The organism is Shewanella glacialimarina (genome assembly GCF_020511155.1).
Taxonomy (GTDB): domain Bacteria; phylum Pseudomonadota; class Gammaproteobacteria; order Enterobacterales; family Shewanellaceae; genus Shewanella; species Shewanella glacialimarina.
Window position 1 is genome coordinate 3,633,300 of the sequence record NZ_CP041216.1, and the last position, 57,671, is coordinate 3,690,970.

45 protein-coding genes and 1 pseudogene (2 of these 46 cut by a window edge) are annotated in these 57,671 nt (G+C 40.2%); 16 read left to right on the top strand and 30 right to left on the bottom strand.

Annotation, left to right across the window (positions count from 1 at the left end):
- From cydC to FJ709_RS15915, 3 genes are all read right to left on the bottom strand, one after another.
- Positions 1-1,470 carry the 5' portion of a heme ABC transporter ATP-binding protein/permease CydC gene (cydC, locus tag FJ709_RS15905; RefSeq protein ID WP_226410989.1) on the bottom strand. Its footprint begins 252 nt before the window's first position, so the window shows 1,470 of its 1,722 coding nt (coding positions 1-1,470); its start codon is at positions 1,468-1,470; its stop codon lies off the left edge, out of view.
- Positions 1,470-3,230, bottom strand: a complete 1,761-nt coding sequence (cydD, locus tag FJ709_RS15910) for a heme ABC transporter permease/ATP-binding protein CydD (protein WP_226410990.1) — start codon at positions 3,228-3,230, stop codon at positions 1,470-1,472. The genes cydC and cydD overlap by 1 nt, the downstream gene beginning before the upstream one ends.
- A 199-nt stretch (positions 3,231-3,429) precedes the next feature.
- Complete coding sequence (locus FJ709_RS15915; protein WP_226410991.1) at positions 3,430-4,497, bottom strand: DUF3626 domain-containing protein; 1,068 nt, start codon at positions 4,495-4,497, stop codon at positions 3,430-3,432.
- A gap of 295 nt (positions 4,498-4,792) precedes the next feature.
- Here FJ709_RS15915 and FJ709_RS15920 point away from each other — a divergent pair, with 295 nt between their 5' ends.
- Positions 4,793-6,343 carry a DEAD/DEAH box helicase gene (locus FJ709_RS15920; protein WP_226410993.1) on the top strand — a complete coding sequence of 517 codons (1,551 nt, stop codon included), beginning with the start codon at positions 4,793-4,795 and terminating at the stop codon, positions 6,341-6,343.
- Positions 6,344-6,465: 122 nt separating this feature from the next.
- On the opposite strand, the gene FJ709_RS15925 is transcribed toward FJ709_RS15920, so the two are convergent.
- On the bottom strand, positions 6,466-6,882 hold the full coding sequence (locus tag FJ709_RS15925; protein ID WP_226410995.1) for a hypothetical protein: 417 nt from the start codon (positions 6,880-6,882) through the stop codon (positions 6,466-6,468).
- A gap of 166 nt (positions 6,883-7,048) precedes the next feature.
- Here FJ709_RS15925 and FJ709_RS15930 point away from each other — a divergent pair, with 166 nt between their 5' ends.
- Together FJ709_RS15930 and FJ709_RS15935 are read left to right on the top strand one after the other, a co-directional pair.
- A complete protein-coding gene (locus tag FJ709_RS15930; protein WP_226410997.1) occupies positions 7,049-8,878 on the top strand; it encodes a monovalent cation:proton antiporter-2 (CPA2) family protein in 1,830 nt (609 codons plus the stop codon).
- A gap of 519 nt (positions 8,879-9,397) precedes the next feature.
- Complete coding sequence (locus FJ709_RS15935) at positions 9,398-12,292, top strand: hypothetical protein (protein ID WP_226410999.1); 2,895 nt, start codon at positions 9,398-9,400, stop codon at positions 12,290-12,292.
- Between the two features lie 147 nt (positions 12,293-12,439).
- Here the strand turns inward: FJ709_RS15935 and FJ709_RS15940 are convergent, their stop codons facing one another.
- From FJ709_RS15940 to FJ709_RS15955, 4 genes are all read right to left on the bottom strand, one after another.
- Positions 12,440-12,778: a hypothetical protein gene (locus tag FJ709_RS15940; RefSeq protein WP_226411001.1), complete on the bottom strand. Its 339-nt coding sequence runs from the start codon at positions 12,776-12,778 to the stop codon at positions 12,440-12,442.
- A gap of 106 nt (positions 12,779-12,884) precedes the next feature.
- Positions 12,885-14,093, bottom strand: coding sequence for a dicarboxylate/amino acid:cation symporter (locus FJ709_RS15945; RefSeq protein WP_226411003.1), 1,209 nt, complete (start codon positions 14,091-14,093; stop codon positions 12,885-12,887).
- A 105-nt stretch (positions 14,094-14,198) separates the two neighbouring features.
- Entirely contained in the window at positions 14,199-15,155 is a 957-nt protein-coding gene (locus tag FJ709_RS15950; protein WP_226411004.1) for a LysR family transcriptional regulator, read from the bottom strand.
- Between the two features lie 176 nt (positions 15,156-15,331).
- The gene (locus FJ709_RS15955) at positions 15,332-17,164 is read right to left on the bottom strand and encodes a DUF885 domain-containing protein (RefSeq protein WP_226411006.1); all 1,833 of its coding nucleotides are present in this window, start codon (positions 17,162-17,164) and stop codon (positions 15,332-15,334) included.
- A 422-nt stretch (positions 17,165-17,586) separates the two neighbouring features.
- Between FJ709_RS15955 and FJ709_RS15960 the strand changes: the two genes are divergently transcribed.
- Together FJ709_RS15960 and FJ709_RS15965 are read left to right on the top strand one after the other, a co-directional pair.
- The gene (locus FJ709_RS15960) at positions 17,587-18,180 is read left to right on the top strand and encodes a hypothetical protein (RefSeq protein ID WP_226411008.1); all 594 of its coding nucleotides are present in this window, start codon (positions 17,587-17,589) and stop codon (positions 18,178-18,180) included.
- A 212-nt stretch (positions 18,181-18,392) separates the two neighbouring features.
- The gene (locus tag FJ709_RS15965; protein ID WP_226411010.1) at positions 18,393-20,462 is read left to right on the top strand and encodes a M13 family metallopeptidase; all 2,070 of its coding nucleotides are present in this window, start codon (positions 18,393-18,395) and stop codon (positions 20,460-20,462) included.
- 155 nt (positions 20,463-20,617) lie between these two features.
- Here FJ709_RS15965 and acuI read toward each other — a convergent pair whose 3' ends face one another.
- From acuI to FJ709_RS15990, 5 genes are all read right to left on the bottom strand, one after another.
- Complete coding sequence (gene acuI / locus FJ709_RS15970) at positions 20,618-21,613, bottom strand: acrylyl-CoA reductase (NADPH) (protein WP_226411012.1); 996 nt, start codon at positions 21,611-21,613, stop codon at positions 20,618-20,620.
- A 117-nt stretch (positions 21,614-21,730) separates the two neighbouring features.
- A complete protein-coding gene (gene acuR, locus FJ709_RS15975; protein ID WP_226411014.1) occupies positions 21,731-22,360 on the bottom strand; it encodes an acrylate utilization transcriptional regulator AcuR in 630 nt (209 codons plus the stop codon).
- A 201-nt stretch (positions 22,361-22,561) separates the two neighbouring features.
- A complete protein-coding gene (locus tag FJ709_RS15980) occupies positions 22,562-23,221 on the bottom strand; it encodes a nitroreductase family protein (protein ID WP_226411016.1) in 660 nt (219 codons plus the stop codon).
- Positions 23,222-23,389: 168 nt separating this feature from the next.
- Positions 23,390-24,973, bottom strand: a complete 1,584-nt coding sequence (locus FJ709_RS15985) for a methyl-accepting chemotaxis protein (RefSeq protein WP_226411018.1) — start codon at positions 24,971-24,973, stop codon at positions 23,390-23,392.
- A 213-nt stretch (positions 24,974-25,186) separates the two neighbouring features.
- Positions 25,187-26,587 (bottom strand): hypothetical protein, encoded by a 1,401-nt coding sequence (locus FJ709_RS15990; RefSeq protein ID WP_226411020.1) that lies wholly within the window; start codon positions 26,585-26,587, stop codon positions 25,187-25,189.
- Positions 26,588-26,843: 256 nt separating this feature from the next.
- On the opposite strand from FJ709_RS15990, the gene FJ709_RS15995 reads away from it, so the two are divergent.
- Entirely contained in the window at positions 26,844-27,632 is a 789-nt protein-coding gene (locus FJ709_RS15995) for a polysaccharide deacetylase family protein (RefSeq protein WP_226411021.1), read from the top strand.
- A 3-nt stretch (positions 27,633-27,635) separates the two neighbouring features.
- Here FJ709_RS15995 and FJ709_RS16000 read toward each other — a convergent pair whose 3' ends face one another.
- Both FJ709_RS16000 and FJ709_RS16005 read right to left on the bottom strand, forming a co-directional pair.
- Positions 27,636-28,454 carry a hypothetical protein gene (locus FJ709_RS16000; protein WP_226411023.1) on the bottom strand — a complete coding sequence of 273 codons (819 nt, stop codon included), beginning with the start codon at positions 28,452-28,454 and terminating at the stop codon, positions 27,636-27,638.
- Positions 28,455-28,498: 44 nt separating this feature from the next.
- Positions 28,499-29,443 (bottom strand): alpha/beta hydrolase family esterase, encoded by a 945-nt coding sequence (locus FJ709_RS16005; protein ID WP_226411025.1) that lies wholly within the window; start codon positions 29,441-29,443, stop codon positions 28,499-28,501.
- Between the two features lie 119 nt (positions 29,444-29,562).
- On the opposite strand from FJ709_RS16005, the gene FJ709_RS16010 reads away from it, so the two are divergent.
- On the top strand, positions 29,563-31,656 hold the full coding sequence (locus FJ709_RS16010) for a winged helix-turn-helix domain-containing protein (protein WP_226411027.1): 2,094 nt from the start codon (positions 29,563-29,565) through the stop codon (positions 31,654-31,656).
- Between the two features lie 320 nt (positions 31,657-31,976).
- Here the strand turns inward: FJ709_RS16010 and FJ709_RS16015 are convergent, their stop codons facing one another.
- On the bottom strand, positions 31,977-32,798 hold the full coding sequence (locus tag FJ709_RS16015) for an N-acetyl-ornithine deacetylase (RefSeq protein ID WP_226411029.1): 822 nt from the start codon (positions 32,796-32,798) through the stop codon (positions 31,977-31,979).
- A 222-nt stretch (positions 32,799-33,020) separates the two neighbouring features.
- Here FJ709_RS16015 and FJ709_RS16020 point away from each other — a divergent pair, with 222 nt between their 5' ends.
- From FJ709_RS16020 to FJ709_RS16030, 3 genes are all read left to right on the top strand, one after another.
- Entirely contained in the window at positions 33,021-34,388 is a 1,368-nt protein-coding gene (locus FJ709_RS16020) for an MATE family efflux transporter (RefSeq protein ID WP_226411031.1), read from the top strand.
- 187 nt (positions 34,389-34,575) lie between these two features.
- Positions 34,576-35,652 carry a porin gene (locus tag FJ709_RS16025; RefSeq protein WP_226411033.1) on the top strand — a complete coding sequence of 359 codons (1,077 nt, stop codon included), beginning with the start codon at positions 34,576-34,578 and terminating at the stop codon, positions 35,650-35,652.
- 9 nt (positions 35,653-35,661) lie between these two features.
- Positions 35,662-36,072 carry a type 2 periplasmic-binding domain-containing protein gene (locus tag FJ709_RS16030; RefSeq protein ID WP_226411035.1) on the top strand — a complete coding sequence of 137 codons (411 nt, stop codon included), beginning with the start codon at positions 35,662-35,664 and terminating at the stop codon, positions 36,070-36,072.
- A 123-nt stretch (positions 36,073-36,195) separates the two neighbouring features.
- Here FJ709_RS16030 and FJ709_RS16035 read toward each other — a convergent pair whose 3' ends face one another.
- From FJ709_RS16035 to FJ709_RS16085, 11 genes and pseudogenes are all read right to left on the bottom strand, one after another.
- Positions 36,196-38,376, bottom strand: a complete 2,181-nt coding sequence (locus FJ709_RS16035) for an OsmC domain/YcaO domain-containing protein (protein WP_226411037.1) — start codon at positions 38,374-38,376, stop codon at positions 36,196-36,198.
- Positions 38,377-38,559: 183 nt separating this feature from the next.
- On the bottom strand, positions 38,560-38,790 hold the full coding sequence (locus FJ709_RS16040; protein ID WP_226411039.1) for a hypothetical protein: 231 nt from the start codon (positions 38,788-38,790) through the stop codon (positions 38,560-38,562).
- Positions 38,791-38,924: 134 nt separating this feature from the next.
- Entirely contained in the window at positions 38,925-39,572 is a 648-nt protein-coding gene (locus FJ709_RS16045; RefSeq protein WP_226411041.1) for a flavin reductase family protein, read from the bottom strand.
- Positions 39,573-39,618: 46 nt separating this feature from the next.
- Complete coding sequence (locus tag FJ709_RS16050; protein ID WP_226411043.1) at positions 39,619-41,187, bottom strand: cryptochrome/photolyase family protein; 1,569 nt, start codon at positions 41,185-41,187, stop codon at positions 39,619-39,621.
- A 125-nt stretch (positions 41,188-41,312) separates the two neighbouring features.
- Positions 41,313-41,444, bottom strand: a pseudogene (locus tag FJ709_RS16055) (DUF2256 domain-containing protein); the annotation flags it as partial.
- Positions 41,445-42,896, bottom strand: a complete 1,452-nt coding sequence (locus tag FJ709_RS16060; RefSeq protein ID WP_226411045.1) for a cryptochrome/deoxyribodipyrimidine photo-lyase family protein — start codon at positions 42,894-42,896, stop codon at positions 41,445-41,447. It lies immediately after the preceding pseudogene.
- Positions 42,896-44,263 (bottom strand): DASH family cryptochrome, encoded by a 1,368-nt coding sequence (locus FJ709_RS16065; protein ID WP_226411047.1) that lies wholly within the window; start codon positions 44,261-44,263, stop codon positions 42,896-42,898. Before FJ709_RS16065 ends, FJ709_RS16060 begins: the two co-directional genes overlap by 1 nt.
- Before the next feature lie 200 nt (positions 44,264-44,463).
- A complete protein-coding gene (rluF, locus tag FJ709_RS16070; RefSeq protein WP_226411049.1) occupies positions 44,464-45,396 on the bottom strand; it encodes a 23S rRNA pseudouridine(2604) synthase RluF in 933 nt (310 codons plus the stop codon).
- A gap of 427 nt (positions 45,397-45,823) precedes the next feature.
- Entirely contained in the window at positions 45,824-46,033 is a 210-nt protein-coding gene (cspE, locus tag FJ709_RS16075; RefSeq protein ID WP_226411051.1) for a transcription antiterminator/RNA stability regulator CspE, read from the bottom strand.
- A gap of 749 nt (positions 46,034-46,782) precedes the next feature.
- Complete coding sequence (locus tag FJ709_RS16080) at positions 46,783-47,280, bottom strand: VF530 family protein (protein WP_226411053.1); 498 nt, start codon at positions 47,278-47,280, stop codon at positions 46,783-46,785.
- A gap of 234 nt (positions 47,281-47,514) precedes the next feature.
- The gene (locus tag FJ709_RS16085) at positions 47,515-48,954 is read right to left on the bottom strand and encodes a methyl-accepting chemotaxis protein (protein ID WP_226411055.1); all 1,440 of its coding nucleotides are present in this window, start codon (positions 48,952-48,954) and stop codon (positions 47,515-47,517) included.
- A gap of 226 nt (positions 48,955-49,180) precedes the next feature.
- Between FJ709_RS16085 and FJ709_RS16090 the strand changes: the two genes are divergently transcribed.
- Both FJ709_RS16090 and FJ709_RS16095 read left to right on the top strand, forming a co-directional pair.
- Entirely contained in the window at positions 49,181-50,041 is an 861-nt protein-coding gene (locus tag FJ709_RS16090) for a PA4780 family RIO1-like protein kinase (RefSeq protein ID WP_226411057.1), read from the top strand.
- Between the two features lie 285 nt (positions 50,042-50,326).
- A complete protein-coding gene (locus FJ709_RS16095; RefSeq protein WP_226411059.1) occupies positions 50,327-51,220 on the top strand; it encodes a substrate-binding periplasmic protein in 894 nt (297 codons plus the stop codon).
- 112 nt (positions 51,221-51,332) lie between these two features.
- Here FJ709_RS16095 and FJ709_RS16100 read toward each other — a convergent pair whose 3' ends face one another.
- Positions 51,333-51,722, bottom strand: a complete 390-nt coding sequence (locus FJ709_RS16100; protein WP_226411061.1) for a ribosome recycling factor family protein — start codon at positions 51,720-51,722, stop codon at positions 51,333-51,335.
- A gap of 253 nt (positions 51,723-51,975) precedes the next feature.
- On the opposite strand from FJ709_RS16100, the gene FJ709_RS16105 reads away from it, so the two are divergent.
- On the top strand, positions 51,976-53,103 hold the full coding sequence (locus tag FJ709_RS16105; protein ID WP_226411063.1) for a Na/Pi symporter: 1,128 nt from the start codon (positions 51,976-51,978) through the stop codon (positions 53,101-53,103).
- A gap of 85 nt (positions 53,104-53,188) precedes the next feature.
- Here the strand turns inward: FJ709_RS16105 and FJ709_RS16110 are convergent, their stop codons facing one another.
- Positions 53,189-53,734, bottom strand: coding sequence for a hypothetical protein (locus FJ709_RS16110; protein WP_226411065.1), 546 nt, complete (start codon positions 53,732-53,734; stop codon positions 53,189-53,191).
- A gap of 214 nt (positions 53,735-53,948) precedes the next feature.
- Between FJ709_RS16110 and FJ709_RS16115 the strand changes: the two genes are divergently transcribed.
- Entirely contained in the window at positions 53,949-54,557 is a 609-nt protein-coding gene (locus FJ709_RS16115) for a protein-disulfide isomerase (protein WP_226416022.1), read from the top strand.
- A 149-nt stretch (positions 54,558-54,706) separates the two neighbouring features.
- Here the strand turns inward: FJ709_RS16115 and FJ709_RS16120 are convergent, their stop codons facing one another.
- Complete coding sequence (locus FJ709_RS16120) at positions 54,707-55,339, bottom strand: LysE family translocator (protein ID WP_226411067.1); 633 nt, start codon at positions 55,337-55,339, stop codon at positions 54,707-54,709.
- A 731-nt stretch (positions 55,340-56,070) separates the two neighbouring features.
- On the opposite strand from FJ709_RS16120, the gene FJ709_RS16125 reads away from it, so the two are divergent.
- Both FJ709_RS16125 and FJ709_RS16130 read left to right on the top strand, forming a co-directional pair.
- On the top strand, positions 56,071-57,051 hold the full coding sequence (locus FJ709_RS16125; RefSeq protein ID WP_226411069.1) for a sensor histidine kinase: 981 nt from the start codon (positions 56,071-56,073) through the stop codon (positions 57,049-57,051).
- Positions 57,045-57,671, top strand: partial view of a LytR/AlgR family response regulator transcription factor gene (locus tag FJ709_RS16130; protein ID WP_226411071.1) — the 5' portion only. It continues 72 nt past the right edge of the window; 627 of the gene's 699 nt are visible here — the first part of the coding sequence; the start codon lies at positions 57,045-57,047; its stop codon lies off the right edge, out of view. Before FJ709_RS16125 ends, FJ709_RS16130 begins: the two co-directional genes overlap by 7 nt.

Genomic DNA, 57,671 nt, shown 5'->3' on the forward strand with positions numbered 1-57,671 from the left:
GCCAGATAATTGCCTGCCGCCTTCGCCCGTCCAAATGTCTAACGGGTTATCACCCTGTAATAAATGACTTAAACCCACTTGTGACAGCACATGAGTTAACTTGTCATCGTGGGCTTTACGTTTTTCACCAGCAACATAAGGTAATGCCAACACTAAGTTGTCGCGCAATGTACCGCTAAACAAATGCACCCGCTGACTGACGACCGACATTGATGCGCGTAAATTAGCTTCGCTGTAATTTTCAAGCGGCAGACCATCTAAAGTAATACTGCCCGAGTCGGCTTGCCATTCGCGGGTGATCATATGTAATAAACTGGATTTACCGCAGCCGGTTTTACCGATAATAGCCACTTTGTGTCCAGCTGGAATATGTATATTCAGCCCTTTTAAAACCGCTTGATTAGCGTGATAAGCAAAATGTAAGTTGCTGATAACCAATGCGCCTGTTTTAACCGTAATTGCTTCATTAATAGCATCATTGCTGCCAAATTGAATAGCTGGAACTTGCTCTGTTATCGCCGTGACCCGCGTGGCCGCTAACACTGTGCTAGATAAATGCTGAAACGCGCCTGCTATTGGCATCATCATTTCTAAACAGGCCATGGTGGCAAATATGATCAAGGCAAATAATGGCCCTGGTGGCACGGCATCGCCCACGCCATTCGCGGCTAAATACAGCATCAACAATACCGCGAAACCGTTGGTTAAAATTAATATCGCCTGACTTAACCCAGTGATTTTTGCCATCGCAATTTGGCTGTTAAAAAAGATCTGTTGCTGTTGATACACTTTGGTTAAATAACGTGAATTAGCAGCAAATAAGCTTAATTCAGCCTGACCTTGAATAACATCCAGTAGCTGTACTCTAAAGCTTTGTTTAGTTTCGATTAACTGCTGACCAGGGGCTTTACCTAATTGATAAAAAATACTCGGCAATATCAATAATACTAAAAGCAAAAAGCCGCACAGCGCTAACGCTAAGCTAGCGTCAAACCAAGCAATAAAAGCATACAGGGCAGCTATCATCAATAATGATGCGCTAATCGGTGTAATAAGGCGCAAATAAAGATGATCTAGAGTGTCGATATCGGCCACTAAACGATTTAATAAATCACCTCGGCGCAGACCTGTTAAATTAGCGGCGCTAAGAGGTAATAGCTTTTGCCACGCCCACACTCTCAGTTCAGTTAGTAACTTAAAGGTGGCTTCATGGGTGGCTAAGCGCTCACCATATCGGCTTGCGGTGCGGGCGATAGAGAAAAATCGCACGCCGCCTGCTGGGGTGAAAAAGTTAAAAACCTGCGCCGTGGCAACGGTGAGTCCTGCAACTGCGGTGGCGGATAAAAACCACCCCGACAATGACAATAAACCGACACCCGCTAACAAGGTAATAAAACTGAGTAATAAGCCCACTAGCATCATTAACCATTGGCGCTTAAATAAGTGTACAAAAGGCAGTAGCACTTTCATTAACTGACCTCCTGTTGCAGTAATTGATAAAAGCTACCTTGGGCTGCCATTAATGTTTGATAGTCCCCCTGTTCCACCAGCTGGCCTTTATCGATGACGATAATGTTATCGACTTGGGTTAAGTCATTTAACTTATGCGTCACCATTAAGGTGGTTTTTGCCTTTGTCGCTTGAGATAAAGCAGCCATTACCGCTTCAGCACTTTGTTCATCTAAACTGGCTGTCGGCTCATCAAGTATAAACACACTGGCTTGTTGGCTGAGCGCTCTGGCCAAGGCGATTCGCTGGGCTTGCCCTACTGATACGCCAGATGATTGATCGCTTATTACCGTATGCAGACCTTGGGGATGCTGAGTGACAAAATCAGCAATTTGAGCTTGTTCAAGTAATAACATAATGTCTTGTTCACTTAGCTCGGGACTGCCTAATGCGACGTTTTCAGCAATTGTGCCGTGAAATAACAGCGGGTCTTGCCCTAACCAGGCAAGGTGTTTTCGCCAATGGGCAAGGCTGATTGAGTCAAAGGCTTGGTCATTAATCAGTAACTCGCCTTCATAGGGTAGAAAGCCTAACAAGGCTTGCAGCAAACTGGTTTTACCCGCGCCGCTAGCACCCACAATAGCCACGTGTTGCCCTGCGATAATATTGAATGAAACAGGCCCAAGTAAACATTGACCATCCATGCTCATCACTCTTAGATCTGTCGCCCTGATGCTAACCTGATTAAGATCAGGCGTTTGATTGCCATCAGTGTGAACATGAGAAAGGGGATAATCTAATAACTCAACTAAGGATTCTGCTGCGCCAATAGCTTGCGCTTTAGCGTGATAATGAGTGCCTAAATCGCGCAGTGGTTGAAAAAATTCAGGTGCTAACATAAGCACAAACATGCCGGTGAATAAGCTGATCCCTAAGCCATAATGACCAAAATTTAAATGGCCTAAATAACTAAAACCAAAATACACCGCCAATACTGCGATAGATAATGCTGCAAAAAACTCTAACACCGCCGAGCTTAAAAATGCCAGTCGCAACACCGACATGGTTCGACTTCTAAAGTCTTCTGATGCTTGATGGATTTGCTTAATTTCGGCTTCACCGCGGTGAAACAATTTCAAGGTACTCAAACCTTGTAAGCGATCCATAAAATGACCACTTAATCGACTTAAGGCGCTGAAGTTTTTGCGATTGGCATCCGCAGCCCCCATGCCCACTAAAATCATAAACATTGGAATAAGTGGCGCTGTGGTCAAAAGCACCACACCTGCAGCCCAGTTTAAGGGAAATACCAGCACTAAAATAAACACAGGAATAAACCCTGCCAACAGCATTTGTGGCACATATTTACTATAAAAATCATGTAAATCTTCCACTTGCTCAAGCACAATACTTGCCCATGCACCGGCTGGCTTACCTTTAATAAATGCCGGCCCTAGGGCAACCAGTTTGTTCAATACTGCTTGCCTGATATCTTGGCGGAGTAATCTTCCTGCCTCAAAGCTGAATCGTTCGCGCCAGTAAACTAAAGCGGCGCGGGTGAGTAATAATATGGCTAAACCGATAAAAAATGGCCGTAATTGACTGACAGCTAACTCAGTCATAATCACCCCATGTAAAATTTTAGCAATACAATAAGCTTGGCCTATTATGGCTACGCCATTTAATAGTCCGAGTAAGGTCGCTAACTTAAGGTAAATACCGCAGGCAGATTGCTGACTTTTAAGCCATTTGGCCAATGACTTTTCTAACGACTTATCCATGACACTCCAACAACAATTCTTGATGCCCTATAAGCAAGATAAAAGGCACAACATTAAGAACATAGAATAATAAAAATAGATAATGGTTTTAAAGTGCAGTATCGCAGCTGTCATCTACCTAATACAATGAACCGGCTGATAATGTTAACTGCCGCACAGTTTAGTGATTGATGAGCGGGATCAGGCTAGGTAAATGGCGTCAATATTGAGGATTAATGGCGCCATACCTGACCAACACATGCCAAAGCAGTTTCAATTCTTGCACTTTTTTAGCATGGCTTGAACGTTCACTCCAACTTGTAGGTTGCTTGCATAATGTATAGGCGGCTTGTCCCAAAATAGCGGCATCAATCATATTATCTTGGGCAATATTTTGCGCCAACATAGGCATATTCACGCCGCGAAAGTCACTGGGTACCTCTTCTACCGATAACTGATATCCGCCATGCCATAACAGTTGAATATCATGCCCATCACATAAGGTTTGTAGCAAATCACCCACGTGTGAATCTTTAAAGCTGGGGTCGGCGACTAAAATCTCGATATCATTATCTAGAGATACGTCACCGTGGATTTGTGCCTCAATGTAATGATCAAGATTACAACTTGGCGTGCGTGTAAATCGCCCTTGGATGGCATGAGCTAAATCTGTGGTTAAATAGTCAATCAATTTAGCGGGCTTAAGCCCTTGAATACCTAACGCGTAATGGCGCTCAAAACTTTCACTTAATAATGCCGCTAACACGCCATCAAAACAGTTTATGGTGCCCTTCTCTTTTGGCAATCGATAAGAGTCCATATAGCTAAATGTACTGCGTGTTAACACTTGTGGGGTGGTCAGAAAGTAGCAACTACCAAAGCGTGGTGCAGGCCCCAATGAGCACAACCCTAAGTCTAGTGCGCCATACTTAGGCCGATGTTTGATGCCGGAATAACATTGACCAAATAACTGGTTTTCCCAATAGTCACGTGGCCCACCTAACTCTGGCGATAATTGACCATTAGAGATATGGGTTTCAAACTGGCTTTTATAAACACCGTCTTTTATCAGGCCTTCAACCACTCTTAAGCCACGGCTATCGACTCTATCAGGGTGAAAATGCAACGCAACTCGGCCATGCTGATTTAGTTTTCGCATTGCAAGTTGCAGTGAAACCATAGAGATATTTGACATCAACAGTACATTTTTGATCAACGCATGGGCGGGATCGCGTAACACTAAGGCAATCTTGTCAATGTGTGATAATGCGGCCTGTTTTGGGGTCATGAACTGCCTTATAAGACAAAAATGAAGACGAAAAGTAGGTATAAACTAACGACAAATTAGCATAAAAGCTAAATCAAGGGTGATAGTGATATAGCTAATAACCGTTATACAATGCACCAAGCAATTCATTGTATGCAATATTTCTTTATTTGGCACTGAAGATTAAGACTTTTTCACGATTCTGCTAGACGTGTTTAGATAGCACTCATATGGCTTTTCAGGTAAGATGCACGCCCGCCGATATTGGCTACCTTAATATATTTAACCGCCTTGGCTGTTAACTGAGATGTAATCTATGAGTTTTGAAAACCTAGGACTAAGTGCTGCTATTTTAAAAGCGGTTGCCAAACAAGGTTATGACACCCCATCCCCTATTCAAGCCCAAGCCATTCCTGCAGTATTAAACGGTCTAGATGTTATGGCTGCAGCGCAAACAGGTACAGGTAAAACAGCGGGATTTACTCTTCCTATTCTAGAATTATTATCCCAAGGAACGCCAGTTAAACGCGGTCATGTGCGTACTTTAATATTAACGCCTACCCGTGAACTTGCTGCGCAGGTTCAAGACAGTGTCGCGACTTATGGTAAACACTTACCGCTTAAATCGGCTGTAGTGTTTGGTGGCGTGTCTATTCAGCCACAACTGGCATCACTTAAAAATGGTGTTGATATTCTAGTAGCAACACCAGGGCGTTTATTAGACTTATATCAGCAACGCGCGATCAACTTTGATCACCTTGAGATTTTAGTCCTTGATGAAGCAGATCGCATGTTAGACATGGGCTTTATTCGTGACATTCGTAAAATTTTGTCATTCTTGCCAGCTAAAAGACAAAACTTAATGTTTTCAGCGACATTCTCTGTCGAGATCCGCGAGCTAGCAAAAGGCTTAGTAAACAACCCTGTTGAAATTTCTGTTACCCCACGTAACAGTACTGCAAATAGCGTTGAGCAAAGCATTTACACTGTCGATAAAACGCGTAAGTCAGCAGCGTTAATCGAACTGATCAAAATCAATAACTGGAATCAGGTATTGGTATTTTCTCGCACTAAGCACGGCGCGAACCGTTTAGCTAAAAGCTTAGAGTCAGCGAATATTTCAGCTGTGGCGATTCACGGTAATAAAAGCCAAACCGCACGTACTAAAGCCTTAGCGGACTTTAAGCGTGGTGCTGCCCAAGTTATGGTTGCAACTGACATTGCTGCCCGTGGTATTGATATCGACCAACTGCCTTTTGTAGTGAATTTTGACTTACCGCAAGTGCCTGAAGACTATGTTCACCGTATTGGTCGTACTGGCCGTGCTGGTGCATCAGGCGAAGCTGTGTCTTTGGTCAGTGATGAAGAAGGTAAATTATTACGTGATATCGAAAAACTGATTCAACGCCAACTTCCCCGTAAGGTGCTAATCGGCTTTGAAGCGAATTTTACCTTACCTGAAACCCAATTAACGGGTTCTTCAACAGGGCAAAAATCTAGCGCGAGTCGTACTAAAACCTCGAGTTCAGGACAGGATAAAAAAATCCACCAAAGACGTCAGGGTAATAATGAGCAGAAGAAAAGTTCTGATGGTACTTCTGCAAACGGCGCAGCTGCAAAGAATCGTCCGCCTAGACGCCAAAAGCCATTAGTTGATTTAGGGGCTAAATTTGCTAACCGAGCACAAACACCTAAACCAAGTGACAATGACTCAGGCGAGCGCAAAGCGACAGCTAAAGCAAGTCAACCTAAGCCGCAATCGCAGCCTAGACAAACTAAGCCTAGCGAACCTAAATCTAGCCCTGCATCAACCAGTAAAGTTGATCCTTATGCTAATGCTAAGATTAAGTTCCAAACAAAAGATTGATACTGAGTTAACGCACTTGATGAGCAGTTAAAGAGCCATTGATTAGCTATCAGTAAAGAATCGATATGAAAATGGAGGCTTATTGGCCTCTATTTTTATATCTGCCGTTTAGCCACAACTCATTATTTATCTGTAGATTTAGATATTGATGTTGATGTTGATGTTGATGTTGATGTTGAAATCGTAACTCTTTCTTGATTAGACAACCGTACCTCTATCCCTTCTATCGTGGTAATTTTACGGGCATGAATGTCTTTTTTGCGCACTTGGTACTGGGTGGACATTGCCTCAATAGGTGAAGATATTTGTACCGTTACAATTTGATTATCGTCATACCAACCCCAGCCCCAGAATGCCGCAGTCGACAACATACAAACCGTGATCAAACCGTACATAACCATTTTATTAAATATAGGGTGCGGTGAATGCTCCGTTACTGCCTGGGTGGTTTTACTGATAGATGATTTCCCGCGGCGCAGATAAAAAGACGCTCCTATAATAATCAGTAACGTAATAATGATTTTGATGAACACACACATCTCCAACAACAAATAGAGTGCTATTGTACGTCAATTTAATTAAGAAACTGTTACTCGCCTCGTTAAATGCAATCAATCATCTGCTATTTATTGCGCTTAACGAGAAATTGGCCAACTACTATAAAATAAAGTCTATAGTAGTACGTCGAGTAATATGGAGATTCATATGTTAGAGATTGCCTTAATTTATTTAGCTGCAGCTTTGTTTTCAGTCACTATCGCTAAGCGGGTCGGGTTAGGTTCTGTGCTGGGTTACCTTATTGCTGGAATGCTTATCGGACCTTATTTACTCGGCTTAGTCGGTGACCAAACAGACGTTATGCACTTTGCTGAGTTTGGTGTAGTGATGATGCTATTTTTAGTCGGCTTAGAATTACAGCCATCAAGACTTTGGAAATTAAGACACTCAATATTGGGTCTAGGGGGCTTACAGGTCAGCATCACCACTATGATTATTTTTAGTGTTTGCTTGTTTGTCTTTGAATTACCCTGGCAAAGCGCATTGGCAATCGGCTTAATGCTGGCATTGTCCTCGACCGCGATAGTGTTACAAACCTTATCCGAAAAAGGCTGGATACAGCAGGAAGCAGGCCAAAATAGTTTCTCTGTATTACTGTTTCAAGATATCGCGGTTATCCCTATTCTTGCGCTATTACCCTTACTGGCATTTACCGACTTTCCCACCACAACAGCACATAATAACCTCACTGCCAGCTTGCCTGCTTACCTGCAAGTGGCGGTATCCATTACTGTGATTATCGGGATTATTTTGGCGGGTAAGTACATATCTGCGCCATTGTTTAGATACATTGCAGACACCCGATTACGGGAGTTATTCACAGTATTTGCACTATTTCTGGTTATCTCAATTGCCTTTATTATGCAAAGTATTGGCCTTTCACCTGCACTGGGTACATTTTTGGCGGGAGTGGTATTAGCTGAAAGCGAGTTTAGACATGAATTAGAAGCGGATATAGAACCCTTTAAAGGCTTATTGCTAGGGTTGTTTTTTATTACGGTGGGCGCATCAATAAACTTCCCATTGTTGTTTGAACAGTTGGCTTTGGTATTGATGTTAGTCATAGGTTTGATAACCATTAAAGCCAGTGTGCTATTTATGTTAGCCAAACTGTTTAAGATGCAAACCAAGCAAAAGTGGTTATTTGCCTTAGCCTTAGCTCAAGGTGGCGAGTTTGCCTTTGTATTGTTATCACTGACAAACTCACTGCACATTCTATCTCCTGAGCAGGGCGAAATGACCACCTTAGTCGTTGCTATCTCTATGCTGATGGCCCCTTTATTATTGATTTTTTATGATAAAGTCCTTAATAAACAAGATACAACAGCACTTGCTGATTTTGATAAACCAACCGATATAGAAGCAACCCAACACGTTATCATCGCAGGCTATGGTCGTTTTGGACAAATTGTCGGACGTTTACTGTCAGCACAGGGTTATCATATTTCAGTACTAGACCACAGCCCAAGCCAAATAGAAGTATTAAGACGATTTGGCAATAAGGTATTTTATGGTGATGCCGCAAGACAGGACTTGCTTGAAGCTTCTGGGGCAAAAAATGCCAGAATGTTAGTTATTGCGGTGGATAATGCCGATAAAATTATTGAAATAGCCACACTTGCACGTAAACATTATCCTCATTTAAAAATTGTTGCCCGCGCAGTAGATAGGCGTCACGCCTATGAACTTATTCGCATCGGCGTTAGCCACTTTAAACGGGAAACCTTTGACTCTGCATTAAATTTAGGTGTCGATGCTTTAACACTGCTAGGTCACAGCCAGGCTGATTCAGAACGCGCTGGGCAGTTATTTTCTAAACACGATAATGAATCATTAACCCTACTCGCTGACTTATGGGGTGATGACCACAGTTATGGCGTCGCAGTTAAACAACGCAGCGAAGATTTACGTCAAGTGCTGGCTAAAGACAAGCAACAACAGGACAAGCTAAATACTTGCCATGGGGAGGATTGTTAAACGCCTTCAATCAACATCAACCTATTACAGATACCAATTGAGTGATAATTTGACCAGAGCTTACTTAATCGAACAAAATAATGACGCTCAACTGCTCGCAATTAAACCACTGTCTTTATTGATAATTCAATGGTCATAAATAACTATAGACGTCTTTATGACACTTTCACTGCAACAAATGATAATAATTTGTTAAAAAATTTGAATTAATGAGCCTAGTTAGGTTATCTTGTGCGCTGCGAAAGAAGTGTGTATGCGCTCATTTTGCCTCAAGCATTTGGAAAAAGTGTCTACATAGAAATGTCACGGAATATATTAATACAGTAATTCATTGTAATTAAATAATTTATACTTATTTTTCTTTTCCTTATGTGCAAAACACACTTCTGAAAACACTATTGCTGGCATCTTTGTTATCGACAAATAAAATAGCAACATATGTTAACGAATATAACGATAAATATAATAACAATAAAAAAACTATCATTATCGATTGAAGATTTGCAAGGATGAAGACCCATGAACGAAGCTAGTCAACCTAGCCAACAGAACCCCCTGATCGAAGAAATTAAAAATCGCGTTTTAGAAGTAGACGCACTTCGTCATGGGACACAACACCCTGAAAATATCGAATTACCACTCGATTATATTGAAGCCTTAGATGAAGTAACTTCAATCGATCGTGAGGAAATTGAAGATATCGCTCGCGATGTCATCGCTAAGCATAAAAATATCACCCGTGTGCAGCCTCAAAAAAGACAGAAAAATAAACAGCGTGATCTTAATCAATGGTTAATTAACATTTCTTTATTACTCATCATCAGCGTCACAGTGAAAGTGGTGTTTTTAAATGATGGCAGCCCGAAAGATCCTAGTGAAAAAACCTTCGCCACCACAATAGCTTCTACTGATTTTAGTGCCTTACAACAAGAGGCGACAAACACCTTTAGTAGCATGATTGATTACGCGCAAGCATTACTCCCTAGTGCAGAAGACTTACCTGATATCCCTTTCAGTATTGAAGATATCGACTTGGCTGCAATTGAAGAGTCAGCATCACAAACATTTTCTTCTATTTTACAATCAGCAAAGGATTTATTACCCCAAGAAGATATTCAAACAGCAAATAACGATCAAGTCGTACAAGCTGAAGATGAAATAATTATTGCAGAGCAAAACCTTAATGAAGCGGCCCCTGTTTCAGAAACAAGAGCTTCAGAAACAAAAGAATCAGAAAAACCAGAAAACCTTGTCGCTAACAATAGTATTGATGCGGCATCTGATACAAAATCAGACTCAAATTCAACATCTATAACGTCAAGTAAAGCCACTCTTGCTATAGCACAAGCCGCTATAGCTGAAGCTGCTATTAAAAAGGAACAGGACGTAGCGCTAGCGGCGTTAAAAGTGACTAATAAAGTCATTGAAAATGCTATGACCAAGGGAACAACTGTTGAAGAAGAGCTAGAAAAAGCGGCTTTATCGAATATCGACAGCATCAATGCTAGTACTAATACTGGCGCTGTTACACAAATAACAACAGCCATAGAAGACGTTACTAATGCGCCGTTCACTGCGGAAATAGCCAGTGTCATAGCAACCGAAAAACCAGTGATACAACAGCCTATTATAGAACAATCTATTGAAGAAAAGCCTCCTGTAGATAATTCTGTTGCCAAAAGTATTACCGCTAACGGCAATAACACTGAAGTTGACGTTATTGCTAATATTACAGACACATCAGACAAAGCAGATGAAGCACTCGCTTTAGCCTCAAAAGTTGAAAGTGGTGATAAAGTAGAAACTATAAGCAAAGAGCAGAAAGTAGCGACTAATACTGTAGAAGCGACCGATGCAACGGAAATAGCACAGAACGACATCAGTATTGATGCTACAAATGTCGAAGCTGAAGATATAGAGACATTAGCAACTGAAGCCATGGCAACTATGCCTATCGTAATGGCTGACACAAGGCTAATGAAAGCATTAGATCAGGCTTTTACTCAACTTAGCAACATTAAGGCACCACCTCGGCCTGAACTCGCCATCAAAGCAACAAACATTGAAGCGATTACTGATTCTAAAGCTGCTGATGCTGATGCTGAAAGTCTTGATATCGCCGATACAAATAGTGTCGCCACTGGCAAAGTTAATATTGCAGCAGCTAACATCTCTACCATAGATGAGCAGACAACTGTTGCTGACGAGCAGACAGCTACCGAACCTGAAAAAGCAACAACACAGTCAGAAGTAGCTAATAGTATATTACCGAGTGAGACCCAATTAATCACCCAAGAGACTTTAGCGCTTATTGAGCAACCTAAAGACATAAAAGCAATAGATACTAAGGCTATAGATTCTAAGGCTTTAGATTCTAAGGAAATAGATACTCAAGTAATGAATGACTCACAAGTGACCTCAGCGGTGCCAGTTGAGCTTGTCGCAGAAGCAAAATCCCCTGAGCCAACAAACGTTGTTTCCGATAAAAAACAGCTCGTTGAAGAATCTCAAACAAACCTTGCTCTAACATCCGTTAATCCAAGCCCTGCGGTATCAACTTTGAACGAAAAACCTATATCGACAGAGCCAGAGGTTACTCAACTAGCCCTAGCAGACGCAGATATAGAATCAGTCGATGACAATGCTACAACTGAAATAGCCCAAAACACACCATCAAATAAGGCATCAAAAGTGTTACGGGTAACATTAGGTGCTGATGAAGCGATAGAAGAAGTGACACAAAAATTAATTGCAGCTCAACAAGCGCCTTCAAATATAAATGCGATAACCCAGCAAGCAGTTACGCAGATAGCCCAACCTAAGGCAAATAACGCCGAAATGGCGGCCCTAACGGCACAATCTAAATCAGTGGTATCTGAGCAAGCCGCATCAAAAACTGATGAGATAGCGGTACAGACGGTATCAACTGCTACTAAAGCACCTATAACTAAAGCACCTATAACAGTAGCACCTGAGATAAATACAGATGCTAGGTTTGTGGCAACTAAGCAGGACGCACAAAGTAACTATAATGGCCTCAATCTTAAGCTACAGTTAAACTCTATTGTTGATTTAAGCCAGCTGGCTAAAATGTCGGTATCACAGTTTTATAGTTACAAATCAAGACTACCAAAACCATCAGATAACATTGACTTACCTATTAATGACCTTAAAGCACATCCGTTAATAAGGGATATTTATCTATCAGAGCAAAGTGATGTTGTTGTAAAACTGGCGAAATATTATGGCGAAGATTCACAGCTTATTTTTACCCCAAGCATTACTAATGATGGTGGATTAATTAACTGGAAGTGTAATGCCAATATAGACCCATCACTACTTGTTGGCCCTGGCGAATCACCTTGTAGTTTAACCAAAAGTGCCGCTGCACCCGCGTCGAATACCAAGCTTTAAACGACAAGTATGTTTAAACATAAAAAGCATAAGCTCGCGCTTATGCTTTTTAGTTTATGCGGTAACGTTAGGCTGCATTATTGGTATTTTAAAAGACCAAAACACTCGCTTCTCGGTACATTGCTGCTCACTAAGGCAAGTAACCTGCTAATGATTCTCCATATTTTCACATTGATATCCTTGACGCATAGAATCAAAACGGCAACGAAGTCCACACTGCCAAGGTGCATTGTCAAATTTTTCCGATTGATGCAAAGCATAGTCTTTACACATTTGATAATCAGCAAAGCCATCTTCCATTTGATATTTAGCAGATTGGTAACCATTTTTATAGATAAAAGCGGTCCAAGTTTCAGGGCTTGTTTGCTGATGGCTTTGGTTAATACTCACCACAGCCACTGAAGCTGCAATAAATAATATAACAACCACAATAATGGCAGGCCAATGATTGTCAGACTTTACCTTGCTAGATCCCGCGCTTTTCACATCAATATCCTTAACGCCGCCAATACAGCACTCAGCCGTGTAATACTGGCCTGTGTATGTGTGGCGATAGGTTCGGCAATATTAGATTTTATACTCATGCAACCTATTATGCTTTCGTTTGGTAATGCTTACCGTTAAGTCGCTCAATAATTTGGGTTGCCGTTAAATCATGTACCACATTAATCACCGTCGACGCGGCATCGGTAATCGCCCCAAGCACCACTAAAATAGGGATAACTTCAAGTGGTAGACCTAAAGTAGTCACAATAAAAATTTCACCTAAAAATGCTCCACCAGGTACGCCACCAATAATAAATGCCGACAAAACAGCAATCAAAACGGTAATCATAAAGACATCGGCACTGAAATCTAAGCCCAACAATGAATAAATAAACACTATCTTTAATGCGGTGATCATAGCTGCACCGCCTTTATTTAAATTAACTAATAAAGGCAAACTAATTTCAGCTATCTGCTCATTCAAACCCATCTTATTTGCACTGCGAATTGTCACAGGCAAGGTCGCTAACGATGAACTGGTACCTAACGCAGTGACTGCGGGTTCTAACATGTTCTGCCAAAAGCGCTTTATGCCTTCAACACCGCCACCCAGCCATGCATAAAACGTAGAGCCCACGGTTAAATAGAAAGCTGTCGCAATAAAAAACAGTCCAACAGCACGTGCAAATGTGCCCATTAATGCTGCATCTTGGCTTGCCATCGTTGCCGCAAAGTACGCCCCTAACCCTATCGGGGCGGCGTACATAATGATCGCAATAATCTTCATGATGACCGTATTAAGGTTATCTAGTAAGTCAGCCACTTTACGGCCATCCTCGCCTGACTGCCCTATGGCAATACCACTGATAACCGACATAATGATGAGCGCCAATATATTGGATTTAGACAACAAGCCAACAAAGTCATTGGTTGTTAATAGGCTGACAAAGTCCATACTGCCGCCAGTATTATCTACTGTTTCAGCTAATGCTAATGTCACCCCTTGTGCGGGATCAAATGCAGAGGCAAGTAGAATGATACCGATTGCGGGGATCATCGCCATCACAATGGAAACAGCCATAATAGAAATCAGAATTGCGCCTAACTTTTTTAAATCCGTCATGCGCGCAATAGAAGACATCACACTTACCGCCACCAGCGGCACTATGATCATAAATAGTAAATTAAGAAAAATTTGCCCAATAGGTTTTAATTTCAGTGCAAAATCAGGCAGCCATAACCCTAGTGCGCCACCCATCATCAAAGCGGTTAATAATATTATTGAAGATTGATAAGCACGAAACGTGTTCCACATATTGTTTCCAAGTGAGTGATTATAATCAACTCAAGTTAAGTAAAATTTAACCCATGCACAATGCTAAATGCCCTATGCAAAATACACACTAACCCCCTGATTTTATCAATTGCCTTTATACATTTTCTGATAATTAGGCATATATTCGAGCCAAAATGGCGGCGTACCTATATGCTCTTGTACGGCCTTAATAAACTCACTAATTAGCATAGTCGGTTTACGATGTGGATATATAGCATAAATGCCAGTATCTACTGTAGATAAGCCATATTCTGTAAGAAGTGGCACCAATTTAGATTCAATTATTGGTTTATCTAAATTAAATAAATCAATCATCGCATACCCTAATCCATCAGTGACGGCATTGATTAATGAACGTACATCGCTGACATGATAATTTCCTTGCATCGTATACACCTTATAGCTATCACTATCAGGCGGCGTACTAAGTAACAGTTGATCCAAGCACACATTACCATTGTTATAAATAACCGCAGGCAAGCGAATTAAAGCCTCTGGTGTTGCTGGTTGTCCGTGCTCTGCAATAAAAGCTTCTGAGGCCACAATGGCAAAGTGCGTTTTAGCGATTTTTTTAGCAACCAGATTAGAATCGGTTAACTTACCTAACCGAAATGCCACATCGAAGTGTTCAGAAATAATATCGGCTCGTTTGTCATCTAAGGACAAAGTCACTTTTACGTTTGGATATTGCTTCATAAATTGACTGATCACCGGTTGCAGATATTGCTGACCAAAGTTGATCGACGAGGTAATACGAATATTGCCCCTAGGTTCAGATTGATAGGAGTCGGCAATATTTTGAATTTGAGTTAATGTCTCCATGAGTACCTGAGCTTGTTCAAGTATATCTTCCCCTGCCGATGTTAATGAAAATGACCGAGTTGAGCGATTAAGTAACTGTACCCCTAAGTCCGCTTCCAGCTTTTTGATTTGCTTAGACAGTAACGAATTGTCCATATCATGAAGGGATGCGGCCTTACTAAACGAGCCTTGCTGCACTACATCTAAAAATAACCCAAGCCTTTTAGTTAATGAAGCCATTTAACCGCCTACAATAATAAGTGGGTGAGATTAAGGGATGAAAAAATCTACCATCACGCAAATAAAAACATAAAAAAACCAGTTGTTATTCAACTGGTTTTTAACACGCTAATCAAGTCACTATTATGATAATTATCGTTAATTGATTATTCTAGCTAAGCTATCGCTAAATTCACCTACTTAGTTTCCGCTAGCTTGGCGGCAATATAAGTGTCAATGACTCGCTCAAGTAAATCCAGTGGCATAGCGCCATTCTTTAACACTGCATCATGAAACTCACGTAGGTCAAATTTATCCCCTAAGCTGTCTTTCGACTTTTGACGCAGTTCGAGAATTTTCATCATACCCACTTTGTAAGACGTCGCCTGCCCCGGCATGACAATATAGCGCTCAATTTCAGACACCACATCGCGTTCGGCGCGGCCGGTATTATTAGCCATATATTCAATAGCCTGCTCACGGGTCCACTTTTTAGCGTGTAATCCGGTATCGACAACTAGCCTTACCGCTCGCAGTAACTCATCGGTTAAACGGCCAATATTATCCGCAGGTGTTTTTTGAAAACCTTGCTCATAGGCTAAACGTTCAGCATACAGTGCCCAACCTTCAATATAGGCGGTAAAAGGAGCAAAGCGGCGAATAAGCGGCATACCTTCTAGTTCCATCGCTATCGCTACTTGAAAATGATGCCCCGGGATACCTTCATGGTAAGCCAAAGTTCTCATACCGTATTTAGGTGTCGTTTTGACATCATACAAGTTAGCGAAGAAGCGTCCTGGGCGAGATCCATCTAAAGATGGACCTTGATAATACGCACCTGGTGCTGTTTTCTCTTTAAATTCAGGAATACGCACTACTTCCATACCCGCTTTAGGACGAATGTTAAATGTATCGCCTAGCCCCTGGTCAATTTCATCTAAAATGGTTTGATAGTCTTTTAGAATTTGCGCACGGCCTTCATCTGAGTCTTCATAATAAAACTCAGGTCGGGCAGAAAACTCATTCATTGCGGCCAAATAGCCATTGGAAACATCAACGCCTTCGCCTTCAAAAATAGTCATCATTTCGAGATGAATGCGCGCCACTTCAGACAAACCTAAGTCATGGATATAGTCAGCGCTGTAGTCTGTTGTGGTAAAAAATCGCAATGCCAAATTATAGGCTTTATCTCCATCCGGTAAGCGCCAGTAACCATCATCAGTGCCCGCTTTAGTTTTTAAGTCATCAAAGTAATCAATAAACAAGCCATAGGCTGGGTAAACTGAATCACGAATAGCAACATCAGTTTGCGTTAGAATAGTTTGTTTGTCTTGTTCGCTAAACGCCTCAGCTTTATCCATTTTAGTTTGTAATGAGGTATACAAAATATTCTCTGTCGCAGGCGTTGCAACAAAACCACGCATCTCATCTAACACGCGGTCAATCACAAATCTGGGTGGAATAATCCCCATTTGTTCACGTTTTTTAAGGCCAATTAAATACTGGCCAAATTTACGATTAACTTCGCCTAATCGCGATAAGTAATTTTGCGCATCTTCTAGGGTATTAACTTGATGAGTCGACTCCATAAAACTGGGGAAACCACTTTGAATACCAAACATCTGGTTAGCTGGGTAATTATGATATTGATACTGTTCAAACTCATCCAACATATCCAGTAAATATAAAGCCACTTGTTTAGATATCTGTTGATTCTCATCTAAATCAGCATCTTGGTATCGCATCAATCCTTTACGAAATTCGGCTAACTCATCAAACATGGCTTGATCTTTAGCAGGGTCGACATTATCTAAATGAGCGTTATGACCTGTTATACCAACGGATTCGAGAAAGCCTAAGGAGGTTAATGTTTCAGGGTTTTCAAAGGCCATTTTAACCATTGCACGGTCTAAATAAGCTCTAAACAAAAACGGTTTTTCTGCATACCATTCATGTGCAGCAAATCCTCCGCCCAATGTCGCCAGACCTAAAGTCCCTACACCAATCCATTTTAATGACTTTTTAATCATATCCCTGCCTTTTGAAATATCACATACAAATATTGTTATGGTTATCATCACAACTATGATGAGCACCAAATGTTAACGGTAAGTTAACACGCAATAAGTTAGCTTGCTGGATTTTATGCAATTTATGTCATTTAAAAAGTAACAGAGTGTTATATCGCTATAATTGACTCAACCGACTATCAATAACAAACCAACAAGACTCAAAACAATCTAAAACCAACTCGATAACGCAAATAGCAAAAATAACGTAACTGAATATTCAAAATTGAAAAACATAAACTATTATCGATTTTATATTTCCACAACAAGGGACTTCACGTAGTATTTGCCTAATAGCCAAAGTTACTTGATTGCATACTGAATAGCATTAGCAACAAACAAAGCAAATACCCAAACTGAGTAACCAAAAGTAGCGACTAAAGATGAAGAAACAAAATGAATATCAACATTCACAAGCTGATGTAGAAGCTGAAACGCTTTCACTCGAGAGCTTGCTTGCATCTGTAGAACAAACTGAAAACCTTGCCAACGCCGCATTAAACCCAACCCATGAAGAAATTCAAAAAGCCAATGATCGCCGCGACTATATTGTTTATCTCACTATTAAAGGAGTCAATGTTACTTCTATGGAGATAATTGCAAATATTGCGAGGAAGTTTGATTGTGATCCCAACCAAATTATTGAAGATATACATTCTTTAACTGACAAAGACATCTGGAAAAAACATAAAAAACGTTTGAAAGACAGAGTTAATGGTCAAATTAATCGCAGGTCAGCGCTCACCGTTGCTAGAAAAAACGATATTTCAAATAAAATGCTACAGTCATTCTCTTTTAATGCTGAAACATTACTTAACCTATCAAGTCAGTTTGAATGCCGTCCGGTACATATTGTCGATGATATTCGCCACTTCAAAAAGTTTTCTACTCAAAAACAGTTTTTTATTGACCAGCGAAGTAAAGCACCGATGATCCGTGCCCTGACGCGTTTTGCGCGTTTTAATATTCAATATTAATTTATCAATGGTAAGTTAATAATATATTGCCACCCTTGTGCCCCTCATTTTCCCTCTTGCAAGTATTCTTAAGCTCAAATTAATAGACAAGGTCTACATTATAAACTTTGCTAACAATTGATAAGTTGACATTTTGGGTCAGTCTTAGAAAATCAAGCAGAATTTATAACGACAATTCTATGATAAAAAGCCCAGAAAGGAAGACGATAACAATGAGAAAATCCTTAATTGCCATCGCATTAGCAGGTACATTTTTAACTGCATGTGGCACATCAGACCCTAAGCAAACTAACAGCGCTATTGTAAAAGCCACACCTGCAGCAAAGGCAGAGTTAGGTGAATTTGGTATTGATTTAACCGCCCGTAACGAAGCGATTAAGCCAGGCGATGACTTTTTTATGTATGCCAGTGGCACTTGGTATGACAACTTCGAAATGCCTGCAGATAAAACCCGCTATGGCGCATTCAGCCTATTGGCAGAACGCAGTGAAGATCAGGTTAAAGCGATTATCGATGACATTACCAGTCGACAAAATTTAACCCCTGAAGAGCAATTAATTGCCAATTTTTACAATGCTTACATGGATACAGACACCATCAATAAACTTGGCGTATCACCTATCCAGGCAACGCTTGATCAAATTAATGCCATTAAAAACACTGATGATTTAACAAAAGTGTTTGGTAATGCTTGGCTTAGCGATGCTGACTCACCTATATCTGGCGGCATGTGGTTTAATAGACTTGACCCTGATCAATATGAATTCACTATTGGCGCAAGCGGTTTAGGACTTCCCGACCGCTCATATTATTTAGAAGACACTGAACGCTTTAGTCACATTCGCAGTGCTTATGTGAGTCATATTGCTGAAATGCTTGCATTTGCAGGTATCAAAGATGGCCAGGCCCGTGCTGAAGCTATTTTGGCGCTTGAAATCCAAATTGCACAAGGTCAGTGGCCACGTGAAAAACGTCGCGATCGTGATCTGACACTTAATCAAATCAAACGTGCTGATTTAGCAAAAGAGTATCCAGACTTTAATTGGGATCTTTTCTTTGAACAGACGGGTTACAGTATTCCACAACTAAATGTGGCTCAGCCAGAGCCCATTAAGGCTATGATTGTATTAATCAATCAGCAGCCAATTAATGTGTGGCAGGATTATTTAACCTACCATACCCTAAGCAATAACGCAGGTTTGCTAGCTGAAGAGGTGTTTAACGCTAACTTTGCTTTTTATGGCAAAGAGCTAGATGGCCAAGAAGAGCCTCGTCCACGCTGGAAACGTGCCGTTGATGAAATGTCAGCCACTGAATCACTGGGGTTCGCTATTGGTAAAGTGTATGTTGAACGGTATTTCCCTGAATCATCAAAAGCAAAGATGGCCGATTTAGTTGAAAACCTTCGTACAGCGCTAGGGCAACGTATTGATGGTTTAGATTGGATGAGTGGCGACACAAAAGTCAATGCCCACGCTAAACTGGCGGCATTTAAGCCTAAAATTGGCTATCCGGATGTATGGCAAACATTTGATGGTTTAACCCTTTCAAACCAAGATTTAGTAGGTAATATCCATAAACTACGTCAATATTTTCATGCTGACAGCGTAGCGACCGAACTTGAAAAAACAGACCGCAATCGTTGGGGTATGACACCGCAATATGTTAATGCTTACTACAACAGTTCATTTAATGAAATTGTGTTCCCTGCCGCTATTTTACAACCGCCATTTTTTGACCCTAATGCAGACCCAGCAGTTAACTATGGCAGTATTGGTGCGGTGATAGGTCATGAGATGGGCCACGGGTTTGATGACCAAGGCTCTAAATCAGATGCCAATGGTATTCAACGTAACTGGTGGACAGATTCTGATCGCGCTGCATTTGAAGCAAAAGCTGATCAACTCGCCGCACAATACAGTCTATACGAGCCAATTACGGGTCATTTTGTCAATGGTCGCAATAGCCTAGGTGAAAACATTGGCGATGTAGGTGGCTTGGCAATGGCTTACCACGCTTACCAGTTAAGCTTAAATGGTAAAGAGGCGCCGGTTATTAATGGCGTCACGGGCGATCAACGTTTCTTCCTTGCATGGGCACAAGTGTGGAAAGAAAAGCGTACCGAACAAAGCATGTTAAGCCAACTGAAAGCTGGCACCCATGCACCGGGCCATTACCGTGCATTAGCGCCTCGTAACCACGATGCTTGGTACAAAGCGTTTGATGTTAAACCTGGCGACAAGCTATATTTACCTGAAGATCAACGCGTACGTATTTGGTAGTGGATATGGGTATAGGTTGGCATAGTTTCGTGCCCGCTTGTTAAAGTATTCAACTAATCAGTAGCAACATAATTAAAATGCCAGTCAGCGAGTTGACTGGCATTTTTTTATATACATCAATAACAGCTTCTAAGGTAGAAATTAAACTTTAGATGTTATCCATTGACGTCAACCACAATTCTACCTCTGATTTTACCCGCCATTAAATCTTCGGCTGCTTGTATTACTCCGTTCAGATTTATCTCTGTTGAAATATTATCAAACATAGCCTGTTCACTTGGATTAGCGAAAATCTCACCTAAACGCTGCCAGGCTTCTTCTCTATCACTAATAGGGCGCATAACACTGTCAATACCAGCCAATGTCACCCCCCGTAGAATAAATGGCATAACGGTTGCGGGCAGATCCATACCTTGAGCTAAACCACAGGCAGCAACTGTGCCACCATATTTAATGCTCGCGCAAATATTGGCCAGAGTGTGACTACCAACAGAATCAACCGCTCCCGCCCAACGCTCTTTGGCTAAGGGACGCCCTGGTTCAGAGAGTAATTGACGATCAATAACCTCTTTAGCCCCTAAGCCTTTTAGATAATCAACTTGATCAGCACGCCCTGTGGACGCAACTACCTGGTAACCTAGCTTGGCTAAAATAGCGATGGCAAAACTGCCGACGCCGCCATTAGCGCCGCTAACTAATATTTCACCTTTATCAGGAGTCACACCATTTTTTTCTAATGCTATGACACATAACATGGCGGTATATCCCGCTGTGCCAATGGCCATTGTTTGGCGAGCAGAAAACGCTTTAGGCAGCTTAATAAGCCAGTCACTTTTTAATCGCGCTTTTTGGGCAAGTCCACCACAATGTACTTCACCCACACCAAAACCATTTAATAACACGGTATCGCCGACGACAAACTTATTACTATCAGATTGTTCCACTACGCCGACTAAATCAATCCCTGGCACCATAGGAAACTGTCTTACAACTGGGCCTTTACCCGTAATCGCTAAACCATCTTTGTAGTTCAATGTGCTGTATTGGACGTTAACCGTAACATCACCTTCTGGTAAAACTGACTCATCAATATCTTTTACTGCTGCGCGATAACCTTGCTCGTCTTCCTCAATTAACATGCCACGAAACATAAAACCTCCAATTAGACCGATCGTCTATTTAAATGTAAAAAATTTATAAAACCAATTCATGCTTCTATTAATACTACCTATTTACGGCTCATGACAAGCAAGTCTAGATAAGTGTATTTAATGGAAACTTTTCATAAAAAAATCATAATAATCTTGTAAGGGTTGTGTATTTTGGACTAGCTTGGCTCGGCTGACTGCACCTTCCCAACCGACCCAAAAAATTTCAGCTAACTTGTCGCAATTAATAGACTGACTAATCTCATTATTAACTTGTGCGAGGGCAAAACACAGGGACAATCGCTGCTGCCAACTTGCAAAAACAGTAATCAATTGCCGACGATAGCTCTCTGGTAGTAAATCGACTTCTTGACCTAAATTGCCAATCAAACACCCACGCTTAAAATGGTACTTTTCCATACCAAGCTTAGCTTTATCAACAAATAAACTGAGCCGGTGGAGTGCGGGTAAAGACTCATCGGACAAACACTTATCTAACTGATACATAAAATAGGCGGCGTAGTTTTCAATCACAATTTGGCCGAAAACTTCTTTGCTGGAAAAATAGTGATAGAACGACCCCTTGGGCACGCCCACTCTTTTTAAAATAAGATCAATACCCGAACCAGCAAAACCGGTTTCAGTTAATTGCTCTAGGCCGCTGCGGATTAATGCCGCTTTAGTATCTTGGTTGTCACGGTTGGCTTTTGGAGGGCGACCACGACGAGGCTTTACTGTTTCTATGTTCATCACCAATAATAGACCGATCGTCTCATTAAATACCAGACATAAATATTCTGAATGTGATTAGCAATACAATTCCTCGCTTAAGGTCAACAATTTGATAGCAGATTTAATGACTCAACACCACTCACCAACTTAGCGCATCTGACCCACCACAATAAAACACGGACTAAATAAGCTTTTTTAGTCCGTGTCAGGTTATGCTAATTACAATACGGTAAAGATATCTTTTATCGGTAAACGTGATTTAGGCAGACCATGATTATAATCCTCGCCCTCTTTGTGATATCCAATGGCTAATGCCACCTCAACCACATAACCGTTTAATTCTTGCTTAAACTCTTCACCAATAAGCTCAGAGTCAACACCCTCCATAGGAGTTGAATCTATCCCTAAACGCCCTAATACATGCAGAGTATTGCCTAAGGCAATATAGGTTTGAGCCTTAGTCCATTCGCCATTAAAGCCAGCGTCATTAGTATTAGCTTCAGCAAAGGCAAAGGCACCATTAAGCATATTGTCATACATGTCTGCCGGCAAATGACCTGAGGACACTTCAACATCAACAACCTTGCGGTAATCATCTTTGGTATAAGCAGGATTATGTGCAAATAGAATAATATGTGAAGCTTCAGTTGCATGCGGCTGATTGAATTGATACTTGTTTGCAAAAGTATTATGCAAACGCTGCTTTGCCGCATCACTTTCAATAATAATGAACTTCCAAGGCTGCGAGTTAATTGAAGACGCGGATAAACGCATAGCTTGTTGTAGCACTGCAATATTTTCAGCAGAGATACGTTTATTTGAATCGTATTTTTTTACGGTATAACGACGTTCTAAATCTTGAATAATTGGGTGAGACATGGATGATTTCCTCATAGTGCTAGGTCAATGAGGAGAATAATAAAGGATTTAACACTGGTTTTTTAGTACCGTTAAATCCAATATTAATGGACAATTTATACCTTAATAAAATGTCCATATCACTTGAAAACTAGTACGAAATCGCATCTGAAATTGGAATGTAGTGCCTTATTTGTCACCTAAAGTATTTACAGCAAAGCGCCTGATAATTGAACGAACTGCTGTAACGGAATCATGTAAATCATGACTCATTTGTAAAGATGTTTCCGATGACTCCTTGGTCGCTTCTGAAGCATCAGCTATTTCAATAATTTGCTGATTAATATGCTCCGCTACCGCACTTTGCTCCTCAACTGCTGCAGACATATCCATTGATAATTGAGTAATTAGCTCAACAGAATCACTGGTAGAAATCAGCTTTAACCTTGTTTTTTCAACAATTTCAACGCCTTGGGCAGCGGCTTGTTCACCTTTACCTGAAACTTCAAGTGCATTTTCAGCTCGTTGAGAAAGTATTTTTACAATATCGTGAATTTTATCTGTAGATTCACGGGTTTTTGAAGCTAATGCGCGTACTTCATCAGCTACTACACTGAACCCTCGGCCTTGTTCTCCAGCTCTAGCCGCTTCAATCGCTGCGTTTAAGGCAAGTAAATTAGTTTGATCAGCAATATTAGAAATTAAGCTCGCGGCTTGGCTAATTTCATTAGTTGAATCAACAAGCTCTTTAACCGTTTTAGCAATGTCTGTAACGGATATATTTAAATTATCTATCGATGCTTTAGCGGAGTTGGCTAACTCAGCACCTTCTTGAACCGTGACCTGAGCTTGTTTTGCACTTGATGCATTGCGCTCGACATTCCCCGCAACTTCTTGAATTGCGGTAGACATTTGAGTAATTGCCGAAGCAATTTGTTGAGTTGAATGACTTTGTAACGCCACGGCTTTTGCGGTGGTTTTAGCCTGCGCTTGTGTTTTATCTGCAATAACATCTAAAGAACGAGCCGAATCTTCAATTCGAGTGAGTGCGGTTCTACAACGGGCGATTTCAGAACCTAACGCAAGCTTTGCTCTTGCCTTTCCCCCTATGTCATCAAAAAAAGTCATCGCTACGAGTAAGTCGTTAAATGAATCTGGACTTAAGGTATAAAGTTCACGCCAATCGGACTCATTACGATAATAAGTCCAAATACACGATATCAGCATAGTCACTAGAATTAAAATACATTCAATCCCACCTCCCATTACAGCCGCAACAACACTCAATAGCATTAATGGTAACCAAACAGATGTTAAAGACTTAATCAGTTGAAACGCATTGGCAATAATCTTTCTGGGAGGTAAATTATTTCTTAATCTGGCATACATGGTCTCTGCGCGTGCAATTTCAGATGGAAGAGCGCTCACTCTGACTGATTCATACCCAACGACTTTATTGTTCTCGAACACAGGTGTTACAAACGCACTGACCCAATAATGATCACCATTCTTACGTCTATTTTTTACCAGCCCCATCCACACTTTCCCACTAGAAATGCAGGACCACATTTCTTTAAACACCGCACTAGGCATATCGGGGTGTCGAATAAGATTATGCGGTTTTCCAATCAACTCTTCACGTGTAAAACCGCTTACTTCAACAAATTCATCATTACAATAGGTAATATGGCCTCGGGCATCTGTACCAGAAATCAATCTAAAATGAGGCTTAAAAACGTGCAGTTTTTGTGTTACAGGTTGATTGTCACGCATATTACATCCTTGATGTTTAGCCTAAAATACACTCTATGTCAGTAAAATATAGTCTAAATGGCTAATATTGAAATCTTCAGACCAACTTAGTGACTATTAATTAAAAATCTCATTGCCTGTATTTATAGCAATCGTCGCAAAAATAACTTTATGCATTACAGGCTTGAAACCATACTGACAAATATTTAGTCGCTTCGTGGTCAACTCTCTGATCTAAAGCTCAATCATAATATCGATTAATTGTGCATTATCTTCATCCGAGTCAAAGGTCGCAAATAGCAATTTTGTGCCTTCAGTTACCATCACGCTGTCAAAATTATCTTCTGCATTTGGATAAAACTTTAAAAAATCAGACTTCAAAACTGGAATGTTATAACGTGCAAGCACAAGGTTAAAATCCTGTTTACTTTGCTCTTTAATAATAGATTCCGTCACTCTGATTCTGTTAACAATCCCCTTATCATTGACACCAAAAAGTAGATTTTCATTAGCAATAACCCAAACACCGTCAGCATTTAAGTTAACTTGGTTACTCCGCTGTTGATCGTCTAGCTGGTACATATCTTCGGTATTCATAGTAAAAAAATGGCTAACTTCAATAGAGTCTGTCGCGGTAAAATTAATATTTGCAGACTTTTTTTTATCACCTGATGGCAATATTGTAAAACCATTCAATAGAAGCTCAGCGTCCTTATATAGATCGACTTTAAAGCTTTCAAAGTCTAAAAATAGTTGGGATGTGTCGCTATACACAATGGTCTCATCACCGTGCTGAACCAAATCGAGATTTTGGTTAACACTTTGATATGTGTCTCTATAATTGACATCGTTAATAAACCAATTATCAATATCATAGTTTTCACTAAACGCGATGAGATTTGTGCCATGGCTATTTAGAATAGCCTCATTTTTAGCAATACCTATCACTTTATTACTCTTTACATAAAACCATAGACTTCTGCCATAACCCAATATTTGGGTACCATCTTGGTCTAATAATCTAATACTTTCAGGCCCCATTTGAGCTTTTAATATAGATAGCGGATCGCCTAACATAACGCCATAAGCACCATTGACAGACACGCTTGCGCTAGGCGGCTTATGTTTATCGGCGCTGATCATTAAAGATTTACTATTTGGTACAGCCAACACTACTGAAGTATCGGATAATAGAACTCTCATACCATTACTACCAAAGGGAGTCCGCTTAGTCGTAAGCTCCTTGTTATCACAAAGTGTAATGTTTTTTGCTTCTATATTGACGTTGATTTTATAATTGTCATATTTATCTTCATCACTATTATCGGCCACTTTTTTAACAAAATCTAAGGTGAATAGTTGCTCAATAATAATGGCTTCAGCACCTGATTTTTTGCCATTTTGCTGAGCCACTAACAATGCATTTTTTATTGATTGCTCTCTAAAATCATCAGCATTTAGCTTAGTAGTTACATCATCATTTTCATCATTTATAAAAGTTAACTGCTGATGATATTCACTTAAAATGATCGGTTCACACTTGGGAAAGTAATCAAGAATAGCAGGCAGCTCGCTTGCGAACGCGATATTAGACAGGCATGTGGACAAAATTGCATAGCGTAGTGGTTTAAACATAAATCATCCTTGAGAGTGTTTTTAGATCAACTATTCCATTTTAAAGTATGACCTTTTACTGAAATTAGACCTAATATGTAGTGCGTTTAAATATCGATAACGATTAAATATTTGAAGTATTAGTAAAAATTTTTCTTAATGTTAAAGAACAAATTTATAGATAATCACATAAAATATCAATGTTAAAAAACATAACCTAATATGAAAATCCATTGAAATATGGCGTGGTTTAATCCTGTTATAAAGGACCTAATGCGTGAACATTAAATTTGTTATTTATGGATTAGTGACACTTACAGTCATTACTGATGTTTTTGCCGATGAAGCAGTAGCCGTTTTTAAATGGCCGAAACAATATAAAGCTGCCGTGAGCCTTTCATATGATGATGCGTTGAATAGCCAGTTAATAAATGCAGTCCCTGCGCTAGATAAATATGGCTTTAAAGCGTCATTCTACCTTACTCTTTCAACCCCAAACTTGACCACCAACATCGAACAATGGCGTCAAGTCGCTACCAATGGTCATGAACTGGGAAATCACACCCTGTACCATACTTGTAGTAAATCCATATCAGGGCGAGATTGGGTGATGCCATATCATGATTTAGATACCAAGGTAATCAGTCACATACGTCAAGAAGTGCTGTTAGCCAATACGCTGCTTCACGCTATCGATAATAAAAACAGTCGCACTTTCACTCCACCATGTGGTGATTTTAATGTATCTGATGGCAATTATATTAACGCGATTAGAGACTCTTTTATCGCGATTAAAGGATATAACCCTCAATACGACCCCAAGTTTGATCTATTACTGATGCCAGAAAATGTCAGTGGTGAAACCCTGATCGCATTCGTTAATGAAGTCCAATCCCAAGGGGGGCTAGCTAACATTGTGTTTCATGGTATTGAAGGCGACTATTTAACGGTAAGTGATAAAGCCCATAATGAATTACTGCAATATTTAGCAGAAAACAAAGATAGGCTATGGGTTGATACCTACTCTACTATTATGAATTACGTCAAAACTGAACATGGTTTCTAATTATCAGCCAAAAAAGCAAGGTGTATTAGCTTGAATGGTTTCAGATGCGATTTGGCCGAGTAATTGTTGAGTCGGTTCATCAACGTCTATATCAGCAATGTAAGGCAATAGGTCTGCTGAGTTTCCAGTTATCACCTCATAGAAAACTAACGCTGTAAATAAATTGCCCATTAATGACGCGTGGTTACCATCTGAACTATGTAATCTAAGGCTTGGCGATATCATCAATACTCTATCCCAAGCTAGTCCTATAGGGGCAACACAAGATTTTTGTACTGCGGCTATGCTGGAATGAAGCTGGTGAACCTGTCTACCTTCTTTGCTCCGTCCTAGTTGCGGATGTTCAGGAAAAAGAATTGGGGTAATTGATTCATTTTTTGCTTTTTCAATCCAAATCTGAGTTTCTAAAGTTGAGTAACTCACCGTTCCTGATTGTGAGTATTTTTGCCCCTGTAAAATAAGGTGCGTCCACCGTTGCGTTGTTAATAAGTCATTGCGCCTCAGTTGGCTTCCCTTATCATCTAAAAAACCTCCCCCAGCATTAACAACTGTAACTTGTGCTTTATTATTGCCAGCCTTGATAATTTTGTTGATCAAATCCGCTTGATTTGACACATGACTATTGCCAAATAATAGGATTTTATATTCATTTGAAAAACGATTATCAGGGACAGGTAAATTACTCTTTGGTGACCCAAGATCACCCTTTTGCTGATTATTGTCCGAGACATTAGCAATATAAGACGATGCACCATCACATGCAGATAAACTTATAAATAAAATAATCGCAATGTATATAGGAAAAACAGTTTTTGAGTACATAGTGTCTCCGTAAAAATCAAATATGTTATTAAGTATATAAATAGTTAATTAAATATTGGGGCGTAAATTTGCTTTAACACTTCAGAATCATAAACGGCTTCATGCGGTACATTATTGATTTGCGAAAAACTAACAGGTTTTAAACAGGCTTGCCAAACAGAAGTTTCGGTGCCACTGCTCGTATTATTAACTGCTGGATGTTCGATTGAAGTAACGACATCATTGCAACCATTTATTTGTCGCCAATGGGCTAATGTATCCGTTACAGATTGAATATCACCATTAGTTCGCCCCGAAATGGGTACATCAGAATCCTGCGGGCTATGAAAGTGATGCAGCGTAACTGCTGTAGATGTTGTACATTGGTCAAAGTATCCCCTAAATTGACCTGCCAGCGAAACAACCGCCGTTATTTGCTCAGGTATTGCACATGCAAGCTTATAAGCCATAAACCCACCTGCCGAATAACCAAAAATATACACTTTATCGCTTGTGATATTATTCTCTGCTCGAAGTTGGACAAGTAAGCTACTGATAAAATCTGTATCTATAGCTCCGCCACTGTCACTGTTTTCGCTATCCCATCCCCAAAACTTATGACTACCTTGGGGAGATACTGATAATAATTGCCTTTCATTTGTTAAACTCTTTGCATCAAAAATGCCCGCCACTTTCTGTGGTGTTCCCGGCGCACCATGTAGGAATAAGGCGATACCTTTTATTTCAGCATTAGGTTTATAAATAACGACATCACGATTATTGACCGTCATACAACTAGCATCGATTGGTAATGATGTACCGGCACAAGTAGTTGCTTGTGGTGGCTTAACTTCTGGAATATCAGGACTGTCACTGCCGCCTCCACATCCTACTAATAAACTCAATATTGCTAAGCACGCTGCAGGTAACGTCATTATTGATTGGGCCAAATGTCGTGAAAAACTCATTTTTTGGGTATGATACTTAATGCTATTCGATATATTCTTCATGATAATCCTTTCATCGTTTTTGTGGTTTAAGTGTGCCACTACCTTGATTAGGAAAAATAAAGAAGTAAGAATGGTTTGATAATGAATTGATAATGATCAGCTAAATAATAAGGATATAGATGCATTATGCATTTGGTAGTATTACCGTTGACCTTGAAAAAGTAGAAATACAAAAAAATAACGTTCACGTAGTTTGCGAACCACGCATTTTTGAATTGCTAGTATTTTTTTGCAACCATCCTCAAGAAGCCATATCCAGAGAACAACTAATTACACAGGTTTGGGGCGGAAGAGTTGTCAGTGATGCAGCGGTAAATCGTGCGATTGGTGAACTTCGAAAGCTCATCGAAGACACTCCTTCATCTCCAATATGGCTAAAAACGGTCAGTAAAGTCGGTTATATATTCACCGCGTGTCCTACCTTATTAGCACCCCATAATTTAAGTGACGCAGTAAATACCAACACAGACTCAAGTAATCAGGCTCAAATACTCCCTCAGCCTAAAGCAACTGACATTAAAATTAATAAATCTGCCACATTATTTTCTGCATTCAATTTAACGGCATTAGGCATTATCATCTTACTTGTCATCGTAGGGGTAAGTTTTTATCAATCTAGTCAATCAAGCATCCAACAACCATTACTTAAAATTCTAGATAGGCAACCGAAAACAGCCCTTCAGGGTAGCGCCTTTAATCCATCATTTGATCCGCACACTCAAGGTTTGGTTTTTCTATATAGAGCCAGTGCTGACGATTATGCCCAACTGTTTATGCAACAAGCCGACAGCCCACCGATAACAATGACCCATGATAGCTATTACTACACTGATGTAATCTATGCTGCCGATGGTTTTATCTATGCATCCCGGTTAAATAATTTACAACAAAGGGAATGTGAAATTGTTAAATTGGATCCAGCCACCAAACAGTTAGATTTAGTATTAAATTGTGGTCAAAGAGTCGTCACTCAATTAGCTTTTGATCAACATAGCAAAAGACTAATTTATCAATATCGCCCAAGCATATCTGAGCCTTATGCCATTTATGCATATCAATTAGATACAGGCAGAAAGCAACAACTAACCCACCCAAAACAAATAGGCAATAATTTAGGAGACTATTTGTTCTCCTTGTCTACAAAAAATCAAATTTTGGCGGTAGTTGAGTACAGCGATAATGGTGCCGATAATCTTAAGTTAATAGATCTTAACGATAATAGTATTATTGCCAAGGTTCCCTTTATCGATAATGTATATGGCTTAGTTTGGCGATCAGACCATCATTTGCTGGCATCTAATAGTGAAGGGTTGTTTGAGTTTGATATCAACACATCAATATTAACCACGGTAGAAAAAAGTGATCAATTTGGAAGGCTGGCTGCCGGAGATGATTTAAGTTCAATTATTACAGAAAGAAGCCAGACAACGATTAACATCTTCAGACATTCACTGCAAGACTCGTCATCCGTTGCACTAACCGCAAGCTCATGGATCAGTCAGCAGCCCACTTTAGGTAATAAAAGTAACATCCTAGCATTTAAATCTAATCGTACCGGTAAAGAAAAAGTCTATATTCAATCGGAAAACCAAGCGGCTTATACTGCCGAGTTTGATGACGATATAGAACATATTAGCGCAATGGCTTGGTCAGTTAATGATCAGGACCTGATTGCCAGTATCAATAATCACTTATATCGCTATTCTGTAAAAAACCGAAATTGGCAACAACTCGCTAAGCAATTTTCACAGGTACACCACGTAGCCTATTCACAGCAGTCAATATTATTTAGTGCTGAAGTTAATAACCAATGGAATATCTGGCAGCTTTCGTCTGAAACGGGTGAAATTTCTCAACTCACGACAAAAGGAGGTTATAGCGCCCAAAGTAATGGGCAGCAGTTGTACTTCACTAAATTCAATCATTCAGGGTTATATCAATTAGATTTACACACAGGTAGTGAAACACTATTAATTAATGACTTTCCGATTGCTGGGTGGAGACATTGGCAATTACGTGATAGTAAAATTTATTATTTGCTAGATAAAAAGTATAAGGAATTAAATCTGAAAAATTCAGAGACACAAATACTTTTTGAATTTACAGGACGCATGCCTAATAACTGCAATATGGCTTATAAGCACCATTTTTTTGCATGTGACCAAATAGAGTTAAGTCAAAGTAACATTTGGCAACTTCAGCTTTCAGAATAACCTAAATAATTGTGTTTTAAATTCAATTTCGTTGGTGACGTTCCAAAACCAACAAATATAAAATAAGCATCACTTGAATTCAGATAAAAATAAGTTTTTAATTTACAGCAATACATGTATAAAAAATCTACTCACATTCGCTTTGCTGGCACCTTAAGTGATTCTCCGTTTTACCTTGCGTTTAACCCTAATTTGAATTGAAGTAGAGATATCGTCGAATGACTTAATCAAGAATTGGCCGAACCTGAAAATTTGCAACGATTACAGCAGTTAGTTAGCGACTACACCAGCAAGCAACAATAAAACTGCTGCTAAAAACATTAATAATCTGCTTTATATAATCCAATAAAAGCCCTCATTGCGGCGCTGTTAGCTAATACTCTTTGATCAAAATTTTGCTGACCTGGTGTTTCAGTACATGCACCAAGTTTGGCCCCAAGCTTGACTAAAAAAGACTCAAATGATGAATCAAAATGATTAAATATCACCCCATTTCTTACGGGACAATCATCAATATCACCATCTTGTGCTAGCGCAAAATATTGTGCTAGCGCATCTCGTAAACTAAAACTGAAAGTTCCAGGCGAGCAATTTGATTCAAATGAATATAAATAAGTAGCACTAAGCAACACATCTTCGTGACATGTCAGCACACCGTCTCGACTTAACTTTGCTAATAAATCAGCATGCTGAAGTAATAATTTACCTTCTACAGAGGTATATTGATTCGATTTGGGTTGCTGCTGTTCAAGCAAAAATCCCCTGTTGGGATTTTCACCAAATAGATTGAACCTTTGTCCGTTACGAAATCCGCTTGGGTTAACTAAAGGTAACAAACTTAAGTTAAGGTGTTCTAAGATGTCATCGGGAAGTTGCTGTAAAAAGTGGAGCATTCCCCATGGGCCAGCGGCCTCTTCGCCATGAAAGCCTGCGCAAATTAACACTGAAGGTAAATCATTCTTTTGCGTGCTTGATTGATACAGACTAATAGGCAAATCATCAACCGATCCTAAAGTCATTTGATTAAAGCGTAAACGCGCTATTTCAGTTGCGAGTTTAGCGCTAAATAGATCAACATCATTACTCTGACAATTGTATATATTACAAGGCCAAAAATAGGCTTGATTAATTGTATCGGTCATACAAAACCTCTGAAAAACGCTTAAAATGTAATAGCCAAGACGTGTCCTATTGTAGCGATTAATAATAAAATAGTCATCGGTCAAGAGAACCCGTTAAAATCTATTTTTATGGGGGATTACCATAGGTCATACTTTCAGCTAACACATCAATTTGCATATCACTTCAGTGTTTTCAGATAAACACTTTGGTTAACATCATTTTTTATTATTTGAGTCATGTCTATGTCGTCAACAGGTACATCATTACAGCCAGCTCAACAAGATTTAAGCTTGTTAGAGCAGCCTGTTGCAAAACTTTTTTGGCGCTATTCAATACCGACTATAGCGTCAATGTTAATTACCGGTATTTATGTTGCCATCGATGGTATGTTTGTTGGCCACTATTTGGGGGAGACAGGATTAGCAGGCATGATGTTAGCTTACCCTGTCGGTGCCATTTTATATGCTGTAGGGGCCTTAATAGGAATGGGCAGCGCTGCCCTTGTATCAATGAACCTTGGTAAGGGTAATATTATCAAGGCTCGGCATATTTTGGGTAATGCATTCAGTTTATGTTTACTGGCTGGATTATTTTTTGCCGTTTGTGGGAGCCTGTTTGCTAAGGACATCTTGATTGCACTCGGGGCTGAGGGGGAGGTATTACGCAGTGCCCATGATTATTTATTCTGGTACTTTGCCCTGAGCCATTTTCCTATTATGTCTTTAGCTTTTACAGCACTATTACGTAACGATGGTAGGCCGCATTTTGTCACCTGTGTACTTATTACTGGTGGCATATTAAATACCTTTTTAGATTGGTTATTTATAGTGGTATATCCCTTTGGCCTAGCAGGTGCTGCGATAGCCACAATGTTAAGTCAAGCCGTAACTGGCTTATTGTGCTTACAGCATTTTTTTGGCACTAAAACGCAATTAAAAATCAATTGGTCGCAAATGCGGCTTCGAGCAGAGCATTGCATCGATATTACTAAGACGGGTTTCCCGAGCTTTTTAATGAATTTGTACTTATCGATAGTACTCACTCTTCACAATACCGCCTTACTCTGGGTAGGCGCACCTTTACATGTTGCGGTTTATGGCGTCATTAGTTATACCGAGGCAATCTTCTATTTGGTTTTTGAAGGGATTGCTTTTGGCACCCAGCCTATCTTTAGCTTTAATGCTGGCGCAGGTCGCTACGACAGGGTCAAAGAGGCTCGCCACATTGCATTTAGTATGACTTTACTGGTCGCCGTTATTGGGTTTATTTTAATTTACACTCGCCCACAGTGGATGGTGTATCTTTTTGCCGGGAATAACCCTGAATTAACCCCTGTGGCGATTGAAGGGTTACGATGGTATTTTTGGGGACTGCCTATGGAAGGATTATTACTTGTTGGAGCGAGTTTTTTCCAAGCTATTGGTGCTACCAAAGAGTCTGCTATTTTAACGGGGTTAAAATTAATATTAATTGCCGCGGTAATTTACCTTTTTGCATGGGCATTCGGTGTTTTCGGTGTATGGATTTCACTCGCGAGTTGCGGCGTGGTACTGACGATATGGATGTTATTTGCCATTAAACGAGTCGACAAATATAGAATGGGAGCTTAGAGAAATATATTTCAGCGTCCTTAACAATATCTAAGTAATGCTTATTAAAAACAGTGCTTACAAGCAAAGAAAAAGCTTTAGACCATAATACATCAAATAAGTTGCAAAAAAGTTAACTCAAAGTTGCACTAATAAAAAACTGTCCTAACCTTAATAGTGAATATAACCTCACTGTTAAGGTTTTTCTATGAAAAAGAAGATAGCAATTGTCATCAGTTCACTATTTCTGGCATCGCCAGCTTTAGCTGAAGTGAATATTTCAGGTTTTGCTTCTATTGTCGGCGGTCAAGTACTAGAAGGCTCCGGCGTTGAAGAATTTGATTTAGGTCCCTCATTTCTAGCAGATTACCCTTTAGTGGGTGTCTATGAAGAAGAAATCAGTTTTAAACCCGATACACTTTTCGGTATTCAATTTAGTGCTGACTTAATGGAAGGTTTATCAGCAACGGCTCAAGTCGTTTCTCGAGGTGCTAATGACTTTTCTGCCGATTTTGAATGGGCTTATGTGTCATATGAACTCAACGACAACTGGACATTCCAAGGGGGTAAAAAGCGTCTACCTCTTTATTATTACAGTGACTTCTTTGACGTTGGTTATGCTTACACCTGGATCAGACCACCAGCAGATAACTATACTTGGCAAATATTTAACTATACAGGAGTAAGCGCGCTCTACAGCTATCTTGTAGGCGATTGGACTGTGTCTGGCCAAGTTTATTATGGTCTTGAAGAAAGTGACCCAAATAAACTGTTATCTGAATTCTTCTTTTTAGAAAGCACCCGTGAAATTTGGAAAGATATAGGCGGTATCGTTGTTCAATTTAATCGTGATTGGTTGGATATTCGCTTAACTCATATGCAATATACCAATGAAAGATATATCGGCGATGTACAACAAGAATGGGACGGCAGTACCGAACGAACAGGTAAGTTTTATGGCTTATCAGTCAATATTGATTATGAAAACTTTATCCTATTAACTGAATTAAATCGCCTCGCTCTGCAGGGTGATGATCTAGATACTTACTTAATCACCCTTGGTTACAGAATTAGCGATTTTACCCCTTACGTTTCCTATTCAGACTTTAATGACGGTGTTGGTGGCGAAGTTCATAATACGACATCATTTGGCGTTCGTTGGGATTTTCATCCTTCTGCCGCTCTTAAAGTGCAATATGATGACGTAGAAGATAATGGCGGACCGGGCTTGAAAGTTGCCGGTGATGCTAAAGCGGTTTCTGTTGGTATTGACTTAGTATTCTAGGAGAGAGATATGAATAAATTACTATGCTCAATCCTGTTGAGCTTAATATCACTGCAAGCATCCGCGGCAATTGCGGTTATTGTTCACCCGAGTAACGCTGACAGTATCGATCAAAAATATATCGAAAACATATATCTTGGTAAGGTAAAGTCGTTCCCCAGTGGAGAGCAAGTTGTACCAATTAATATGGATGCGTCACAAACGGCTAAAGAGACATTTGACTCTGCTGTATTAAGTAAGTCAGCAAGTCAGCTAAAAGCTTATTGGTCGAAGAAAATGTTTACTGGTAAAGGGACACCACCCAAAGAAGTATCCAGTACCGAGGACATGATCAAATTGATCTCTTCAAACCCAAGTATGATTGGTTATATAGACAGCGGCTCAGTGAATGACACAGTAAAAGTGGTTGCCGAGTTTTAGGCCTGTCAATATTTTAGGGTCAGGCGGCGATATTTACACGGTTAAGATAAGCTAAAAAAATGCCAGCGGTAACTTAAACGTTATCGCTGGCATTTTTTATTATGTTTAATTATTTTTTCATGCTTATGACTTTTGCTGACGCGCTTGATGAAGCTTCTTGTAGCTTTCAATCAGCCTTAAATGCGGCTCGATCCCTTCTAAATTGATACTGGTTTTAGTTAAACCATAAAAACGTACCTTACCCGAGACAGACCCAACCACATTGTCCATTACCTCAGCACCAAACATTCTATTAAAGTTACCGATAAAGTGTTCTAGCGCTAAGTCTTCATCTAAGGTCACTTCAAGCACGGCATTGGCTGCTTGATAGAACAAGCGGCGTTGCACAGTGTTGTCATTAAACTGCAAAAACTCCTCGACTAATTCCAGGGCATCTTCATGCTGTCCTAGTGCCAAGTAAATCATTATTTTGAGTTCAATAATGGTCAGCTGCCCCCAAACCGTATTCTCATCAAATACGATGCCAATTAAGGTACCAATATCGGTCTGGTTATCAAGCTGGCTTTCTTCTAAACGATTAACTAACTTGCCTAGGGCTTTAGTGCTTAACGAGTGCAGGTTTAAAATATCCTCCCGATAAGCAAGCGACTTATTGGTGTTGTCCCATATTAAGTCATCCACTGGGTAAACTTCGGAATATTCCGGCACTAATATACGGCAAGCTGAAGCACCTAATTCAGTAAATTCAGCGATATACACTTCTTTACCCATAGCTTCTAAAATACCGAACAGCCCACTCGCTTCTTCTTCACTGGTGCCGGAGAAATCCCATTCACAGAACTCATAGTCATACTTACTGCTAAAGAAGCGCCAAGATATTACCCCTGTTGAGTCAATAAAGTGCTCAACAAAGTTTTCAGGTTCGGTCACTGCCATGCTATTAAATGTTGGTTTTGGCACATCGTTTAAGCCTTCAAAACTGCGCCCTTGTAACAGCTCAGTTAAACTGCGTTCTAGCGCCACTTCAAAGCTTGGGTGTGCTCCAAACGAGGCGAATACGCCGCCAGTTCTTGGATTCATTAAGGTCACACACATCACCGGGAATTGGCCACCTAATGACGCATCTTTCACTACAATAGGGAAGCCTTGTTCTTCCAAGCCTTTAATGCCCGCTAGAATACTAGGGTACTTTTCAAGTACCGACATTGGCACATCTGGCAGCACTATTTCTTGTTCAATGATTTGACGCTTTACTGCACGCTCAAAAATTTCAGATAAACACTGCACATGGGCTTCTTGTAGGTTATTACCGGCGCTCATGCCATTACTTAAAAACAAATTTTCGATTAGATTAGACGGGAAATATACCGTTTCACCATCAGACTGACGCGTATAAGGAATAGCACAAATACCGCGAGCAATATTGCCTGAGTTAGTATCAATTAGGTGCGAGCCATTTAGCTCTTCATCTGGATTATAAATATCTAAACAATACTCATCTAATAGGCCAGTTGGTAGTGAGTCGTCCTCTTCTAAAGCAAACCATTTCTCATTCGGATAATGGACAAATTCGCTATTGGCGATCTCAACACCATAGAATTGATCATTGTAGAAAAAGTTATTGTTTAAACGCTCAATAAACTCGCCCAAGGCTGAGCACAGTGCACTTTCTTTGGTCGCGCCTTTACCATTGGTAAAACACATAGGCGATGCTGCATCACGAATATGCAAAGACCATACATTTGGCACTATGTTACGCCACGATGAAATTTCAATTTTCATCCCAAGATCGGCCAACATGGTGGTCATGTTTTGAATGGTTTGTTCAAGGGGTAAATCTTTACCTAAAATAAAGGTACTGGAATCGCCTTCAACTTGCCCCATCAACATTGCATTGGCATCGGCATCGAGATTTTCAACGGTTTCAACTTTAAATTCAGGACCTGTTTGCACCACTTTCTTCACGGTACAGCGATCGATTGAACGCAAAATCCCTTCGCGATCTTTATCAGAAATATCAGCAGGTAGCTCTACTTGAATTTGGAAAATTTGGTTATAGCGATCTTCAGGATCAACAATATTGTTTTGCGACAATCTGATATTTTCAGTCGATATATCACGCGCTTTACAGTAGACCTTAATAAAATAGGCGGCACATAAGGCAGACGAAGCTAGGAAGTAATCAAAGGGACTCGGCGCAGAACCATCACCCTTGTAGCGAATAGGTTGATCAGCCGTGACGGTAAAGTCATCGAACTTGGCTTCTAGTCTTAAATTGTCGAGAAAATTTACTTTGATTTCCATTGAATACGCCTACAGTCATTCACGGCCAAACGGCCAAATTATCTAATTAAGGTGAATTATCGGTGTTTTTGGCCCAATAGTCTTGGGTTTATTCAACAAAAAGTCTGAATTAAGCAGATAACAGCAAAGCATAATGGGAAAGATCAAAATAGAACTGCAACATACTATGGGACGTTAATACTTTTATTTTTGCTTTTCTGACTCCCGCGTCACCAAAAGAAATGTCAGATACATTTTAGTGGGCAATGACAGCACCATGCCAAAGGCAACGCACATGGCGCTGATAATAATGCCTTTTACGCCCATGGCTTCAACGGTTTCATTAAAGTTGTGCAAATAAATGCCCGTCAGAATTAAGCTAATCCCTATCGTTATACTGGTTTTTAGTAACAAGATAAGCCTGGCGTCAGTCACTTTTTATCTCTTAATTTCGAGGATTACGTATAACTAATATACTGCCCTTAAATGGTTAATGTCACTGTGATTCAAATCATGCAAGTATCAATAAGTACTTACGTTTTACCTTATTTTATATTTCTAACTAATTGCTAATCACCATCAACGGATAACTGGGATAAATCTTGATCGGGTTTGGCATAACTTAAACGACTTAATCGCTTGGTAGTGTGATAGCCATTAAGCCCGGATACCGCAACGGTTTCAAGTGACTCTATATCAAGATAGCCATCGGCTTTTAATGCTTGTTCAACAAATAAAACGTGGCTGATTTCACCAATCACTAAAATGGTGTTATTAATGGCGAGCGGGATAATCTCACGCACTTGCAAAGAAAACTTCAGCCGACTTTGTGCCACAAATGGTGCAGCTACATCGTTAATGTATTCAGCGGTTAAGCCCACCTGTTCAAATTCAGACACACCAACATCATAACGGGCGGAAGTTTGATGAGCCTGCTTATAAATCTGTGCCGAAACCTGATTAATAGTATAAACCCCAGTTTGTTTAATGTTGTCTAAGGTATCTCTGGGCACACCATCGGGGCGGATAATCATTCCCATTAATGCGGGATCTGCACCAATATGAAACGCTGAGCTAATCATAGATAAATTAGTTATGCCCTTTGCGTCTTGAGTGCCTACTAAATTGGCACTCTTAAAGCCCGATAAGCTGTTAATAAAACGTGCTCTAAAACGTGGTTCTAGCGCGATTATATCTTCAGAAGTTAAGTGTTTCATTAATGGTTTATCCTAAAATTAACAGGCAGATAGTATCTATTATGTCTTATAGCGCTGATAAATTAGCCAATAAGTGTTCCGCATGGTCTAAAATAATCTGGCGATCTTCCGCTGGTTTTTTTAACCAATTGGCATAGACCATTTTAGTGCGTGGATTTGCGCTAAAGTCATTTTGATGCCGGCTCATAAAGTGCCAATATAATGAGTTCAGCGGACAAGCATTGGCGCCGTGCGCCTTCGTGACTTGATAGACACAGTCACCGCAGTAATCACTCATTTTATTAATGTAGTTACCACTGGCCGCATAGGCTTTGGAGCCTACAATACCGCCGTCAGCAAATTGACTCATGCCTCTGGTATTGGGCATTTCAACCCACTCAATAGCATCGATATAAATGCCTAAATACCAGGCATCGACCTCATCGGGTTGAATGCCGGCGATTAAACAAAAGTTGCCTGTTACCATCAGCCGTTGAATATGATGTGCATGGGCATATTCAAGCGATTGCTTAATTGCATGGTGCTGGCAGTTCATTTTAGTATTGCCGGTCCAAAACCAATCAGGTAGCGCCCTTGATGCGCCAAGTGCATTTAGCTTGGAATAGTTCGGCATATTGGCCCAGTAAATCCCCCTCACAAACTCGCGCCAACCGATTATTTGCCTCACAAACCCCTCTATTTGCGCTAGGGTTATTTCGCCATTAGACGACTCAAAATGTGCAATAGCAGTATTAACAACGCATTGGGGACTGATCATTTTAGTATTAAGGGCGAAGGACAACCGTGAATGATAAAGGGTCCACTGCTTAGATTCACCCAATGTATCTAATTTAGCCGTCATTGCATCTTGAAACTGTCCGAATCTGACTAAACAAAAGCGGCAAAAATGATCTAAAAGTGATAATGCTTGTTGCCGGTTCACTGGCCACAACAGGGTGGTATTCACTTCACCTAGGGTATGGATGTTATGCCGTTGAATTCGTTCCCATATTGATGTGACATCATTACTAAATAACAAGGGTTCAGGTACAGAAGCAAAGTCTTTGGGTTTTAATTTTTGACGATTTTGCTGATCGAAATTCCATTGGCCTCCAGCAGGTTCAGTCCCTTGCATCATCACATTAAATCGTAGCCGCATTTTACGGTAAAAGTGTTCTAGCCGATGTCTTTTATCCTGTTGAAAATAGTCAGACAACTCAGCATCCGTTAAATAAAAATGCTCGCTCTCATAAGATGTTGCTGTGATAGTTAACCCTTGAGTAAAAGTATCAAGTTGCTTGCGTAAGCGGTATTCATCAGCAAGTTGATATTCAAACTCAGTAACACTGTAACGCTGAAATAAGGCCGTCAGTAATGCTGGTAAGTCTTGATATTGCGCAGTGTCATCTAAGGTTAGGTGCAATACACAATGGCCCGCCTGTTCAAGTGCACTGGCAAATTGTGACATAGCAGCAAAAAAGGCTGATATTTTTTGGGCATGATGCTGGGTATAACTGGCTTCCTGGTGCAGCTCGGCAATAACATATAAAGTATGTTGATCTTTTTCACGAAACCAAGAATGCGATGCATTAAGTTGGTCGCCTAAAATTAACCGCAACCTTTTTGCTGACTTCATCTCTTACTCCGGTTCACTGTCTGAATGGCCATTATTTGATCTATGCTGGTATTAATACTACTGAGCTTATCGGGGCGCAAATTAGCATGTTCAACATCGCTACCCTCAGATGGGTTTGGGAGTATAGCTTTACGTTCACCAGCGCAGCGTTTAGAACAATATTTAACGTTTTGCCAATCCTTTTGCCATTTTTTACGCCAGTTAAATGGACGTAAGCACACCAAACATATCTTAGACGGAAGCTGGGATTTTTTCATCTAATCTGGCCTCACATGACGTTGCAAAAGTCGATAAGCTTCCCGCTTAACCTCAGGCTTAGTGCGCCACTGCCAAAGTAAACTTTGGGCCGCTTTATAGGTTTCACCTAAGTCGACTATCGGTGCAGGATAATCTGTACCTATGTTAACTTGATACATCATTTGCTCCATGGCAGATAACTGCCAAGGTGAATGAATTAAAGGTGCAGGTATTTCGGCAAGTTCTGGCACCCAACGTTTAACAAATTCACCTTGAGGATCTTTTTCCAGCCCTTGCTTAACAGGACTATAAATCCGAATAGTATTAATACCGGTCACCCCTGCTTGCATCTGAAATTGGCTGTAATGTATACCTGGCTCGAAATCTAAGAATAACCGCGCTAAATGTTTAACCCCTAAACGCCAATCTATTTGCAGGTGATGAGTTAAAAAACTGACTAACATGGCGCGCATTCTAAAATTAATATAACCGGTATGATGCAAGCAGCGCATACAAGCATCAACCATAGGCACGCCAGTTTGACCTTGCTCCCATGCAAGCAGCTTATTATCAGCATCATCACCGTGAGCACGTGGTAGGTTGGTATAACCTCGATTTACTGGACGAAATTCCATCTCAGATTCACTTTCAAACTTCTGAATAAAATGACAATGCCAATGTAATCTCGAACTCAGTGCCACTAAGCTTCGCCGCCAGCCTTTGGTATGCCAATGACTAAGCAGATGCTGATAAACTTGACGCAGACTGATATTACCCCAGGCCAGATAACTGGATAAACGTGAGCAATGCTGCTGGCTCAGTTCTGGGCTAGACAAACTATAGGCATAAGACTGACCACGACCTTGAAAAAATGATTCAAGCGTTTGCCATGCCATGTTTTCGCCCCCAAGTTGAAAGTCACCTTTGTCCTGGTTAAAGTGTTGCGCAACATCAGCCAGCGAATGGCAAGCAAGCGGCTCTATTAGCCATTTTACTGTGGTTAAGTTTATCGACTCAAATTGATAACGCATCACCTGTTGCCAGTACTTATCCCAATGTTGACGATTAGGTAAACCGCGAATAACAGCCGCATAGGGCGTTTCATACCACGCAATATCTTCTATATCGCACCAATGTTTAATATCAATATCACGATCAAAGGTCACCTTTAGACCCACTTCTTGATGGGAAAATAACTGCGTAATACCATACTTATGGTGCAAATCAGACAAAGTTTGTATGGCTGGATCTGCACTGCACAGTAAACTGCCCTGGGGCAACTTAGTTTGCATATCAGTCAGAGATTCAATAATAAATTGCCAGTGCCTTGCCGAATAATGTGGGTCATTAACTAAAATTGGCTCAAAGCAATAAACCAACAGCACCGGTAAGCCGCTATTAATTGCATTAACTAAAGGCTGATGATCAGATAGTCTTAAATCTCGTTTTAACCATACAACGGCTATAGACATTAACTTTCCTCTGAAGACATTTCAGCAGATATTGGCCAATCTGCAGCATCAACTGAATCTAAATGACACACACCCTGCTCGCCCTGCCATTTTTGAATAAATACATTGTCCGGATCATATGTTTTACTTTGTTTGGCGATATTAAAATGACGACCACCTCTTGGGTCTGCGCCCACGCCGGCAATGTATTGCCAATTACCCCAGTTTGAAGCGACATCATAATCGATAAGTTGTTTTTCAAAATATGCCGCGCCATAGCGCCAATCAACGCCTAACTCGTTGACCAGACAACTGGCGACAATTTGCCTTCCCCGGTTGGACATATATCCAGTGGCATTGAGTTGCTTCATACAGGCATTCACTAACGGATACGGTGTTGTGCCATGGCACCACTTTTGAAAACGTTCAGGAAAGTAACTGGTTAATGGCGCGGTTTGCTTGCCTCCTTTGAAGTTAAATAATTGCGTTGCTAGCCTCAAGGCTAACCAATGGAAATATTCTCGCCAAAGTAATTCAAAGCCTATCCAATAGGTAGAATCATTAGCACCATGTTGAGCTTCATATTGCCGCACAGCAGTCCAAACTTGGCGAGCAGAAAGATTACCATGGGCTAAAAAAGGGCTAAATTTAGTCGAGTTATCAAAACCATCCAGCTCATTACGAGTCACTTTATATGTGCTGGGTAAATCGCTACTGAAGTAGTGATGCAAATGCTTGAGCGCACTTAGCTCGCCACCTAACATCAATGACTTTTGTTGATGCTGACTTGCCAAAACTAAAGGCAATCCTACTTGGTGTTGATCAAACAAAGCGGTGTCAATAACGAATGGATTGGGCAGTGTATCTAACCAGGTTTGGCAACATTGAGACACTTCAAGACGGTATTTTTCTATCTTGCGCCTGAACTGCGAGAAACTCGAAAACTCAGTATCAAATTCATTCATTTGCTCATAACTGAATAAGCTATCACTCCACTCTGACACAAACTTCACTTGTGTTAGCTTTTGCTTTAGTCGCTGCCAAAGTTTGATTTCATTCCAGCCCACATTATCTGAATAACCGACTAAGTTAATTTTGTTTGATTGCACAATATGAGAAATCACCACATCAGGTTTGCCATAACAAACATGCAGTTGATGACCCAAAAGGCTAAGTTGACTGCGGAGATCGTCAAGCGACTGCAGTATAAAATCAAGTCGATGCAGGCCGATAGAAGTTTGCTGGTAGTTATTCGCTTTCAATAACATAGGGTCAAACACATACACAAAAGCGATTTCAGTGCTTTGACGGATCAAGGCACTCAAAGCAAGGTTATCTTTTAATCTTAAGTCGTTGGTAAAACAAAACAAGCCGCGATATAAAGACAAGTCATACTCACAATGTCAGTGAAACATGATTGTTGTACGAGCTAAATTAAAAAAAAGTTTAGTCTTGTGAGTCTATATGATGTCAGTTTCTATTGATTAATGTGCTGAAAATTATTATCTATCCAAGGCTGCGTTAATCCGCTCATTAAAAAAGGCCATCAATATTAGTTGATGGCCTTTAAAGTATTCAATTTGAGCGATTAACGCTTAGGCTTTCTAGACGGGCTAGGTTTACCGTTACCGTTTTGTGCCTGGCCTTTAGTTTGCCCCCTTGGCGCTCCTTTTGCCTGACCTTTATGTTTTGTGCTGCGATTATGCTGCATGAAGTGTTCTGGCCCTTCAATTTTATCGCGCAATGATTCAGTTTTAGGCTTAGGTTTTGGCTTTTTCTTGGCCACAGACTTTTTATCTTCTGATGAGGAGTCTTTTATCATCTCAAACAACACATCGAGTTCTTGCTTATCTAAATCGCGCCACTCACCAATGGGTAACCCTTTAAGGCTAACATTCATGATTTGTTGGCGTTCAAGCTTAGTCACTTCAAAACCAAAATGCTCACACATGCGTCGAATTTGGCGATTTAATCCCTGTACAAGTACAATTTTAAAAGCATAAGGTGCAACTTGTTCAACTTTACACTTTTTCGTTACTACACCAAGAATAGGTACACCTGCAGCCATACCTTTAATAAAGCTATCGGTAATCGGTTTATTAACCGTAACCACATACTCTTTGTCGTGATTATTGCCTGCCCGGAGGATTTTATTAACTAAGTCACCGTTGTTCGTCAAAAAGATTAACCCTTGCGAGTCTTTATCTAACCGACCAATAGGAAAAATACGTGTTGAATGATTAACAAAATCAACAATATTGTCGCGTTCAGTTCCTTCTGTAGTACTAACAATGCCCACTGGTTTATTCAGCGCAATAAATACCAAGTCTTCAGCATCCTTAGGTTCGATATCGTGACCATTAACCTTAACTTTATCGCCAGCGGTAACATGATCGCCTACCTGGGCACGCTTACCGTTAATAAATACATTACCTTGCTCAATATAACGGTCGGCATCACGTCTTGAGCAAATGCCACTTTCGCTGATGTATTTATTTAGGCGGATTGCTGAATCTGTCACTTTAGAATTCCTATGGGTAAAATTTGTCGTTCAAGGTGGTCATGATTTTAACGGTGTAATAAAAAACATCAATAGTCTATAAATACAAGGCGTAATGTCGCTGCTGAGTTTATCAATTTTTAGATGCCTTGCCTAAGCCTGAATACACATTAATGGGGATATTGAAGCTAGATCTCATCTACCTTTGAGGTTTAAGCTAAGTTTGTCAGGGTTAAAGATTTGAGTTCGATGAGTGAACGCATTGGTTTATCTCGTCACGACACGTACATTGAGGAAAAATCGGGAAAAGAAGAGTGGTAATAGCAGCGAGGCTATCGCGACTGCTGAAAATAGTATGATTAAATATAAGCTGCACTAGGTAATTTTTAGGCAAAAAAAAGCGCAAACAGTCGTGAGACTATTCGCGCTATCTTACTAAAGTAAGAACTTACTCAGCAGTAACGTTAGCTGCTTGAGGACCTTTTTGGCCTTGTTCTACTTCGAAAGATACTTTTTGGCCTTCAGCTAAAGTTTTGAAACCATCTGAAGTGATTGAACGGAAATGAACGAAAACGTCCGCGCCGCCGTTATCAGGAGTAATAAAGCCAAAACCTTTATCTTCGTTAAACCATTTTACTAAACCAGTTGTTTTAGACATTTTGTGTCCCTTATATAATAAATTAATAAATCTATCGCGAAAATGCGATGCACTGAAGCTTGAATTATTGAATGTGACTATAAAGCTAAGGGAAACACTGTGGATAACAACGATAAAACGAAGAGATCTAAAGCTTTTCTTTTACTTAATACTCATTAATAACTCTGTTTGCCAGAGCAGGCTATATAATACCTCAGTTAGGATTATTGTAAAGACTTAATTAGCCCACATTTTAAAATACACCATCTTTATTTTTAAGATAATGTAATCAAACTCCTGCTAATACAATGATTACTGGTCCTTGAACCTAAACTAACTAGAACAGAGTATTCAGTAATAATGGTTAACATCGCAGATAAGGGGATCACATACTCATACTAACGGATAGCAAAACCTGTTTTCTGGATAAGTAACCTCAGATCGGGATAATAAATGCATATCAAACAGCACTTTGCACCGCTAACTTCGTTATTATTTACCCAAGAAGACTTACAATAGATTAGCTATTGATGCATAAATTCGCCTTGTTAACAGCGCAAAGCTCAAGTTTGAAAGTAAACACTTGAGCTTTTACTGTTTCAATACCGTTTATTCACCTCTTAACCCGAGTTGAGGTTAAATATTGTTACTAGAGCTATCGAATATAAAGTGCTGATGATGGGATAAAAAATTAGCGCCTTAAAAAAGGCGCTAATATGTTTTAGTGTATTGAGTTAAGTCTGCTAATTAAGCTTGAGTAAGCTAAACGACTAATTACCCCAGGGATTTTTAGGGTCTTGCGATGGCGCAGGTCGATTGCTACTAGTGCGTTTATTTTGCGCATAGGCATCTTGAGTTTTTGGCTTATCTTTACCATATTGAGGGCGGCTATTATTACGCTTCATCTCTTGATAATCTGATGTCGCTTTGTCACGCATCTCAGCAACTAACTCCACGGTTAGCTCTTGAGGCTTACGCGGCATAATGCCATCAAAAAATCCGCGTTCCCGAGGTTTTAACTCAAACTGCGCCGCACTACCTTTGGGCATACGCTTAAAACGATAAAGGTAAAAGTTTTCTACGCGTTCCCTAGCCCATTCAGTCTTTTTTAAAAACTTCACAGCGGCTTCCATACTTGGGTTGGTATGAAAACACTCTAAACGCAGTGCTGCGTATAGGATTTTCCAATCGTAAAAGTCGACTAGCTCTGTCACCATGGTTTCTAATTTTAAACCATGTAGTGGGTTATTCTGTTGTAATTCAATCATAAAGAGTTCCAATAACCGAATTTTCGGTTTTTTTGTAGCAAAAACGACAACGGTATCAATATCAATCTATTCAATATGAGCCGCCGAATACGCCTATGATAGCAAATAAATCATCCTTATCTAAGCGAACCGCTAATATAAAAATAGCTTAGATATAAAACCTAAGCTATTTGCACTCACATGAATAAAACCATTATCTGATTAACACGTCATATTAAGCGACCCACAAGATGCCTATGCTGTGTGGTAATGCTCTAAAATTTTACCTAAACTTTCTGATGCTTTAGATAAATCTTTAACACTATTTGACGACTGCTTTGCCAGGTCTTTAATTGTATTGGCTTTTTGACGGATATCACTTAGCTCCGATGCAATATCATTTGCGACTGCACTTTGCTGCTGTGATGACGCTGCAATCTGGAAGCTCATATCGATGACGACTTGAGAAGATTCGTTAATTGAACTGACATCGGTACCAATAAGACTCACAAGCTCGCTACTGGTTTGTGCTTGTTTAACAGTATTCTGAGTAATACGGTCCATATTGTTGGTTTCTGATTGTAAGTTTTCAATCATAGTATGAATTTCTACCGTTGCAGCCTGAGTTCTACTGGCTAGGGTACGGACTTCATCGGCCACTACCGCAAAACCACGCCCCATTTCGCCTGCGCGCGCAGCTTCAATAGCAGCATTTAACGCCAATAAATTAGTTTGCTGGGAAATAGCATTAATAGTAGTGATGACATCATTAATATTAACCGCGTTTGTTTTTAGCGTATTAACTGACTCAGAGGTTTGCTCAATAAGCACTGATAATTGCTCAATCTCACTAATCGCTTTTTGGACTCGCTCAAAGCTTTGACTAATAGATTTTGAGTTTTGCTCAACTTGACTGACTGATTTCTGCGAGATGCTAGACACCTCGGCAGCAGAAGCTGTCATTTCCTCCATTGCCGTAGCAACCGAATCAAGAGATGAATACTGGTGATCAATTTGCAATTCGCTTTCATGGTTTACATTGGCAAACGAATTTGAAGTACTGTTTAATGTTTTAGCATTCGCTTTAACTGTAGTGACCAGTTCACTTAATGTATCCATGGCTTTATCAAGTGCACAACCAATGGTACCAAACTCATCCCTGCCAGGATGGAAACCTAATCGAGAGGTAAGATTACCCTTGCCAATGTTTTCGGTCGTATTCCAAAGCACCCAAAGCGCCCCGCCAATAAAGGTAGCATTCCAGTAAGTAATTAACCCGAAAGGCAATAGCCATAACAGGGTTAAAAACGCACTCGTTAACGCATCACTTTTAGCTGCGGCTTCTTGATTGGCAACAGCTTCAGTCAAAGCGTAATTCTCACCAGATGTTGCACGCATAACAGCAGTGATGGAGTCTCGGTTACGGCTTGACTGAGATAAGCCTGTGGTTTGAATATTTAATTTATCTAACTTATCTGTTTGTTCAGCACCATCAGTCGCTTGCAAAATACCTTTTAATTGGCTTTCAAGCATAAATTGTGACTGCTGCTCTATTAGGTTGATATTGTCTTGATAACGAAAAGTCGCTAGGCTGATTATTGCAAGTGCAAAGACACCAAATATGACCCAAAATTTGTCATTAATAGACATTTTAATAAATATTTTATCAATACTACGAAAATCAACTTCTTTCATACTTCAGTCCAACTCTTTAGTGATGACGGCATTTATGCAATCTTAGATTAAAAATGTACAAATGACAGCAAGGATAAATATAATATCTACATAGGACAAAAAACATGGCATTTGAGGTACATCATAAACATATCTTTTAGTATAAATAAACGTCACATTTACTTTGATGTAGAAAAACCTTCGTTTGGGCATTCCATCCTACGCATATTTACGGTATAAGGACGCAATGAAAATCCCAAAAAGAATCCAACCTCTGGTTGAAGAAGGCTTGGTGGACGAAGTCCTCAGTCAATTAATGAGTGGCAAAGAAGCTACTGTTTATGTCGTGCGTTGCGGCGAGGATATTCGCTGCGCCAAAGTTTATAAAGATGTAGACAAGCGAAGCTTTAAACAAGCGGTGCAATATCAAGAAGGCCGTAAAGTTCGCAATAGTCGCCGCGCTAGAGCGATGGAAAAGGGATCGAAATTTGGCCGCGACCAACAAGAAGAAGCCTGGCAGAATGCCGAGGTCGATGCACTGTATAAGCTAGCGGATGCAGGCGTACGTGTGCCTAAACCTTATGGCTGCTATTCAGGCGTATTGTTGATGGAATTGGTCACAGATGATGACGGTATGGTAGCACCGCGCCTAAACGACGTTGAAATGACAACCGAGGATGCTATTCGTGATCATGCCAGCATGATTGAATATACTAAGTTAATGTTATGTGCTGGTTTAGTTCATGGTGATTTATCTGAATTTAATGTACTGGTAGATAGTAACGGACCTGTCATTATTGACTTACCTCAAGCTGTTGATGCGGCCGCCAATAACAATGCAGAATGGATGTTTGCCCGCGATGTAAACAACATGACCAACTACTATAGTCAATTCGCTCCAGAGCTTGCCGTGACTAAGTATGCCAAAGAAATGTGGGCATTATTTGAAGCGGGAGAGTTAACTCCTCTTTCGAAACTGACCGGCGAATTCCAAGAAAGTGAGCATATTGCCGATGTGGGTGCCATTCTTGAGGAAATTAATGCTGCTAGGGAAGAAGAACAAGAACGTTTACAGCGAATTGTAGACGCAAATTCTGATCAAGACTAGTTTGTAGAATCGATGATATAAAATGTTCATGGTGCTTTACTGTTCACTAGTGGAGTTGTTCTACTCCACTTAATTTAGCCTTAGCCGCATATGATGACTTAACTTCTCTCTATTTTTTGACGTGAGCTAACTCTTAAAAATAATTTCTCAGCAAATCAATATTATTCTAATTTAATCATCTTTGGCGCTAGCGATGAGCGGGATAGCAGGCTAGGATGAAGTAAGTTTAGTAAAATATTAATTTCTACATTCCACGCTCAATACCAAAGCAAAACAGTGGCCAATATGATATTGAAAAATACATTGTTATTTACTCTGCTATTCTGTTGCCAGTCTTACATTGTTTGGGGGCAAAATGCAGAATCAATTTGTTCTGAACCGATAAAAGTCGGCTTTAATGATTGGGCACCCTACTCTTGGGTTGATGCCTCAGGTAATGCTGTCGGACTCGATATCGACATGCTTACTCTTGTTGCTAATAATCTTGGCTGCCAAGTAAACTTTATCCACATGCCGATTAAGCGTGCTCACCAAATGTTAAAGGCTGGCACCTTAGACATGATGATGGGAGCCAGCTACACAAAAGAGCGAGAGAAGTATGCCTTTTTTAGCCAATCATACAGAGATGAAGAAATAAGATTGTTTACCAAGGCAGATACCTTACCTCAAATTAGTATAGAAAAATGGCAGGATATTTTTAGTCAGAAGTTAACGCTGTTAGTGCCTACCTATGGCTGGTATGGGAAAGACTATTTACAGTCAAAAGCAGAATTACAAAATCAGGGCTTATTAGTTATTAGCCAGGATGCGGCACAATCGGTAAGGATGCTCGCCTATAAAAGAGGCGATATTCTGATCGGCGACTCCATTTCTTTACCTTACATAGCGAATCAATCAGAGAATCTTGCACTAGAACCATTACCTCTTCTTGTAGACAGCAATAAAATTCATTTCATGTTAAGTAAACAAACAAAAAGCTCTGGCTTATTACAGGAAATAAACAATGCCATCTCAACCCTATCAAACCGCGGGGCATTAGCAAAGGTGGTTAACAAATGGCAGAATATTTCTGTCGCACAAACCCCAAAAACATCTACTGAAGAACCAATCCAAGCACCTGCTGTTATAGACAATCATGGTGCTTTCAATTATACGGGCCAAGGGCAGCTAAGCCGTTAGTGATTGATGACTAACACTGCAGCTTTAGGCTAGCGTTTTCCCCTTAATCGCGCTGAAGTTATTACTTTAGAATAACAAAGTTAGCGTTAGATTATGTGTTTCCAGAGAAAACTTAATATAAATCAGCATTAAAACGGGCAACTCTTGCTTCAGCTACAGTGCAATCGGTGATCTGCATTAATTCACTTAAGGTGATATTGGGGCTTTGGATGATTAAACGTTTAAGCTTGTTTTCTAACGATTCTAACTTGTCAGCATGACCTAGTAAGCCTGTATCAATTTTTTGGATTAAATAACCAAACGCCTCAGCCTGCTCTGTTTTTAATCGCATTGAAAATGATTGCACCTGAATCGCCGAACCTATTATCAGCCAGTTCCTCGAACGACGCACACGTTTAAGCTCACAACCAGATTGCAAGGCTATAGCTTTAGCATGCTTAACATTGTTTCCCTCTATTCGATGAATAAGTGAAGGCAGTGAAATAGTGATCGGTTCATCCATTGATATGTTTACCAAGATAATGTTTATCGTTAACTGAATACAGAGGAACACCGTAACAAGTCGCCGCGCTTCCAAAAATATAAAGTAATATTTTCAAAAGCTTATATTAAAAACCACACTCTGAATTTTACATGAAAAAGATCACGCTTTTTGTTAGAAATATATTTTCAATTTGCTCTGCCAAACTGATTACTTTTTTTTGCCTTCTGATAGAATGCGCCGCGTCACATAAGTGTCATTTTGGAGTTGTTGCATGAGCGTTTCTCCCTTACCAATTGGCAATACATTGCGTTGGTTCAGTTTAATAGCATCACTGTATTTACTATTGCTTGCTGTCGCAATGATAAGTACAGGTTTTAAATTAGCAAGCGGTGAACAAGCAATGGCATTGTTTGAGTTTGCTTCACACCCTGTAACCGGATTAATGGTCGGTTTAATTGCCACCGCGTTAATCCAATCATCAAGTACTACTACCAGTATTATTGTCGGCTTAGTCGCTGGCGGTTTACCTCTACAAATCGCTATTCCCATGATCATGGGAGCAAATATAGGCACCACCTTAACCAATACCTTAGTTAGCTTAGGACACTTACGTTGTCAGCATGAATTTCGTCGTGCCTTTGCAGGCGCAACCGTGCATGACTTTTTCAATTTACTCGCGGTGTGCATCTTCTTACCATTAGAAATTATGTTTGGCTTACTGGAAAAGTTAAGCGGCTGGATAGTCGCCCCCTTTGCCGCAATGGGCAGTTCTGGCAGCATTGGTTTCGATTTTATCAAACCGATGACAAAGCCTGTAACCGAATTTATTTCCAGCCAACTACAGTTTGAAAACCCAATCATTAATGGCACGATTGTCATTGGATTGGGTATATTCATTTTGTTTTTTGCGGTGTTATTTATGGGGCAGCAACTGAAAACCTTAATGGTTGGACGCGCAGAAACAATCTTAAAAACGGCATTGGGTCGCGGACCTGGTCATGGCATTGCAGCAGGTACAGCTGTTACGGTGCTGGTGCAATCTTCATCCACCACGACAAGTTTGATAGTGCCGCTTATAGGCAACAATATTATTACCCTAAAAGAAGCTTATCCCTTCACCTTAGGCGCGAATATTGGCACCTGTATTACCGCATTACTGGCGGCAATGGCTGTTTCTGGCGATCACGCAATATTGGGATTACAAATAGCATTTGTGCATTTGTGTTTTAACGTATTAGGCGTATTAGTGCTGTACGGTATCCCTTCCTTCCGTAACTTGCCGATTAACTGTGCCGAATGGTTAGCTGAAAAAGCCCAAAATAATAAATTAACTGTAGTGGCTCATATAGCTACAGTCTTCTTTATTATTCCTGCAGCGCTGATTACGATGACGCACTGATTGTCGTTTAGATAGAATAAGCAGATCATATTGATGGGGTTCCGAAAAAATCTGAACCCCATTTTTTATTTAACCCGATCAGAGATTATTTAGTCTGACACTCAAGTAGAAGTTGCTGAAAATGGCCACCTAAATCTTGGGTAGCAAATTGCTCACTAGCCATTGCCATTTGCTGCATACTGGCTATCGCGCCCGTTACCCCTTGCTGCTCAATTAATGCCTTAGCGTAAGACGCGGCATCAGCCCCCTTTTGAAGCAAACTAGCCACTTGTTCAAAGCTGACATCTTGCTCCAGTAACTTTTGTACTGAACCTATTAATTCAGCAACCTGAGCAGACTCAGCCAAAGCACCTTCCACACTGACTAACTCACCAAGCGGATCTTGACTTAATTTGGCAGCAACACATGCTGACACACTACCCGTTTCGGCGCTCTTAATCACCGCATCAATGCCTTCGCTTCGAACAGCCTCTATGGCGGATTTTAACTGTTCATCTTTCGCTAACCAAAGCGCTTCTGCTTGTTGTTTTTCATCAGCACCGAAAAAGCCACAACCAGACAATACAACTCCCGTAGCCAAACAACTGCCTATGACTAAAACACGTGTTTTCGATAAAAAAGCCTGCGACATTCTCACTCCTGCAATCAAGTATGATTTATTAAGGTTAATGCCATGACTGTATAGGTCAGACGTTAAACCAGCATGAATAATCACAAGATATCCATTAGTCTTATCAACAGAGTTTATCATTGGACAATAAACACTGATTCAATGATTCAATGATTGAATAATGCCAACAAACTATTTAGGATCAACTTATCAACCGCCAACAAGAATGACCTCAATGACCACCGAGCTTTATTTTATCTACGACTCACACTGCCCTTGGAGCTATGCCGCAACACCTTTGGTAAATGCATTGCAAGCAGCCTACCCTGAAATGATTGTTCACTTATTACACAGTGCGCATTACATAGGCCAAGACAGTGCTGGCGAAGAACAGATGGAAGCCGCTGCACGGATCAGTGGACTTAAGTTTGGCAGAGATCATATTCGCTATGTAAATAGCCCTAAGAACTCAGTGAAAACCGCAAACCTAATGGGATGGGTACAAAGCAAACAAGCCAGCAAACAATTAGATGTGTTAAATGCTATACAAAGGGCACACTTCATTGAAGGCAACCCGTTAGATAACAAACACGATTTCAATGCCATTGTCGAAAAGTTTAAACTATCGCCATCAAATAAAGTGTTTAAAGATGAGCTGAGTATAGAGGCAGAACACGTGCTAGAAGGTATTGAAGAAATTCAACAAGTCATCGGTACTGCAGGCTTCCCTGTTATGGTAATGACCGTCAATGACAACGCTATTTTTATCGACCACTCACAATATCTAAGCAGTCCTCACGCTGTAGTTGCTGCGGTTGAGAAAGAAATCGCTGCAATTAAATAATTAGCAATTAACTAGCCTAAAGTGAATCTAACTCGGCAATAGATTAATATCTGTAGCGTAAATAGACAATAAAAAGCCACGGTTTATAACCGTGGCTTTTTATTATTTAGTTTCTAATAACACATTTATTCAATGCGTTAACTAACATTTTATATTTGAGAAGACAGTAACCAAATCGCCAAAGCAAAAAATATCACGCCCATAAACTTGTTCTGATATGTACGAAACTTTTCATTATTCAGCAAGGGTTTACCTAAACTTCCCACTAAAGCCACCAGCAACAAATTAAACAACAATCCCATCACATTAAGCAATAGCCCTAATGCCAGCATTTGCTCGCCTGAACTGGCACTAAGCTGAGTAGAGACAAACTGCGGTAAAAACAAAACAAAAAACAGCAGTGCTTTAGGATTAAGAAGGTTACTGGTAACTGCGCGGCGATAAAGCAATTTAGCTAAGTTATTTTGCTGCTCTATTTCAGGGGCCTCTGTTGCGAGACTGCGCATACAGTCCCAGCCCATTTTAAGTAAATAAGCACCACCCAGTAAACGCAATAACTCTAATGCTATTGGATTCATAGCAACCAATGCAGACACACCCATGGCCGCAAGCAAGGTTAAAATAAGCCCAGAAGTTGCATTGCCTAAGCTGGCATATACACCCACTTTGCGGCCATAGCTGAGGCTAGAGCTGGCGATTAATAGCATATCAGGACCCGGTATTAATAGAAGAGCGATAACAGTGGTTAAATAAACAGGCAGTAAAGCTAGGTCAATCATCATAAAGGCACAAATATTAGGTCAGCAGCAAAGAAGGGGCGGATTCTACAGCTAACCAACATGAATTAAAATCATCTTGGGCTAAAAGTAAAAGTTATCCTGGCAGAGTTTGCTTACGGGGAGCATTGGATGATGTTGTATCTAGCCACACGCTGATTTTAGGTCTCTAAATTAATTTAAGATGTGTCATAAAGGCCAACCCGATGGCTAGCTTGTTTGTGAAGCGTATACATGGTTTATAAACTTACTTATAAAAACTACAACCTTACCTTTAACTGTCATAGTAAGCGTTTGATCGCAAAGAGCTATATATTGTGCGGTACAACACTGCCTTCTGGATGTCATATTTGTCGACATCAGCGCACTCCTTACCATTAAAAAAATACTTCCGAGCTCGAAAATTGCAGACACATTATCTAGACGATATGGATTAACGCTGGTTTAGTATTAATCTAGGTAATTGTCTTTCCTGGAGTGAATATAATGTACGCGATATTAGACCATTGCTCAGATATTTTACTGCCCCATGCAGTTTATAACACTATGATGTTAGTTTGCCGTAAATCAATTCATACTCCCAGGTCTACATTTCAAGATGCTATCTCTGCAGTTCGCCATATCGCTACTTGTGCAAGCGGCAGTATTATATATAGTTGCAATTGTCTCAAACCAGCCCTAACAAGGCATGTTTCATAAGCACAATGTCCAAAAAAATAGGTATCAGGAAGCAATAAATGCAGGTAAGCAAAAAAAATTCTATTTTGATCAGCCTATTTTTAGCATTTTTATATGTGTTGCCAGCGAGTAACGAATGGCTACAAATGGGACGACCGAATAATACCCTGTTCATATACAGCACACCTATTTGGCTTACTTTTTTCTATCTCGGACCTTTCTGGATATATTACTTTCTACAGAATTTACCCGCGATAAGCCAAAGGCATATTGCATTTAGAGCTATGTTGTTTTGCCTGATTATGTGGGCTGGTGCCAATATTGTTGCCGAGCTTCACCTGTCATTGTTTGCCCATTTTACATTCCCTCTTTTTGAACGATTTTATGCTGCGTTACTGTGGGGCGTTTTCTTGTTTACGCTATGGGAAACATACAGCCTTAGTTTGCGTTATGCCCATGAAAAAGACTTAAGAGAGCAAGCGCAGCTACAGAATTTAACTAACCAATTAAACCCGCACTTTCTATTTAACTCCCTCAATACTATTTCAGCGCTAATGGCCACAGACACACAAAAAGCCGATACCATATTGCACAGTTTTTCAGATATTTTAAGGGCCAGTCTCGATATCAAAACACCGCTAATCCCCCTTAATCAGGAAATCGAAACTTGCAAAAAATACCTATCGCTGGAACAAGCCCGCTTCGGCGACAAAATAATCGTCGACTGGCAAATAACAGCCACTTTGGACGCGATTAACATCCCGCCTTTACTGCTTCAGCCTATTTTTGAAAATGCCATAAAACACAATAAAGGCAGCAAGCTTGAAATCAAGGTTGAGATCCATCCAAGCCCTAAGGGCTGCGAAATAAGCATAAGGGATAACGGCAAAGGCTTTTCGCAAAAAGTACTCGACGGCCAGCGTAACGGTCACGGATTAAGCTTGATTGAAAAACGCTTAGCCTTGCATCAACTAGGCGAACTTAAGATAAAAAATGACAATGGAGCAAGTTACCAAATTGCATTGGAGGCCAAATGCTAAGCGTATTTATTGTTGAAGACGAGTTTCACGCCCGTGAGAAATTAAAACTGCAGTTATCACAATTGCCTAATATCACTTTATTAGGGGAAGCTGAGCAATTAACAGATGCGGTTGAGCGCATCAACCAGCTAGCACCTAATGTGGTATTTCTGGATATTGAGCTTGGTGAGCACAGTGGCTTTAGCTTGTTCGATAACTTAAATATCAAAACCCAGGTTATCTTTACCACAGCTTACAGTGACTTCGCCCTTAAGGCCTTCGACAATGGCGCAATAGACTATCTGCTAAAGCCATTTAACTTAGCAAGACTCACCCAAGCCTTATCACGCATAGCCGCTAAAGACGTGCAATCAGCGTCAGCTAAAGTGAGGGTCAGTGCAAAATCAGGTAATAAAACCTACATACTCGAACAAGAAGATATCGTCTTTTTTCAAACCAATCTCAATATGACAATCGCTCAAACAAGAGAGAGAAACTATGTCATTGATAAAACATTAGAGCAGCTGGACCTAGCATTAGATAGCCACTTTCTGCGAGTGCACAGAAACGCCATTATCAATACCCAAAGAGTGGATAATCTTGTGAGACTAGAAAACGGCAACTATCAAATTCAGTTTATC

What these genes read in the sequence shown, in the direction of transcription:
- cydD (WP_226410990.1), bottom strand. Translation starts at nt 3,230, where the DNA reads ATGGATAAGTCGTTAGAAAAGTCATTGGCCAAATGGCTTAAAAGTCAG.
- FJ709_RS15915 (WP_226410991.1), bottom strand. Translation starts at nt 4,497, where the DNA reads ATGACCCCAAAACAGGCCGCATTATCACACATTGACAAGATTGCCTTA.
- FJ709_RS15920 (WP_226410993.1), top strand. Translation starts at nt 4,793, where the DNA reads ATGAGTTTTGAAAACCTAGGACTAAGTGCTGCTATTTTAAAAGCGGTT.
- FJ709_RS15925 (WP_226410995.1), bottom strand. Translation starts at nt 6,882, where the DNA reads ATGTGTGTGTTCATCAAAATCATTATTACGTTACTGATTATTATAGGA.
- FJ709_RS15930 (WP_226410997.1), top strand. Translation starts at nt 7,049, where the DNA reads ATGTTAGAGATTGCCTTAATTTATTTAGCTGCAGCTTTGTTTTCAGTC.
- FJ709_RS15935 (WP_226410999.1), top strand. Translation starts at nt 9,398, where the DNA reads ATGAACGAAGCTAGTCAACCTAGCCAACAGAACCCCCTGATCGAAGAA.
- FJ709_RS15945 (WP_226411003.1), bottom strand. Translation starts at nt 14,093, where the DNA reads ATGTGGAACACGTTTCGTGCTTATCAATCTTCAATAATATTATTAACC.
- FJ709_RS15950 (WP_226411004.1), bottom strand. Translation starts at nt 15,155, where the DNA reads ATGGCTTCATTAACTAAAAGGCTTGGGTTATTTTTAGATGTAGTGCAG.
- FJ709_RS15955 (WP_226411006.1), bottom strand. Translation starts at nt 17,164, where the DNA reads ATGATTAAAAAGTCATTAAAATGGATTGGTGTAGGGACTTTAGGTCTG.
- FJ709_RS15960 (WP_226411008.1), top strand. Translation starts at nt 17,587, where the DNA reads ATGAAGAAACAAAATGAATATCAACATTCACAAGCTGATGTAGAAGCT.
- FJ709_RS15965 (WP_226411010.1), top strand. Translation starts at nt 18,393, where the DNA reads ATGAGAAAATCCTTAATTGCCATCGCATTAGCAGGTACATTTTTAACT.
- acuI (WP_226411012.1), bottom strand. Translation starts at nt 21,613, where the DNA reads ATGTTTCGTGGCATGTTAATTGAGGAAGACGAGCAAGGTTATCGCGCA.
- acuR (WP_226411014.1), bottom strand. Translation starts at nt 22,360, where the DNA reads ATGAACATAGAAACAGTAAAGCCTCGTCGTGGTCGCCCTCCAAAAGCC.
- FJ709_RS15980 (WP_226411016.1), bottom strand. Translation starts at nt 23,221, where the DNA reads ATGTCTCACCCAATTATTCAAGATTTAGAACGTCGTTATACCGTAAAA.
- FJ709_RS15985 (WP_226411018.1), bottom strand. Translation starts at nt 24,973, where the DNA reads ATGCGTGACAATCAACCTGTAACACAAAAACTGCACGTTTTTAAGCCT.
- FJ709_RS15990 (WP_226411020.1), bottom strand. Translation starts at nt 26,587, where the DNA reads ATGTTTAAACCACTACGCTATGCAATTTTGTCCACATGCCTGTCTAAT.
- FJ709_RS16000 (WP_226411023.1), bottom strand. Translation starts at nt 28,454, where the DNA reads ATGTACTCAAAAACTGTTTTTCCTATATACATTGCGATTATTTTATTT.
- FJ709_RS16005 (WP_226411025.1), bottom strand. Translation starts at nt 29,443, where the DNA reads ATGAAGAATATATCGAATAGCATTAAGTATCATACCCAAAAAATGAGT.
- FJ709_RS16010 (WP_226411027.1), top strand. Translation starts at nt 29,563, where the DNA reads ATGCATTATGCATTTGGTAGTATTACCGTTGACCTTGAAAAAGTAGAA.
- FJ709_RS16015 (WP_226411029.1), bottom strand. Translation starts at nt 32,798, where the DNA reads ATGACCGATACAATTAATCAAGCCTATTTTTGGCCTTGTAATATATAC.
- FJ709_RS16020 (WP_226411031.1), top strand. Translation starts at nt 33,021, where the DNA reads ATGTCGTCAACAGGTACATCATTACAGCCAGCTCAACAAGATTTAAGC.
- FJ709_RS16025 (WP_226411033.1), top strand. Translation starts at nt 34,576, where the DNA reads ATGAAAAAGAAGATAGCAATTGTCATCAGTTCACTATTTCTGGCATCG.
- FJ709_RS16030 (WP_226411035.1), top strand. Translation starts at nt 35,662, where the DNA reads ATGAATAAATTACTATGCTCAATCCTGTTGAGCTTAATATCACTGCAA.
- FJ709_RS16035 (WP_226411037.1), bottom strand. Translation starts at nt 38,376, where the DNA reads ATGGAAATCAAAGTAAATTTTCTCGACAATTTAAGACTAGAAGCCAAG.
- FJ709_RS16045 (WP_226411041.1), bottom strand. Translation starts at nt 39,572, where the DNA reads ATGAAACACTTAACTTCTGAAGATATAATCGCGCTAGAACCACGTTTT.
- FJ709_RS16050 (WP_226411043.1), bottom strand. Translation starts at nt 41,187, where the DNA reads ATGAAGTCAGCAAAAAGGTTGCGGTTAATTTTAGGCGACCAACTTAAT.
- FJ709_RS16060 (WP_226411045.1), bottom strand. Translation starts at nt 42,896, where the DNA reads ATGTCTATAGCCGTTGTATGGTTAAAACGAGATTTAAGACTATCTGAT.
- cspE (WP_226411051.1), bottom strand. Translation starts at nt 46,033, where the DNA reads ATGTCTAAAACAACTGGTTTAGTAAAATGGTTTAACGAAGATAAAGGT.
- FJ709_RS16080 (WP_226411053.1), bottom strand. Translation starts at nt 47,280, where the DNA reads ATGATTGAATTACAACAGAATAACCCACTACATGGTTTAAAATTAGAA.
- FJ709_RS16085 (WP_226411055.1), bottom strand. Translation starts at nt 48,954, where the DNA reads ATGAAAGAAGTTGATTTTCGTAGTATTGATAAAATATTTATTAAAATG.
- FJ709_RS16090 (WP_226411057.1), top strand. Translation starts at nt 49,181, where the DNA reads ATGAAAATCCCAAAAAGAATCCAACCTCTGGTTGAAGAAGGCTTGGTG.
- FJ709_RS16095 (WP_226411059.1), top strand. Translation starts at nt 50,327, where the DNA reads ATGATATTGAAAAATACATTGTTATTTACTCTGCTATTCTGTTGCCAG.
- FJ709_RS16100 (WP_226411061.1), bottom strand. Translation starts at nt 51,722, where the DNA reads ATGGATGAACCGATCACTATTTCACTGCCTTCACTTATTCATCGAATA.
- FJ709_RS16105 (WP_226411063.1), top strand. Translation starts at nt 51,976, where the DNA reads ATGAGCGTTTCTCCCTTACCAATTGGCAATACATTGCGTTGGTTCAGT.
- FJ709_RS16110 (WP_226411065.1), bottom strand. Translation starts at nt 53,734, where the DNA reads ATGTCGCAGGCTTTTTTATCGAAAACACGTGTTTTAGTCATAGGCAGT.
- FJ709_RS16115 (WP_226416022.1), top strand. Translation starts at nt 53,949, where the DNA reads ATGACCACCGAGCTTTATTTTATCTACGACTCACACTGCCCTTGGAGC.
- FJ709_RS16120 (WP_226411067.1), bottom strand. Translation starts at nt 55,339, where the DNA reads ATGATGATTGACCTAGCTTTACTGCCTGTTTATTTAACCACTGTTATC.
- FJ709_RS16125 (WP_226411069.1), top strand. Translation starts at nt 56,071, where the DNA reads ATGCAGGTAAGCAAAAAAAATTCTATTTTGATCAGCCTATTTTTAGCA.